Genomic DNA, 53,541 nt, shown 5'->3' with positions numbered 1-53,541 from the left:
GGCGGCGGCCAGAGGCGTCACGTCGAACCGGGAGAAGACCAGCTCCGGCGGCCCGCCCAGGGCGGCCTCAACGTCCGTGCGCAGGACGTCGAAATCCAGCGTCACGCCGTTGCTCTGCAACTGCTCGAACTCTTCGATCCAGTCCGGCGGCAAGAGGTCGGACCGCGTCGACAGGATCTGACCCAGTTTGATGAAGGTCGGCCCCAGCGCCTCCAGCGCCTGACGCGTGCGGCGCGACAGCGGCTCGCCCCCCTCGTCGTCCGCGCCGCCCCCACCCAGACCCAGCCGCGCCAGGACGGCGCCCAGCCCGAAACGGGCCGCGATGCCCGATATCTCCGTCAGACGTTTTCGGTCGCGCGCGGCAACAGCCAAGGTTGTGAACATGGCCAGACAAACGCCAGGGACGGGGCGACGTTCCACATCGGCTGCGAACCCGCCGTCAGGGATTGGTTCAGGCGCCGAAACCGCGATATGCACGCGCCATGATCCGTCTGCATGTTCAGGGCGACCTTGCGCCCGCCGCCCCCGTCGCGCCCACGCTGGACCAGTCCCGCTATCTGACCCAGGTGATGCGGCTGAAGGTCGGCGACGACCTGTTGGTGTTCAACGGCCGTCACGGCGAATGGCGCGCATCGGTCGCCGAGGTGCTGAAGAAGGGCGTCATCCTTCGCGCCGAGGAACAGATGCGGCCCCAGACCTATGGTCCCGATCTGGAGCTGATCGTCGCGGTGGTGAAGAAGGCCCGCGTCGAGACCATCGTGGAAAAGGCCGCCGAACTGGGCGCGCGCCGCGTGCGGCTGGTCCTGACCAAACGCACCAATGCCGACCGCATCCGCCTGGACCGGCTGGACGCCATCGCCGAGGAGGCCGCCGAACAGACCGGGCGTCTGGATGTCCCCGTCGTCGATGATCCGGTCAAGCTGGATGCGGTTCTGGACGGCTGGGAGGACGGGCGGCGCCTGATGTTCTGCGACGAAACCGGCGGCGCGCCAGCGATGACCGCGCTGCGTGAGGCAGGCGAAGGCCCCTGGTCCATCCTGATCGGCCCCGAGGGCGGTTTCTCGCCGGAAGAAGGCGAGCGGCTGCGGTCCCTGCCCTTCACCACCGCCGTTTCACTGGGCCCGCGCATCCTGCGCGCCGACACCGCCGCCATCGCCGCCATGACGCTTTGGCAGGCGGCTGTTGGCGATTGGGAACGATAAGTTCGCCCTCAAGCAGCGAGCCGCCGCGCGGCGAGCGTTAGGGGAAAAGACCCCCTCAAGCAGCGAGCCGCCGCGCGGCGAGCGTTAGGGAAAGAAAGCCCGCCCTCTTGAGCATGGCGACAACCTCGCCCATCTAGCGCGACACGCCGTCGCGATGGTTGCGCCGGAGAGGGGCTATACTGCATGTCCGAAAACGCGCCGCTGACCCGGGACGCCCTGATCGAGGCCATGTCCAAGGGCGCCAAGCCCAAGGATCAATGGCGCATCGGCGCCGAGCACGAGAAGTTCGGCTTCGACAAGACCACCCTGGCGCGTCCCGCCTATGAAGGCGCGAACGGCATCAAGGCCATGCTGGAGGGCCTGCAGCGCTTCGGCTGGGCGCCGGTCGAGGAAAACGGCGTCCTGATCGGTCTGGAACGCAAGAACAACGAAGGCTTCACCGCCTCGGTCAGCCTGGAGCCGGGCGGCCAGCTGGAGCTGTCGGGCGCGCCGCTTCTGACCATCCACGACATCTGCAACGAGACCGGCCAGCATCTGATGGAGGTCAAACAGGTCGCCGATCAGATCGGCGTGGGCTTCCTGGGCGCCGGGTTCGACCCGCTGTGGACCCGCGAGCAGGTGCCGGTGATGCCCAAGGGCCGTTACGACATCATGCGCGCCTATATGCCCAAGGTCGGGTCGCTGGGCCTGGACATGATGCTGCGCACCTGCACCATCCAGGCGAACCTGGATTTCGATTCAGAAGCCGACATGGTGCTGAAGTTCCGCACCTCGCTGGCGCTTCAGCCCATCGCCACGGCCCTGTTCGCCTGTTCGCCCTTCACCGAGGGACGGCCCAACGGCTTCCTGTCGGCCCGCGCCAACGTCTGGACCGACACCGACGCCGACCGCACGGGCATGCTGGGCTTCGTGTACGACGACGGTTTCGGGTTTGAGCGCTACGCCGACTACGCTCTGGACACGCCGATGTATTTCGCCAAGCGGGGCGGCCATTACGTTGACGCCTCTGGCCAGTCGTTCCGTGATTTCCAGGCGGGCAAACTGCCTGCCCTGCCCGGCGAATATCCGACCATCAAGGACTGGAACGACCATCTGACCACCCTCTTCCCCGAGGTGCGGCTGAAGGCCTATCTGGAGATGCGCGGCGCCGACGGCGGTCCCTGGAGCCGCATCTGCGCCCTGCCCGCCCTGTGGGCCGGGGTCCTGTACGACGCCCCGTCGCTGGCCGCGGCCTGGGATCTGGTCAAGGACTGGGACATCGCCGACCACGAACGCCTGCGCCGCGACGTGACCCGTCTGGGCCTGAAGGCGGAAGTCGCGGGCCGCAGCGTGCGCGACATCGCCGTCGACCTGGTCAACATCGCCAAACAGGGTCTGAAGAACCGCGCCAAATTCTCGGGCGGCATGGTGGACGAGCGCGGCTATCTGTCCGAACTGGAAGACATCGCCGACAGCGGGATCACCCCGGCCGAACGCCTGCTGGACCTGTACCACGGCGCCTGGCAGGGCGATGTGAAGCGGATCTACGCCGATTTCGCCTACTGAACCTCACGGGACCGTATAGTCGGAACAGTCCGGCAGGGGGCGGTCGGGTTGATAGACGCCGGTCGCGGCGTCGAAGGTGAAGCGCCGTTCGAAACTGCAGGTCGGATCGCGCGTGGCGACCAGATCGGCAGGCTTCAACGGCGGATTCTCCAGCGAGTCCTTGGACCGCGACACGCCGCGCGGAAAGGCGGTCGCGGCGGTCGCATAGATCAGGGTCGGCATGACGCCGGACCCGGCGTTCGGCGCCGCCGTCAGCTTGCCTTCGAAACTGTATTCGTCGTGACAGGCCCCGGCGCGCTGCTTCATGTCCTTTTCGCCAAAACAGGCGCGGATCAGCACCGAGGACATGAGCGGAACGGTCAGGACCGGGCCGCCCATCGCATCGCCCGCCGCATCCAGACGATACAGCGCCACCGTCGACGCCTGACCCCCGCCGCCGGAATACATGGCGCTGGAGCCCACATCGACACCGGCCAGAAACCCGCCGTCGGCCAGCGACATCAGGCTGGTCCAGGGTTGATAGGTTTCCTGCCCATAGCTCACGTCGCCCGTCGCGCCCGGCAGGGCGGACAAGTCGGCGCGCACCACAGGCCGCACGGCCGTATCGTCGCCCGCCGCCCCTTCCAGCAAGCCCACACACCAGCGGCTATCGGCCGTGCAGGCGAAGTCGTCGACAAGCTTCAGGGGCTGCAACTGCACCTCGGCGGAAGGCGCGGCGGCGGCTTGCAACAGGGCGGACAAGAGGACGGGCAGAATCATCGCATCAGCCTAACGGGTTTTGAGTGACGAAACGCCGTTTCTGCGCCTAAGGCTGCGGCTCGTCATGGGGGATGAGCGAAGTGACCGCGTTCGAGTTCTTTTTCAGTTTCTACGGCCTGATCCTGGGCCTGTCGGTCGCCGTCATGGCCACGGGCGCGGCCCGCGCCTTCAAGCATCGCAAATCCATCCCGATCGGCTGGAAGACGCCGCTGCTGGCGGTGTTCGCAGCGCTGGACATCGTGACCTTCTGGGACTCGGCCTGGGTCAGTTTCAATAACGCCCCCTACAGCTATGGCCTGCTGGTGGCGGGTCTGGTGGTGGCCCTGATCTATTTCATCGCCGCCAGCCTGATCTTCCCCGACGCCGAGGACCGCGTCGCCAGCATGGACCAGCATTTCTGGGCCAACAAGCGGGCCGTGCTGCTGTTGCTGGTTCTGACCAATCTGCTGATGACCGGCGCGACTGTGTGGATGAAATGGGGGCAGGCGGACGCCACGCATCTGCTGCTCATCTATGGCCAGAACCAGTTGCTGTATCTGGCGCTGATCGTGCCAGCGGCCCTGACTCGCCGCGCCTGGCTGTTCGCCACGACGGTCGGGCTGCACGTCGCCATATATATCGCCCTGGCGGCCCTCAGCATTGCTCTGCCGCAGAGGATGGCGGCCAACAGCCTGAACGAAGCCTCATCGCCCGTAACAGCATCGACGACGCCGTCGCAGCCCGCCGCCCCGTGATCCCGCTATCGATCAGGCCCTAAAACCGCGAACCGTTTCCTCGCCTCGCCGGTTGCAGTATCGACAGAGGATCATTTCAGCGGCGATCAAAGAGGCGCGGCCATGTCAGGTTCCATCTATGCAGGCATCGGCGGCTGGACCTTCGAACCGTGGCGCGGGGTCTTCTATCCCGACGGCCTGGTCCAGAAACGCGAGCTGGAATACGCCGCGTCCAAGCTGACCTCGATCGAGATCAACGGCACCTATTACTCGACCTTCAAGCCCGACAGCTGGCGCAAATGGCGCGACGAGACCCCCGCCGGCTTCGTGTTCTCGGTCAAGGCCAGCCGCTACTGCACCAATCGCAAGGTGCTGGCCGAAGGCGGCGAAAGCTTTGACAAGTTCCTGTCGCAGGGGCTGACGGAGCTGGGCGACAAGCTGGGGCCGATCAACTGGCAGTTCATGGGGACGAAAAAGTTCGACCCCGTGGATTTCGAAGGCTTCCTGAAGCTGTTGCCCAAGGAGAAGGACGGGGTGCGGCTGCGTCATGCGCTGGAGGTTCGCAATCCCAGCTTCGCCACCGAGCAGTTCTATGATCTGGCCCGCCAGTACGGCGCGGCCATCGTCTATGCCGTCGACGACGAGGAGCCGACCTGGCCCCAGATCGACGAGGCGACCGCCGACTTCACCTACGCCCGCCTGATGTCCAGCCGCGAGGACGAACCCATCGGCATGACCGGCGAAGAACTGGACGCCGTGGCGAAACAGGCGAAAGCCTGGGCCAAGCGCGGCGACGTCTTCGCCTACTTCATCTCCGGCGCTAAGGTCCGGAACCCGGCGGCGGCCCAGGCGCTGATCGCCAAGCTGAAATAGACCGGGCGTCGTCTTGCGGTCGGTCGGGGCGGGCCACATCTGAGGCTCGCTTCCCGCCAAGCCTGAAGGACTTCCCCATGCCGATCGCCACGCGCGCCTTCGCCGCGACCGCTTCCGACCAGCCGCTGTCGCCCTACAGCTTCGAGCGGCGCGATCCGGGGCCGGACGATGTGGCCATCGCCATCAAATATTCGGGCGTCTGCCACTCGGACCTGCATATCGCCAAGAATGATCTGGGCGGGACCCGCTATCCCATCGTGCCGGGTCACGAGATCGCGGGCGTGGTCACGGCGGTCGGCGCCAATGTCACCCGTTTCAAGGAAGGCGACCGCGTCGGCGTGGGCTGCATGGTCGACAGCTGCCGCACCTGCCCCGCCTGTGTCGAGGGTGAGGAGCAGTATTGCGTGCCGGGCATGACCCAGACCTATGGCTCGCCCGACCCCAAGGGCGCCGCCGTCAGCCAGACCATCACCCAGGGCGGATATTCCAACGCCATCGTGGTCGATCAGAACTATGTGCTGCGCATTCCCGACAGCCTGCCGCTGGACGCCGCAGCCCCCCTGCTGTGCGCGGGCATCACCACCTGGTCGCCGCTGAGGGAGTGGAAGGTCGGGCCAGGATCCAAGGTCGCGGTGATCGGCCTGGGCGGGCTGGGCCACATGGCGGTCAAGCTGGCCGCCGCCCTGGGCGCCGAGGTCACGGTTCTGTCGACCTCGGACCGCAAGAAGGCCGACGCCGAGCGGATGGGCGCCAAACATTTCCTGATCAACTCCGACAAGGATGCGATGAAGGCGGCGGCCGAGAAGTTCGATCTGATCATCAACACCGTCTCGGCCACGCATGAGATCGCCAACCATGTTCAACTGCTGGCGCGCGACGGCACCATGGTCATGCTGGGTCTGACGACCGAGGGCCTGCCGGTCTTCGCCCTGCCGCTGCTTCGCCGCCGCCGCCGCATCGCCGGGTCGCTGATCGGGGGCATCCGCGAAACGCAGGAGATGCTGGACTTCTGCGCCGAGCACGGCATCGCCTGCGACATCGAACTGATCGCGCCCGACCGGATCAACGAGGCCTATGAGCGGATGGAGAAGTCCGACGTCCGCTACCGCTTCGTGCTGGACATGGAGAAACTGGCCGCCTGAGCCTGCGGCCAAACGTCCGTCTGAGCCAAGATGCTGAAGGAGCCGGTTTCCGTAACGGAAATCGGTTCTTGCGTGCAACCTGTGCGTCGTTACACCTTTAAACCTGTGATCCCGCACAGACGGGCAACAAGGGACAAGGAACAATCATGGCGCGCGTAGCTTTCGTGACCGGCGGCACCAGGGGCATCGGCAAGGCCATTGTTCAGAGACTGAGCGAGGACGGCATCAGCGTCGCCGCCGGCTATTCCGGCAATGACGAGGCCGCGCAGGCGACGGCCAAGGCGCTGGGCGTCACCGTCGTAAAGGGCAATGTCGGCAGTTTCGAAGACTGCGCCCGCGCGGTGAAGGAGGTCGAGGACCAGCTGGGTCCCATCGATATCCTGGTCAATAATGCGGGCATCACCCGCGACGGCTTCTTCCACAAGATGAGCCACGACCAATGGTCCGACGTGATCCGCGTCAATATGGACAGCGTCTTCAACATGACGCGCCAGGTCATCAACGGCATGCGCGACCGGGGCCACGGCCGCATCGTCAACATCTCCTCGATCAACGGCCAGAAGGGCCAGATCGGCCAGACCAACTATTCCGCGGCCAAGGCCGGGATGATCGGCTTCACCAAGGCGCTGGCGCTGGAGAACGCGCGCAAGGGCGTCACCGTCAACTGCATCGCGCCCGGCTATATCGACACCGAAATGGTCGGCGCCATGGACGCCAAGGTGCTGGACGCCATCATCAGCCAGATTCCCGTCGGGCGACTGGGCAAGGGCGAGGAGATCGCCGACATGGTGTCCTGGCTGGTCGGAGAGCGTGCCGGATATGTCACAGGCTGCACACTCTCGTTGAACGGCGGTCAATACCTGGTCGGCTGAATCGCACCTTCGCCTAAAATCCGCCTCGTGCGGGTTTCATCCAAAGTCTCATGAAGTTGACGGCGACTGTCACGGCGAAAAAATCGCCAGGCCTGACGGCGATGGGGCTCACCGCCATCGTCGCCTTGCTGACACTCGCCCTCACAATCTATGCGTGCGACGCGGCGGCGCAGACACGTCGCAGCACGCCGGAGAGCGGACGCTATGTCTCCGGCGCCGGGCAGGCGTTCGTGCTGGACAGCTCGGGCCCCCGACCGCTGCTGCGGTTCGAGCGGTCCGCAGAGGTCTGGGTGCTGCGGCCGACCGCCGCCCCGCGCGGCGACATCATCTACCGCAACGACAACGGCGACCAAATTCTGCGCGTCACCTCCGACGGCGGCATCACCCTGTATTCGACACGCACGCCCCAGGGGTCGCCCGTCTCGCTGGCGGGCGAGGCCACGCGTCTGGAGACGCCGGACCTGGGTCCGATCCAGCTGTTCAACCTGATGGCCCGTCGCAGCGGCCTGGTCAGCGAGGCGCTGGGCCGTCTGATCCAGATCGACCTGGCGGGCAGCCAGTCCGAGGCCCTGTGCGTCGAGGCCCTGATCGTCACCACCGACGCCGTGATCCGCGTGGCCCGCAGCCCCTCGACCCGCGAACAGGTCAGCCGCCTGCGCAAGATCACCATCGCCGAGGGCGACCGCGCCTCGGTCACCTATATGCGCGGCGAACTGCGGGTCATCGTCGATCCGGCGCGCGGCGTCAGCGGACGTCCGTCATCAGCCTTGGTGATCCGCGCCCTGATGCCGAGCTGATCAGGATCAGAAACTGTCCTTGGCCGCCCGACGCGCGGCGAAGTCGGCGGCGTCCCTGGCCCGCAGGAACGGATTGAACTTCAGCTCCGTCGCGATGGTGGTCGGCACAGTGGCCTCGCCCCGTTCACGCGCCGCAAAGATCGCGTCGGCATAGGCCTGCATCTCGGGCAGGTCATCCAGCGTCAGGGTGAAACGGGCGTTGGCCGCCGTATATTCGTGGGCGCACCAGATCACCGTCTCGGGCGGCCAGGCGGCCAGGGTCTGGAGACTGGACCACATCTGCTCGGGCGAACCTTCGAAGATCCGCCCGCAGCCCAGGGCGAACAGGGTGTCGCCGACGAAGGCCGCGCCCTCCTCGACCGAACGGAAGACGACGTGGCCCTGGGTATGGCCGGGCGTGTCCGTCACCTCGAACCGCGTCTGGCCCAGTTCGACCACATCCCCGCCTGCGACCGCGCGGTCCAGCGGGGCGACGCGGCGCACCTCTTCCGGCCCCACGATCTCGCAGCCGGTCTCCGCCTTCAGCCGCTCGTTGCCCTCGGTGTGGTCCGGGTGCCAGTGGGTGTTCAGGATCAGGTCCAGCCGCCCCCAGCCCAGTTTCTCCAACTCCTCCAGAATCCGCGCCGCGTCCGGCGTATCGACCGTGGCGACCTGGCCGGTGGCCGTGTCGCGGATCAGAAAGCCGTAGTTGTCGCTGCGGCAGGCAAACAGGTGAACATCCAGGGTCATGCGCGCATTCTAGCAGTCCCGCCCATCTGCGGCCTATAGTGATCCCATGCGGCGCAGCATCGACGAGCTTCGAACCTTCTACGGCGAGCCGACCGGCGCGCTGGTGCGTCGGCTGCTGGCGCGACGCCTGAACGACGCCTGGGGCGAGGCGACCAACAGCGATGTTCTGGGCATCGGATACGCCACGCCCTGGCTGGACGCTTTTGTCGGCGCCCGCCGCGTGGTCGCGGCCATGCCGGGCGGTCAGGGCGTCGAACAATGGCCCACGGTCGGGCGCAACCGCACCCTGCTGGTCGATGACCGCCGCCTGCCCTTCGCCGCCGGATCGTTCGACCGCATCCTGCTGATCCATGCGCTGGAAGAGGCGGATGACCCCGCCGCCCTGCTGACCGAGGCCGTGCGGGCGCTGGCGCCGACGGGGCGGATCATCCTGGTCGCGGCGGCGCGCGGCGGCCTGTGGGCCAGAGCCGAGAACACCCCCTTCGGCCACGGGCGTCCCTTCACCCGCCGTCAGCTGGAGCGGCTGGTGCGCGAGGCGGGGCTGGAGCCCGCAGCCTGGTCCCAGACCCTGTATGTGCCGCCGTGGACCCCGCTGCTGTCGCTGGCGGACGGGTTCGAACAGGTGGGACGTCGTGTCGCGCCGGGCGCGGCGGGCCTGATCCTGCTAGAGGCGTCGCGTCAGACCTATGCCCGACTGCGGCCCAGCGGCCATGCCCAGCGCGTCCGCAATCCGAACCTGACGCCCCAGCCCATCGCCCGCACCCCCGCCCCTGACGCTTGAAATGGCGATGGCTGACGCGGAGTTGACCACCGTGGCGACTGGCGAGCGGAGGCGAACGGCCTTATGGCGAGGCTCATGCATCGTTTGATCCTCATGCGGCACGCTCAGGCGCAGCCCTCCGCCCCTGCCGGCGGCGATGAAGCCCGCCCTCTGGCCCCCAACGGCCGCAGCGAAGCCGCCCTGATGGGCCGCGCCCTGGCGGAACGGGGGCTGAAGCCGGACCTGGCCCTGATCTCCTCCGCCGTCCGCACGCGCGAGACCTGGGAGCAGATGCACGACAGCTTCGGCGACGTCGAAATCCGCTACGAGCCCGCCCTCTACAACGCCCCGTCCGACGTGATCCGCCGCCTTGTCGAGAACAGCGAGGAAGAGGCGGGCTGCCTGCTGGTGCTGGCGCACAATCCGGGCGTCCATGTGCTGGCCGTCGAATACCTGACCGAGAGCGCGGCCTCTCCCGCCGTGTTGGACCGGATGGCGGGCGGTTTCCCGCCGGGCGCCGCCGCCCTGTTCACCGTCGATGTGGCCGGACGCTGCACCTATGAGGGCTTCCTGACGCCGCGTTCGCTGGGCGCCCAATGACCGACATCGCCTACAAGGTGGTCGCCGCCGACGAATGGCGCGCGGCGGTGGCCGAGGGCCGCTACGAAGGCTCCGCCGTCGATCTGGCCGACGGCTATATCCACATGTCCACCGAGGACCAGCTGGCCGAGACCCTGCACAAACACTATGCGGGGCAGGCGGACCTGCTGATGCTGAGCGTGGACCTGACCCGGTTCAGCGATGATCTGGTGTGGGAGCCGTCGCGCGGCGGCGCCCTGTTCCCGCATCTGTATGCGCCCCTGCCCGTCACGGCGGTCACGGCCTCGCGCAGGCTCTCGGTGACGACGGACGGCGAAATCATCTTTGAGGACGCGGCATGAGCGTGATCGACCTGGGCGGCGCCATTCTGCGCAACCTCGACCCCGAGACGGCGCACCAGCTGGCGATCAAGGGGCTGGGGTTCGCCCCCCTGCCCGCGCCCGCCGCCGACGATCCGATCCTGCACACGACCCTCGCGGGTCTGATCCTGCCCAATCCGGTGGGCCTGGCTGCGGGTCTGGACAAGAACGGCGAGGCCCTGCGCGGCCTGTCGCGTCTGGGCTTCGGTTTTGTCGAATGCGGCTCAGTCACCCCGCGCGCCCAGCCGGGCAATCCCAAGCCGCGCCTATTCCGCCTGACGCAAGATCGGGCGATCATCAACCGGATGGGCTTCAACAACGCGGGCCTCGACGCCTTCGCCGCCCGTCTGGACAACCGGCCGAAAGACGTGGTCGTCGGCGCCAATCTGGGCGCCAACAAGGACACTGAGGACAAGGCCGCCGACTATGTCGCCGGTCTGCAGCGGCTGGCCGGACGCGCGTCGTATTTCACCGTCAACATCTCCTCGCCCAACACGCCGGGCCTGCGCGCCCTTCAGGGTCGTGAGCAGCTGGACGACCTGCTGGGCCGGATCGACGCCGCGCGCCCGGTCGACGGCGCGGCGCGCGTCCCCGTCTTCCTGAAGATCGCGCCCGACCTGATCTCTGACGAGGTCGCCATGATCGTGGAGGCCTCGCTGGCGCACCGCATCGACGGCCTGATCGTGTCCAACACGACGCTGGAGCGGCCCAAGACCCTGCGCTCGGCCCAGGCGCACGAGACCGGCGGCCTGTCCGGCGCGCCCGTGCGGCCGTTTGCGGAAAAGGCCCTGCGCGCCGCAGCCGAGGCCGCACAAGGCCGCCTGCCCCTGATCGCCGTCGGCGGAATCGACAGCGGCGCCGAGGCCTACGCCCGCATCCGGCTGGGCGCCTCTGCGGTCCAGATCTACTCCGCCATGATCTATGAGGGGCCGGGACTGGTCGGCCGCATCAAGCGTGATCTGGCCGCCCGCCTGCGCGCAGACGGGTTTTCCACAGTCTCTGAGGCTGTCAACGCCTCGCGTTGACGGTGCGTTAGTGTCGTTATGAGACCTTAAGGACAAGCGGCCGAAAACACGCCGCACCTTGGGGGCTAGAATGCCTAAGCTGATCACCGACGAGACGGTGGCCGGCGGTTGGACGACCGCTGTCCGTCATCGCCGCAGCACCCTGGTTCAGCGCCTGACGCTGGGCTGCGGTGTGGCGCTTGTTGTCGCACCCATGATGGGCTGGCCGATCAGCGTCGGCTGGGCTGTGCTTTATGCGCTGGCGCAGGGCGTGGAGCTGGCGGTCTTCGCCCCGGTCAACCGTCCTGAGCCCCAGGAGATCGGCCTGGCCCGCAAGATTCTGGGCTGTCTGTGCCTGTTCATGAACGCCGCCCTGTTCGGGTCTCTGGCGGTGCCGATGTGGCTGATTGGCGGACCCTTGGGCGGCGTCTGCGCCTCGGTCATGCTGCCGGCGGTGATGCTGTTCACCATGATGAACTCGCCGCGCTCTCTTGCCGTGCTGGTCTCGACCATCACGCCGCAGCTGCTCTATCTGGCCGCCACGCCCTTCTTCGCCGCCGCCTATGGCGCCACCCCGGCCCTGATCACCACCGTCACCGCCTCCATCGTCCTCTACACCCTCTACATCCTGATCAGCTGGCAGCGGATGAGCGAGGTCACAGAGGCCCAGATTCGCATCCACGCCGAGGCGGACCGCCTGCGCCTCAAGGCCGAGGCGGACCTGGCGGACCACACCGCCTTCCTGGCCGCCATCGGCCATGATCTGCGCACCCCCATCGGCGCCATCCTGACCGGCGCGTCGGAGCTGAAGGCCAGCGACCCGCAGTCGCGCGCCAACGCCAGCCTGATCTCGGACGCCGGCCTGATGATGAAGGCCCTGCTGGACGACCTGCTGGACCATTCCAAGATCGGCGCGGGCCGGATGACGGTCGAGACGGTCGATTTCAACCTGCGCATCATGCTGGCCCAGACGCTGCGTCTGTGGCGGGGCGCGGCGGACGCCAAGGGGCTGCGGCTGCGCCTGGAGGGCGCCAACCACATGCCCGCCTCGGTGCGCGGCGACCCGATGCGGCTGCGTCAGGTGCTGAACAACCTGCTGTCCAATGCGATGAAGTTCACCGAGGCCGGGGCCATCACCCTGCGTCTGGACGCCTGGGCCGAGGAGCCGACCGGCTATTCCATCCTGATCGAGGTGGCCGACACCGGCCCTGGCATGACCACTGAACAACTGGAACGCCTGTTCACCCCCTTCGACCAGACCGCAGACGGCGTCAGCGCCCGCCACGGCGGCAGCGGCCTTGGCCTGGCCATCAGCCGCGATCTGGTCGAGCTGATGGGCGGTCGCCTGACGGCCCGCAGCGCGCCGGGCGAAGGGGCCAGGTTCACCATCTCCCTGTTCCTGCCCAAGGGCGAATGCGCCGCCGCGCCGACGACGGCGCCCATCGACGACGGACGCCTGGCCATCGCCCGCGCCCTGTCGTCCGCCAAGTTCGAAGTCACGGCCCAGCCCACCGGCCACACCCCCGCTCCAGCCCCCGCGCCCGCCTCGCCTGCGCTCGCCCAGGACACGCTCGCGCCGCCGACGGACGACGCCGCGGCTGATGCGCCGGACACTGTCGAGGATGACGAAGAGCGCCCGCTGCGCCTGTTGGTCGTGGACGACCACGACATCAACCGCCGCGCCGTGCAGTTGATCCTTCAGCCGCTGGGGTGCGAGATCACCACCGCCGCCGACGGTCTGATCGCGCTGGACCGATGCGCGGAGACCGCCTTCGACGTGATCTTCATGGATGTGCGGATGCCGGAGCTGGATGGGCGCGAGACCACGCGCCGCCTGCGCGCCGGGACCGGCCCCAACGCCCGCACCCCGATCATCGCCGTTACCGCCGACACCGCCCCTGAGGACATCGCCGCCTGCCAGGCCGCGGGCATGGCCTATTTCGTGCCCAAGCCCCTGACGCCGCCCGCCCTGATCGGCGCCTTGCAGCATGTGCTCAATGATGTGGCGAACAGTCAGTCGGACGCCGCCGAAGCCGCCTGATCCCGAACGGCGCCGACCAGCGCCTGGTTGAAGCCCGGCGTCTTCATCCGGCACTCCCAAGCGGTCAGGACGCGCCAGCCGTCCGCCTCCAGCGCCGTCTGCGCCGCCGCATCACGGGCGCGGTTGCGGTTGATCTTGGCGATCCAGTAGTCGGCGTTGGACTTGGGCTGGCGGGCGCCGCGCGCGCAGTCGTGTCCGTGCCAGAAACAACCGTGAACGAAGATCACGGTGCGCCGCCCCTTCATCACCACGTCCGGCCTGCCCGGCAGACCGCAGCCGCCCAGCCGATAGCCGACGCCCGCCGCCCTCAGAACACGGCGCACGGCCAGTTCCGGCGCGGTGTCACGCCCCTTGATCCGCCGCATCACGGCGCTGCGCTTTTCGGCTGAGAAGACGTCGGTCATCACGGCTCAACGCAAAAGGCCGCCGCTCCAGGGGAAGAGCGACGGCCAAGTTGGGGGATCAGGTCAATAAAACACAATCCAAGCGAGTTATAAACACCCGCATAAATACTTACAGCTGAGCGATCAGGTGCTCGGCCGACGACACCTTGAACTCGCCGCCCTGTTCGATGTTCAGCTGCGAAACCGTGCCGTCCTTGACCAGCATGGAATAGCGCTGCGAACGGTCACCCAGGCCGAAGCCCGAGCCGTCCAGCACCAGACCCAGGGCGCGGGTCAGTTCGCCGTTGCCGTCGGCCAGCATGACGATGGAGCCGTCCTCGATGCCCTGGCTTTCGGCCCAGGCCTTCATGACGAAGGCGTCGTTGACCGAGATGCAGGCGACGGTGTCGACGCCCTTGGCCTGGATGTCGGCCAGATGATCCTTGAAGCCCGGCAGGTGGCGCGCCGAACAGGTCGGGGTGAAGGCGCCCGGAACGGCGAACAGGGCGACGGTCTTGCCGTTGAAGATCTCGGCGGTCGAGACGGGCTTGGGGCCTTCAGCCGTCGCCTGGGCCAGGGTCGCGGCGGGGATGCGGTCGCCGATCTGAATGGTCATGAACTCTCTCCGGGGAGGTCTGGGTGGAAATGAAACCGTGCGAGCGACACATAGACCCATGCCGCGCGTCCGCAAGCGTCAAGGCGCTTGCACGCACCCGTTAACCACCCGATGATGCACCATCATGACCGACGCCTCCTCCCTGACAGGCCGTCTGCTTGTCGCCATGCCCGGCATCAGCGATCCGCGTTTCGAACACGCCGTCATACTGATCTGCGCCCACGGGTCGGATCATGCGATGGGGCTTCGCATCGACCGGCCGGTGGACGGCGTCGACCTGAAGACCGTGCTGGACAAGCTGGACGCTCCCGCCCCGGCCCAGGCCGTGGGCCGCGCCGTACTGGTCGGCGGCCCGGTCGAACGCGAGCGCGGCTTCGTGCTGCACACCGACGACTGGATGATCGGCGACGACAGCCTGCCGTTCGGCGAGGGGCTGGCGATGACCGGCACGCGCGAGGCCCTGGCCGCCATGACCGACGATGTGTCCGGCCCGCGCCGCTCGACCCTGTTGCTGGGTTACGCCGGCTGGGGCGAGGGTCAGTTGGAGGACGAACTGGCTGAAAACGTCTGGCTGACCGCCGAGGCGGACCTGGACATCATCTTCGACACCAACCACGAGACCAAATGGACGCGCGCCCTGGCCCAGATGGGCGTCCAGGCCTCGCAACTGTCCAGCCAGGGCGGCAGGGCCTGAGGCGCGCTAACGCGTCGCCAGCGATATCGCCAAAAGCACGACCAGCAGCAGGCTGACCCCCTGCCAGAACCTGACCGGATCACGTTCGATCAGCGACAGGGTTCGCGGCGGCGGGGCGGCGGCGGCGCTGCCGGTCTCCAGCACCCGGATCAGCTCCTCGACATCGTCGAACCGGTCGTCGCGATTGGGTGCGATCGCTCTCAGGATGGCGGCGTCCAGCCAGGCGGGCATGTCCGGGCGATGGCGGCTGGGCGGGGTCGGCGCCTTGTCGAAACGTGGCGCGTCGTTCGGATCAACCTCGCCCCACGGATAGGTCTTGGTGAACAGCCGATACAGGGTCACGCCCAGGGCGAACTGGTCGGTGGCGGCGTCGCCGACCTCGCCGTCATACATTTCAGGCGCCTTGAAGCCGGGCGTGCCGGGGGCCTCGGCCTCGGCGAATTCTTCGGCCCGGCGCAGGCGCGCGACCCCCAGATCGACCAGCTTCAGCCCGCCGTCCGCCTCCAGGATCACATTGTCCGGCTTGATGTCGCGGTGGGTCACGCCCGCCCGGTGGAGCGCCGCCACCCCGCGCGCCAGCTTCAGGGCGATATCGATGCCCGGCGCGATTTCGGGCGGCCCATCCTCAGCCAGGCGCCGATGCAGGGTGGTTCCGGCATAAAAGGGCTGGACGATGTAGAGCCGCCCCTGCCGCCCCGTCTCCAGCGTCAGCACCCGACCGACATGGGGGCTGTCGATGCGGCGGCCGATGAAGGCCTCGCGCAGGAAGGCGATCCGCGCGCCCCGTTCGGACACCACGGCGGTCTTGGGAAATTTCAGCACCACGGCCCCGGCGTCGCCCAACCCGTCCTTGGCAAGCGTGTCGCGCGCCAGAAACAGCCGCGTATAGCGCCCGTCCGCCACCAACCGCGTCAGATGGAAACCATCGACATTGTCACCGGCCTCGGGCGGGGGCTGGATGACCAGCCCCTCGGCCTCGGCCGTGATCGCCTCCCAGTCGGGCGCGCCGGTCTGAACCACGTCGATGACGATGGCGGTGGCGTTGTCGCGGGTTCCGGCCTCTGTCGCCGCCGCCACGATCGCCTTGGCGTCCGCGTCGGGCGATCCGCGCCGCCCCAGCAGGCGCACGATGGCTTCATCCGACAGGAGCCCGTGCGCCCCGTCCGTCGTCAGCAGCAGCCGGTCGTGCGGCTGCAGGCCGACATGGCGCACGTCCAGCTTCACATCCGCCTCGATCCCCACGGCGCGGTACAGCACATGGCCCATCCCCGCCTGGGCGCGGGTGTGATCCTCGGTCAGTCGGGTCAGGACGCCGTCGCGGAAATGCCAGGCGCGGCTGTCGCCGACGTGCAGGGCCGTCGCCTCGCGCCCGCGCAGGATCAGGGCGGTGAAGGTGGTCGCCGCCGCCTCCATCGCCGGATCGATCCGCCCGCGGGAATGGAGCCAGCGGTTGAAACCGCGCAGGGCCTTGATGCCGTTGGCCGCAATGCCGTTCAGCGGGTTCTGGTCCAGATAGCCGTCGATGAAGCTGCGGGTCGTCAGCTCCGCCGCCGCCCGCCCCGCCTTTGATCCCGACACCCCGTCGGCGATCACAGCGACCACGCCATGCTCGCGCTGCTCCGTCGCCGTGCCCAGATGCACCCCGCCAAAGTCCTGATTGTCGGGCTTGGGGCCCTGGGCGGTGGCGAAGCCTGCGGCGATTTCCAGTCTGGCATCGGTCATGACGGACACTGTGTGCGATACACGCGGGTCTGGCTAGATGGTGGACAAGCTTGGCCGTGGCGGGCACATGTCTCGACGACGGCCTTCGCCGCCGCCAATATGATCGCTGTTTACCAACGGGGTGCGTTTCATGCGTCGAATTCTGCTTCTGGCCGGTCTGGGACTGCTGGCGGGCTGCGCGACCGGGCCTGTGCACGACACCCCGTTCGTCTTCCCCGAAGGCCTGCGGATCATGGAAAAGGGCTATCCCTATCCGGACGGCCCCTGCCGCCTGCTGGGCGAGACCTTCGCCACCTCCGAACTGCTGGACGACAGCGCTGATCTGCTGGGCTGCCCGTCCGACGCCATGAACGACCCGCGCGTCATCAGCCTGGGCCGCGTCGTCGGCCAGTTCGAGGGCGTGACCCTGGTGTCCGTGCCCAAGTCCAAAACCCGCTGATCCCGGCCCGCGCTGCCCGCTCCATTTGGCGGGTTCGCGTAATCATCTGACGCATTCGCCGAAGCTGCCCACGGCGGTCCGCCCTAGGTTCTGCTGGTCGTTTTCCAGTACGCCGAGGACCGCCGATGCCGCACAGTCTAGAGGAGACGCTGACCCGCGCAGGCGCGCGCGTCACGCCCCAGCGGCGCTCGATCATCGCCCTGCTGGCGGCCTCGTCCGACCACCCCACCGCCGAAATCCTGCACCTGCGCCTGCGTGAACGCGGCGTGCCGGTGTCGCTGGCCACCGTCTATCGGACCCTGCGGGTGCTGTGTCAGGCCGGACTGGTTCAGGAGCATGACTTCGGCGACGGCGCACTGCGGTTCGAAGCGGACCGAGGGGACCAGCACGGCCATCTGGTCGATCTGTCTCAAGGCGGAGTGTTCGATTTCGTCGACGACCGCCTGACGCGCCTGCTGGGTGATATCGCCGACCATCACGGCTATGGGGTGGTGGCGTCGCGCGTCAGCATACTGGCCCGGCCGCTGGGCAGCACCACCCTGACGCCCCTCGCCCCTCGCCTTGCCCTGTTGAGCGGGGCCAACGCATGAACGCCCCCCTTCCGGCGCCCGCGCGGGAAAACCGGCCCGAAGGCCGTCGCCCGGGCCTGATCGAGCGCGGCCTGATCCGCAAGATGATGCAGCCGGCCCATGTCACGCGCGTCGAACGCCTGCCTGGCCCCTTCGTCATCGTCGATCTGGCCGGTCCCGCCGTGGAGGGCGCCCATTGGGGTCCGGGCCAGCGCGCCAGCCTGATCTTCGACCAGAGCCTGGCCGGGCGCACCTACACCCCCTTCGGCTGGAGCCGTCGCGCCGACGGCGTGCGCTTCCTGTTCCACATTCACGGCAAGGGTCTGGCCAGCGAATGGGCGTGGGAGGTCGGCAAGGGCGCGACCTGCGGCCTGGTCGGTCCCGCCGCCTCGATTGATCCGCCTGCCGCAGGGACCGCACGTCTGCTGTTCGGCGACGAAACCTCGATCGCCACCGCCCTGTCAGCCGGGCTGGATGAGACGCGCGGCCGCCAATGCGTGTTTGAGGCCGATGACGCATCCGGCCTGCGACAGACCCTGGCCGCCGTCGGCCTGCAGGACGCCCATGTCATTGCGCGCCGTGCGGACATGGCCCATCTGGCGGAGGTGCAGCCGTTGCTGGCGCGGGCGGGCGCCGAGGACGGGCTGGCCCTGACCGGCAACGCCCGATCCATCCAGCGCCTGCACCGGATGCGCGGGCCTTCGTTCGCCGTCAGAACCAAGGCCTATTGGTCCCAGGGCAAGAGCGGCCTGACCTGAGGAGACGCAATGCAGGATGATCGCCCATTCCGGCACGACGGCGATCCTGACCGGATCGACGGCGCCGTGATCGGCCGCGTGGGGGTGCTGAACTCCATGCAGGAGGCCTATCCCCACGCCCACCGCAAGGCGCAGCTGCTGCACGTCATCAGCGGCGCCATCACGGTCGAGGTGGAGTCCGGCGTCTGGACCGTGCCGCCGGGCTGCGCCATCTGGATACCGGGCGGCGCCACCCACAGCGCCCGTTTCGTCGGCCAGATATCCATGGCCATCCTGCATCTCTCGCCTGAGGTTGAGGCGGCGCTGAAGATCGAATGCAGCATCATCTTCGTGCCGCCCCTGCTGCGTGAACTGATCCTGCGGTTCGCGCGCGGCGGCGGCTTCGACCAGACGGGGAGACGCGAGGAACGCCTGATCGGCGTCTTGATTGATGAGCTGGCCGCCGCCCCGGAAGAGCCGCTTCACCTTCCGCTGCCGACGGACCGACGCCTGCGCCGCATCGCCCTGGCCATGCTGGACGACCCTGCTCAGCGCCTGACCATCGACGAATGGGGCGCCCGCGTCGGGGCCAGCAACCGCACCCTGAGCCGCCTGTTCCGCGATGAGACGGGCATGCCGTTCAGCACATGGCGCCAGCAGTTGCATGTCGGCATCGCCTTGCAGAAGCTGGCGACCGGGGCCAGCGTCACCAATGTCGCACTGGACCTGGGCTACCAGAATGTCGGCGCCTTCATCTCTATGTTCAAACGAATGATGGGCGTGAGCCCCGCCCGCTATTTCGGCCAGCAGCAGGACGCCGGTCCCGACGGCGGGTCGATGCCCAGGTCCGGGTCGTCTGCGGAGGTGGTGGCCATCGACCGGGCGCGCGCAGGGCGCCGCCGCTAGGCGTCAGGCCGAGCGCTGTTTGATCGGCGCTGATCCGTCGGCCAGGCTTTCGGCCAGATAGACCTCGGCCTCCTGGGCCGGAAGCGCGGGGGCGTAGCCGAAGCCCTGGCCGTAGTGGCACTGGGCGTCCAGCAGGAGGCCGGCCAGTTCGGCGTTCTCGACGCCTTCGGCGACCACTTCCAAAGACAGGTCGCGGCCCAGATTGACCACGGACTTGACGATCTTGGCAGAGCCCTCGTCCTTCTTCATCGTCAGGACGAAATAGCGGTCGATCTTCAGCGTATCGAAGGGCAAGCGCGCCAGATAGGACAGCGACGAGAAGCCGGTGCCGAAATCATCCAGCGCCAGCGACGCCCCGACGTCCTTTAGCGACTGCAGCACCTCGGCCGCGCGCGCGGTGTCGCGCATGATGTCGCCCTCGGTCACCTCCAACTTCAGCGCGCCGCGCGGCAGGCCGGTCTCCTTGATGATCCGCTCCACATCCTCGCACAGATGCGCGCGTTCGATCTCGCCCACCGACAGGTTGACGCTGCAGAACAGCTTGCCCGATGTCGGGTGCCGCGCGATCCAGTCCGCCAGCTGGCGCGCCGACTGGGTCATCATCAGCAGGCCCAGTTCGTTCATCATGCCCAGCTCGTCGGTCAGGGTCAGGAACTCATCAGGCGGCACCAGCCCGCGCCGGGGGTGACGCCAGCGGGCCAGGGCCTCGAACCCCGCCACAGCGCCGCTGTTCAGGTTCACGATGGGCTGGAAGAAGGGCACGATCTCGCCGCGCACGAAGGCGTTGCGCAGATCCGCCTCCAGCGCCAGACGGCTCAGGCTGTCGCTCTCCAGCGCGCGGCCATAGGCGGCCGATCCGCCGCGCCCCGCGCCCTTGGCCGATTCCACCGCCAGTTCGACCCGGCGCAGCAGCTCGGCGGCGTCCGGGGCGTCCGGCCCGCCCTCGACGACCACGGCGCCGATGGAGACGGTGGGATAGATGTCAAAACCCGCGACCCGCAGCGGCTGCTCCAGCGCCTCGCGCATCCGATAGCTGGTGTGGGAGGCGGTCTTGGGCACGATGATGGCGAACTCGTCCTCGCCGATCCGGGCCGCCGAGGCGTCCTGGGAAAAGGCCGCCGCCAGACGCGAGCCCAGGGCTGACAGAACCAGGTCCGTCCGCTCATGACCCAGCGCCTCGTTCAGGCGCCGCAGTCGGTCGACGTCGCCGACCACCATCTCATATTCGCCGGGCGCGACCAGCACCTCGGTCACCCGGGCCAGAAAGGCGCGGCGATCCAACAGGCCCGTCAGCGTATCCAGGTCGGAGCCCGCGAACTTGTTCTCCAGCGCCACCACGCCCGCCGCCCGCAGCCCGTCCTCCAGCCAGACCCCGCGCCACAGGCAGGTCTCCGCGCCGCGCATCCGCAGGCGGACCGAAATCTCGGTCCCCTCTTCCGAGGGTTTCAGCATCTTCTCGGCCAGCGACCGATCCTGCGGCAGGGCCGAGGCGACAAAGCCCGCCGCCGAACATTCCGGCGCCAACGGCCCCAGGCCCAGCGACCGCGTCGCGCCCGTGAACCGGATCTGGTCTTCAGCCGGGGTCCAGACCCACAGAGCCGTATCGGCCGCCGCCAACGCCTCGATGGCGGTGGTGGCGTCCCAGGCCAGCGATCTGGATCGGGGGTTCAAGCGTAGGGACCCTTTGTCAGGACGAGGGACGACCGTCGCGATCGTATTCGTCCTCGATCAGGCCGAACAGAAGATGATCTGCCCACTCGCCGTTAATTTTCAAATAAGCCCGCGCCAGGCCCTCGTTGCGAAAGCCGGATTTCTCCAGCACGCGGCGCGAGCCGGCGTTGGTCGGCAGGCAGGCGGCCTCCAGCCGATGCAGCTTCAGCTTGTCGAAGGCGTAGCCGACGATCGCCCGAACGCCTGCGGTGCCGAACCCCTGTCCAGCGTAGGGCTGGCCGATCCAGTAGCCCAGGGTGCCCATCTCGGCGACGCCGCGGCGCACGTTCGACAGGGTCACCGCCCCGTACAGGGTCTTGCCGTCCGGGCTCAGCACGAAGAAGGGCCAGGCGTTGCCCAGCTCCATCTCGCGCCCATAGACCGACAGCCGCCGCCGAAAGGCCGGCTTGGTCAGGTCGTCTTCGGCCCAGGCGGGCTCCCACGGCTGCAGATAGTCGCGCGACGCCTCGCGCAGCGCCGACCACGCCGGATAATCGGACACGCGCGGCGGCCGCAGCAGCACGCCGTCCCCCCGGACAACAGGCCCGGACACATCGCTCATCCAGTCCAGAAGCGCCATTGCGCCAGATTAACGCGACGGAACACGCTTGGCGACGCCCCCACGCGATCTTGATTTTTGTTACAGTAACGGTCTTCAGGCGGCGTCAGAGGCCGGACTTTCCTTCGGCAGCTTGGAAATTCGGTTCAGGTCGGCCCGGATCGAGCTGCCCTGAAAATGAGAGATTTCCGCGCCGGAGTAGCCTTCGGCCGACAGGGCCTTCACAACATCTCCGGTATTCAAGCATTCGGCAGTGCGTGCCAGCTGATACGCGCGTTCGACCACATGGGTACGGTTCATATTTTGAGCCTTTCCTAGAAATACTTAACGCGTCAGAAGCTGTACTGTTCCCTAAACTTCACAATATGAGTCATTTCGGTCCCGCTTGCATTTCTCGCAAAGACCTGTGCAAATGTCCTTCGTCGATCTCTCTGCGTAACGCCCACTCTCTCTGCGAACGCACGAGTCCAGGCCGCTCCATTCAGACCCGACAGGCCGCAGGGACGTTCCCTCGGTCAACTTCTAACGGAGGTCTACAAATGGCTACCGGCACTGTTAAGTGGTTCAACCCGACCAAGGGCTACGGCTTCATCCAACCCGACGACGGCGGCAAGGACGTCTTCGTCCACATCTCGGCTGTTGAAGCTGCTGGCCTGCGCGGCCTGGACGAAAACCAGAAGGTTTCCTACGAGCTGGAGCGCGACAAGCGTTCGGGCAAGGAATCGGCTGGCCAGCTCCAGACCGTCGGCTGATCTCAGCACACGTCTAAAGGAAACGGCGGCTCCTCACGGGGCCGCCGTTTTCAATTCTGCGCCTGGTCATCCGCGTCCAGCAGCGCCTGCGCCAGCAGATCAGGATGGCTGATCATCGCGTCATGCGGCGCATCGATCTCGACATAGGACCAGGCGGGGTCCGAGCGCACCCGCCGAACCGACGCCGCCAGCAGATCGCCCGGCGCCTGCCCGCAGCGGATATAGGTCTGGCGCTGCCCCGTCGGCGCATCGGCCAGCACAACGGGTTCGAAATAGGTTTCGACCGGCTGGGGCGTCAGCTTCGCATCGACCCAGGCCTGATCCTCAATCCCCACGCCGAACGCCGCCGAAGGAATGGGCGGGATGTTCCAGGCCTCATCGGCATCCGCCGCCTGCCGATAAGGCGCGATCAGCGCGGGCGCGTGGTCCAGCAGAATCTCCCCCGCCGCCGGCAGGAAGGCGTCCAGCAGCACCAGGTGCGGCGCCTGCCCGCCCAGCCTGCGCGCCGCCGCCGTCGCGGGAAATCCGCCGTAACTGTGCCCGACCAGGATCACCGGCTGATCGCCCAGCCCGCGAACATGGTCGACGATGTCATCGACATGGGTGGTCAGGTTGATGCGGCGCGACACCTGACCGGCCCGCTCGGCCAGCCCGCTCAAGGTCGGCGCGGTGACCCTATGGCCAGCGGCTTCAAGCAGGCCCGCCGTCCGCGCCCAGCACCAGCCGCCATGCCATGCGCCGTGGATCAAAACAAAATGGGTCACAGAGCCGCCCTCAAAACAATCGCCGCCACGTCTGGCGGCGCGCCTTGGACATTCAGGCCCATTGGCATTTTCGCCCTGATACCGCATTCAGTGGTCCGAGATGAAATCCGTCCGCCGACACATGATCGCCCTGGCTGGCGCCGCGCTTGCGGTGTTCGCCATGTTCATGGTCTCGACGGTCAGTTTCGCCGCCCCCGCCTTCGCTTCTACGCCCGTCGCGTCCGCCGATTGCGCCGACATGGACATGGGCGGCCCCAGCGATCAGGCGCCGAACAAGGGCGTGCTGTTGTGCGCCAAGGATTGCGCGGTCATCTGCCACGCCCTGCTGACCCCGCCCATTACGACCAGCAAAGTCATGAGCTTCGCGCCGGTCGCCTATCTTACCCGCCACCCAAGACTGACGTCTGTCGTCGTCGACAGGGACGATCCGCCGCCGCGTTGAGCGGCGCACGCCCAAATCGACACAGACACTCAATCAATCTTGGAATTCTGAAAATGAAAAACGCATTCGCCATCGCAGGCCTGATCCTGCTCGCCTCCGGCACGGCCGCCTTCGCCGCCTCGCCAGAGGCGGTGCTGCACGCGGTCGCCTCCTGCTGCGACGCCCTGGCCGCCTGCTGCCAGGGCGGCACGGCGCCCTGCTGCCCCTAGAGCCTGATCGGTTGAGATGGAATCGCTTCGCGATTTCATCGATGCCGTGAATCAGGCTCCAGATTAAAGCGAGAGCCCTGTCGGCTTAAGCCAGGGGAACGCCCGGTCGAAAGGCCGGGCGTTTTCTTTTGTCGATCAGGCCTTGGTCTTTTCGATCCAGGCCGCAAACGCATCGGCGAAGGCCTTCAGGAAGTCGCGCGTGCCGGGGTTGGTCAGCTTGCCACGCTCGTCCAGCAGGGCGGCGACATTGCCGATATAGGCCTCGGGCTGCTGCAGGGTCGGCATGTTCAGGAAGACCAGAGGCTGGCGCAGGTGGTGGTTGGCGCCGAAGCCGCTGACGGCGCCGGGCGAGACGCTGACGATGGCGGCGGGCTTGGCCTGCCAGACGCTGTGGCCATAGGGACGCGAGCCGACATCCAGCGCATTCTTCAGCCCGCCGGGGATGGAGCGGTTATATTCCGGCGTCACGAACAGCACGGCCTCGGTCGTCGCGACCTCTTCGCGGAACCGCGTCCAGGCCGCGGGCGGCGCATCCGTGTCCAGATCAGGATTGTAGAGCGGCAGGTCGCCGAACTCGACCGGAACCAGATCCAGCGCGGGCTGGGCCAGCTCCTTGATCGCCTGTGCGATATGACGCGAGTACGAGCCTTCGCGCAGGCTGCCGACGATCAGGGCGACGCGGACGGACATGGGGTTCTCCAGGACTGAGCGCCCCGGCCGCTTGCCGAAGCGTCAGCTTAACCGCCGCCACCCGCCTGAAGTTCCGCTACAGGCTGAACAGGGCCGTGGCGAAGGCTTCGCCCGCCGCTGACGCCGACTTCGGCCCCAGCACGGCGCTGGCCGCCTTGCCGCTGGACACCAGTCGGGCGCCGACGGCGCGCACGTCCGCGATGCTCTGGGCCTCCAGCTTTTCGGTCATCGCCAGACTGGACACCGGGGCGCCGAAGATCAGGGTCTGGGCGGCGTTGCGTCCGGCGCGGCTCATCGGGTTTTCATCCGACATCCACAGCCCGGCCTTCATCACCGCCTTGGCGCGCGACAGCTCCCTGTCGGTGGGGCCATTCTCGGCCAGAGCCCGCACCTCGGCCGCCGACACCTCGGCAAGCTCCCTGGCCCGGTCCGCCGCGGCGCCCGCATAGATGCCCAGCACGCCCGTATCCTCATACGGCTCCTGATAGGCGTCGATGGCGTAGGCCAGGCCCCGTTCTTCGCGCGCGCTCTGGAACAGGCGCGACGCCATGCCCCCGCCCAGGATCTCGCTGAACAGCCGCATGGACGACAGGGCCGGATCGGTGGCCGACAGGCCCGGAAGCTGGAAGACCAGATTGGCCTGTTCGATCTTGCGCGCCAGTTTCGCATGGCCGCCGACAAACAGGGCGGGCGCGGGCGCATCGACCGGGGTGGCCACGGCGTCGCCGAACCAGCGCTCGGCCAGGGCCAGAAGCTCGGTCTCGTCCACGGCGCCCGACACCGCCACCACCATCCGGTCGGGCGAATACAGCCGTGCGCGCCATGCCTCGACCGTCGCCTTGTCGGCCGGTTTCAGGCTGGCGATGGAGCCCAGGATCGGGCGGCCCATCGGCTGGCCCGTGAAGGCGCGGGTCTGGACCATTTCGAACACATGGTCGTCGGGCGTGTCGAAGGCCTCGGCGATCTCCTGGGCGACCACGTCCTTTTCCCGCTCGATCTCGGTGGGATCCAGCGTCGGGCGGAACACCAGGTCCGACAGCACCTGCATGGCCAACGGCAGGGAGCCGTCCAGTCCGCGCACCTCGAAACTGGTCCGCTCATAGCCTGTCGCCGCGTTGATCGTGCCGCCCTCGGCCTCGATCCGCTCGACGATCTCGCGCGCCGCCATGTCGCCCGCGCCCTTGAAGACCAGATGCTCCAACAGGTGCGACCAGCCGGAGCGGTCCTCAGCCTCCCACCGCGCACCGCCCTTGACGGTGACGACGACGGCCAGGGTCTTCAGGCCGGGCATGGGATCACAGACGACGCGGACGCCGTTGGACAGGGTGTGAAGCGAAGCAGTCAGGGGGTGTCTTTCTTCAGACGACGGCGAAGCAGGGCCACATAGAAGCCCGCCAGCACAATCGCCAGCCCGAACCACGTCAGAGCATACCCGAAATGGTTGTTGGTGAAGGCGGCGGGCGGCGCGGACGGCTTCAAGGCCTCGATCTCGGGATTGGTCTGAGTCAGGGCATAGACCGCCTCGGGCCGAACGGGGCCGGTCACCTTCAGCGCCTTGGCCATGGCCTCGGTGTCGCGCCCGTAGAAGCGACCGTTACTGGGCGCGGGGGTCATGCCGTTGGGGCGGGAGAAGGTGCGGAACTCGCCGACCAGCACCAGCGGCAGGGTGCTGTCGATCACGCGCGGGCGGGCCGAGACGGCCTCAGGAATGAAACCACGGTCGATCAGCAGGCTGAAATCCTGACCTTCAGGGCGGCAGGCCGAGATCAGGCGCACGCCCGGCGCGCCGTCATGAATGGTCTGAAGCTCGACATAGGGGGCGGTCGCCAGACCCCGGCACACCATCAGCGCCTTGCGGAACTCCAGGTCGCCCTGCCCCTGAATCCCGGCCAGAACCTCAGCCAGAGGCGCGGGCGGTTTCGCCGCCGCCGCGTCGGCCGCATCCATCAGCCCGACCTTCCATTGCAGGCGCTCGACCTGCCACACACCCAGGCCGATCAGCAGGCACAGGGCCAGCGCCGTCAGCACGGTCAGGATCCAGGGAAAACGCCTCATCTTTGGTTCCGATATTGCAGGCCGATCATCAGGCCTCGCCCTGGCCGCATCAAGGCCAGGGACAGCGCGACCACAAGGGGCAGCCACACGATCAGATGCACCCACATGGGCGGATGGAACCTGATCTCGACGAACAGGGCCGAGAAGCCGACGATGAATCCCGCGATCTGCATGATGAAGGTGGCGGGACCATCACCGGTCTGGATTCGGGTGAAATCCAGCCCGCAGGCCTCGCAGGCGGGCCGCACCTTCAGAAATCCCTGAAACAGCCGCCCCTGGCCGCAGCGCGGGCATCGTCCGCGAATCGCCGCCTTGAGGGGGGTCGTAATCGGCGCGGCGGAAACGCCGACGGCGCGGGACGATCCCTCGTCCCGCGCCGCCTTCAGGTCTTCAGTCTTGTCTTGGATCAACCGAAGACGACGTAAACGAACGCGAACAGGAACAGCCAGACCACGTCCACGAAGTGCCAGTACCAGGCGGCGGCTTCGAAACCGAAATGCTTCTGCGGGGTGAAGTCGCCCTGCAGCAGACGGATCAGGCAGACCGCCAGGAAGATGGTGCCGATCAGGACGTGGAAGCCGTGGAAGCCCGTGGCCATGAAGAAGATCGAACCATACAGGCCCGAGTTCACGGCTTCTTCGTTGAAGAACAGCTTCTCGTGCAGGATGTGGTGATATTCGTAGGCCTGAACACAGGTGAACAGAACGCCCAGGGCGACCGTGATGGCCAGGGCGATCTTGGCGCCCTTGCGGTCGCCGGTCTGGATCGCATGGTGCGCCCAGGTGACGGTGCAGCCCGACAGCAGCAGGGTCACGGTGTTCAGCAGCGGCAGCTGCCACGGCGACAGGACCTCAACCCCCTTCGGCGGCCAGGTCGACCAGGCCTTGGCGGTGTCCGCCCAGGCGCCCATGTCGGGGGTCAGGGCCCGCGATTCGTGGAACAGGGCCATGTCGAAGAACATCCAGAAGAAGGCGACGAAGAACATCACCTCCGACGCGATGAACAGGATCATGCCGTAGCGCAGACCGATGGAGACGACCGGCGTGTGGTCGCCCGCCTTGGATTCCTTGATGACGTCCGACCACCAGCCGAAGGCCGACACCAGCACCCCCGCCAGACCGGCGAAGAAGATGGCGGGCTTGCCCTTGGCCAGGAAGTTGGCGGCGATGGGGCCGGCGTCGGCAGGGGCCAGGCCCTTCATCCAGATGACGGCGCCGATGAACATGATCGTAGCGGCGGCGGAAGAGAGCAGCGGCCAGGGGCTGGGTGGCACCAGGTGATAATCGTGCTGCGGAAGAGCGTGGGCGTCGGCCATGAATCGCGTCTCTTTGGTCGGCGAAAATTCGGTTATGCCAAGGCTATAGCCTCCCCTTTTCCACGACGCCAGAGCCGCGCCGCCTTTCCGCCTTTTTCGAGAAAGACAGGATGCCGCCCAATTAGGGCAGAGGCCGCCATTGCGCGCGCTCTTCCAGAGTCAACTTGGCGTCAAGCTTCTGATAGGCGGCTTGCGAGGCCTTTCCGGCATCTCTGGCCCAGTCGTAAAGTCTGTCGCATTCTGAGCTTTGAGGACGGCCTCGTTCACGCACATCCTGCCGCCCCTCCTTATACCCGGCGACGAATATTTGATCGTAGGCGCGATAGCCGTCGATGCTGTCATCCATCTCCTGCTGTAATGCATCCCATCTGGCGGCGAGTTGGGCGTCAAGAAGATGTCGACATGCACCTGATGCATAGCCCTCGGCCCGTATCGCCTCGATAACTTGTTGTGCCTCCGGGGGAGCTTTAACTGTCGGGAGAAATGTGAAAGGCACATTAAACTGTACCGATCGCTCTACCGGCGCTCCATCGATCATGGCAGGCCTCCAGCGGGCCGCGGCCATGGCCGCCAACACAGCCTCGCCAAATCCCATACCTGCCGGTGTTTCGGACACAATCTGACAGGCGCCCGCCAAACCGTTTTTATTAACAATACATTGAACTCTGGCTTCTCCCTCTGTCGAAGCACGGTAAGCTTCGCGGGGATAGTCGGGATTGGGCATCTGAAGCCAGGCTGGTGCTGTGAAACCAGCCACTCCCGACTCAGCATCGCGTTCCGCCGCCACGTTTGCATCTTGGGCAAGAACAGTGCCCGGCACGACGCTCAAGATCAGAGCGATTGTGGTTAGTCCGATGGCGAGCATAGCCTTACCTAAAACGATCTATTTCTCACAGGTTGTGAGACTTGGATGAGGGAATTTCAACGCGGTTCTGTGTGAATGCTGGTCTTCGGATCCTCAGGCACGGTGACGTGTCGATTCGGCGTCGTCCAAACTACCGCCCATGCCCATGCCGCCGCCGCCCATTCCGCCCCCCATTCCTCCTCCTCCGCCGCCGCCTGAACCGCCCCCGCCGGACGCGCCGCCCTTGCCGCCCGCTGAGCCAGGGCGTGTCGGGCCTTGGGTGGGAATGATGATGTCCTTGGGAATGGGGTCCAGCTGCAGGGCCTCGCGGATGAAGTCGCGCAGGGACACCACCAGATCGTGGGTCTGAACCGGATGGCCCGCCACCAGCTCCGTCGCCGCCCGCTGGGCCAGCCTGACCTGTTGTTCGGTGCCCAGCAGGATGATGTCCGACAATGCCGCCTCCACCGCATCACGAATGCGCCGCGCCCGGTCAGAGGATTCCACTGTGGCGGCGCTCAGGTCGATGGTCGGCTGGGCCGGATCGGGCTGACGCAGGGCGCGCCGATGTGTGGGGTCCACCGTCAGGTCGCCGGTGAACGAGCCGCCCAGCACCTTATAGGCCGCGATCAGGGTCTTCAGCCGTTCATTGATCTGGCGGTTCATGCGCTCGCGGCGCTGCTGAATGGTGAACATCATCACCAGCCGGATGCCCATGCCGATCAGGGTCACCAGCGCCAGTCCCAGTATGGTGATCAGCAGATTCCGCCAGGAGCTGAAGTCCAGACCACGCATAAGCCGCCTCCCCTATCGCCTGTCGATGCGACAGGCTGGGCCGGAACGCGCGAGGACGCAAACGGCGCCGGTCAGTCTCGGACGGATTGCGCCTTCAGGGCCGCGAACGCCTTGACCGAAAAGGCCGACAACGGCTGCGGCAGGTCGTCCAGGTCGAACCAGCCGATGTCCGACAGCTTGTCCGGCTCGGTCAGGGACGGCTCGCCGGTGAAGTCGCGCGTCAGATACATCAGCGACACCCAGTGCTGGCCGTCGGCGGGGATGATCTCTTCGGACAGACACAGGAAATCGACAGCGCCGATCTTCAGGCCCGATTCCTCCTCGGCCTCGCGCCGGGCGGCGTCTGCCGAGTGCTCCATCATATCGACCTTGCCGCCGACGATGTTCCAGAAACCCGCCTCGGGCGCCTTCAGACGTTTGCACAGCAGCACGCGCCCGTCGGCGCGCTGAATCACCAGCCCGCAGCCGACGCCGGGGAAATCAACACCGGGCCTGGCCACCTAGGCGGTCGGGGCGTCGACGGACGGATAGAAGGTGTAGCTGAGCGTGATGTCGCGCGCGCCCTTGGCCTCGCGGTCCGTCGCCAGTTCGGGGGCGATGAAATACTGCATCGGGAATTTGCGCGTTTCGCCGGCGGCCAAGGTCTGGTCGGTGAAGCAGAAGCACTGCAGCTTCTGGAAATAGGGGCCGGTGTATTCCGGCGACACATTGTAGCTGGCGCGGACCATGATCGGCTTGTCCGAGGTGTTGGTCACGTCGAAATAGGCCAGCCCCGTCTCGCCGATCCGCACCCGCTGGGTCGACTGCTCGGCCTTGAAGGTCATGGGCAGGCCGCGGACATTGGTGTCGAAACGCACCAGAACCGTCTGGTCCAGCACCGTATCGGGCGCCACATCGGCCTTCATCGTCGTGCCGCCGAACCCGGTCACCTGACAGAACATCCTGTAAAGAGGCACCGCCGCGAACGCCGCGCCGGTCATCCCCATCACGGTGAAGACGCAGATGATGGCGATCAGGTTCTTGCGTCCGGGGTTCATTTCACGACCCTCGCCGCTCCGTTCGCCTGGCTTTCCAGCAGGGCGCGTTCATCGGCCTGGTTCTGCTGCAGGCGCAGGACCGTGGTGGTGAAGACCAGGACGATGAAGGCCACCAGACCCAGCGCGATCCACAGGTTGCGGCGTTTGCGCGCGCGCACTTCTTCGGGGGACAGAATGATCATTTACACTCCCAGGCCCGACAGGGCCTCGACCAGCAGCGCCGAGAACAGCGCCATCAGATAGAGGATGGAAAAGGCGAACAGGTCGCGCGCCGGTTTGGCCTGGGCGCGCACGTCATACAATGCGGCTTCACGTCCCACGGCCTCGGCCTTGTCCGGCTCGTCGCCTGCGCGCGAACGGAACAGGCGCAGCGCCAGCCCCAGGAAGGCCAGACCGCCGACGACCGACACCACGCCGTAGATCAGGCCCGCCATGCCGGTGAAGGCCGGTGCGATCGCCACCGGCACGAAGATCAGGGTGTAGATCAGGATCTGCAGACGGGTGGACCGGGCGCCCTTGGCCACCGGCATCATCGGGATGCCCGCCTTGGCGTAGTCGCCTGCCGAATAGAGCGCCAGCGCCCAGCTGTGCGGCGGGGTCCACAGGAAGATGATCAGGAACAGAAGCCAGGCCTGCCACGGCGCCTGGCCCGTCGCCGCCGCCCAGCCGATCACGGGCGGAAAGGCGCCCGCCGCCCCGCCGATGACGATGTTCTGGGGTGTCCGGCGCTTCAGCAGCAGTGTGTAGAAACCGGCGTAATAGACGATGGTCAGGGCCAGAAGACCCGCCGCCAGCCAGTTGGTGTTCATGCCCAGCAGCATGACCGAGAACAGGCTCAGCACCACGCCGAAGGCCATGGCGTCATTCTTGCGCACTCGGCCTGCGGCGACGGGGCGTCCGCGCGTGCGGCGCATGAGGGCGTCGGTTTCGCCCTCCAGCGCCATGTTCAGGGCGCCCGCCGCCCCTGCGCCCACGGCGATGCAGAGGATGGCGATGGCGGCGACGAAGGGGTTCATCGACCCCGGCGCCACGACCAGACCCGTCGCGGCGGTGAAGACCACCAGCGACATGACGCGCGGCTTCAACAGCTGGAAGAAATCCTCCGGCTGGGAGGTCGAGAGAACGGGTGTTGTCTGAGCTTCTGTCATCTGTGCGGGCCGCATAGCACACCCAAAAGCAGAAGGCCGCCCCTTCCGTTGGAAAGAGCGGCCCGCTGTTTCAGCTTTTGCCTGGGATCAGTGTTCGTCGTCGGCCTTGACCACGGGCAGTTCGTTGAACTGGTGGGTTGGAGGCGGCGAGGACAGGGTCCACTCCAGGGTTGTGGCGCCTTCGCCCCACGGATTGGCCTCTGCCGGACGGCGGCGAATGGCCGCTTCCAGCAACATGATCAGGAAGACGCCGACGCCGACGATGGTGATCACATAGCCGATCGACGAGACGTGGTTCCACAGGGTGAAGGCGTCCGGATAGTCGATGTAGCGACGCGGCATGCCCTGCAGGCCCAGGAAGTGCTGCGGGAAGAAGATCAGGTTCACGCCGACGAACATGATCCAGAAGTGCAGCGCGCCCAGGAACTCGTTGTACTTCACGCCGAACATCTTCTCGAACCAGTAATAGAAGCCCGCGAAGATGGCGAAGACGGCGCCCAGAGACAGCACGTAGTGGAAGTGCGCCACGACGTAATAGGTGTCGTGCAGGCTGTAGTCGATGCCGGCGTTCGACAGGACCACGCCGGTCACGCCGCCGACGGTGAACAGGAAGATGAAGCCGATGGCCCACAGCATGGGCGTCTTGAAGGTGATCGAACCGCCCCACATGGTGGCGATCCAGCTGAAGATCTTAACGCCCGTCGGCACCGCGATGATCATGGTCGCAGCGATGAAATAGGCGCGCAGGTTCACGCTCATGCCGACCGTGTACATGTGGTGCGCCCACACGACGAAGCCGACGAAGCCGATGGCGACCATCGCATAGGCCATCGCCAGGTAACCGAAGATCGGCTTCTTGGAGAAGGTCGAGACGATGTGGCTGATGATGCCGAAGCCCGGCAGGATCAGAATGTACACTTCCGGGTGACCGAAGAACCAGAACAGGTGCTGGTACATGATCGGATCGCCGCCGCCGGCGGGATCGAAGAAGTGGGTGCCGAAGTTGCGGTCCGTCAGCAGCATGGTGATGGCGCCGGCCAGAACGGGCAGCGACAGCAGCAGCAGGAAGGCGGTGATCAGAACCGACCAGGCGAACAGCGGCATGCGGTGCAGGGTCATGCCCGGCGCACGCATGTTCAGGATGGTGGTGATGAAGTTGATGGCGCCCAGGATCGAGCTGGCGCCCGCGACGTGCAGGGCGAAGATGGCCAGGTCGAACGACGGGCCGACGTGGCCCACGGTCGACAGGGGCGGATAGGCCGTCCAGCCGCCGCCGAAGCCCTTGCCCGGTCCGCCGTCGACGAACATCGACAGGATCAACAGCACGAAGGCGAAGAACAGCAGCCAGAACGAGATGTTGTTCATGCGCGGGAAGGCCATGTCCGGCGCGCCGATCATGATCGGAACGAACCAGTTGCCGAAGCCGCCGATCATGGCGGGCATGACCATGAAGAAAATCATGATCAGGGCGTGGGCCGTGACCGTGGCGTTATAGCCGTGCTTGGAGGCCTCGACGAGGCCCAGGTACTGGACGATCGTGCCTTCCTTGAACACCTGGATGCCCGGCTCGGCCAGCTCCCAGCGGATCAGGCCCGACAGGGCGCCGCCGACGATGCCCGCCATGATGGCGAACAGCAGGTACAGGGTGCCGATGTCCTTGTGGTTGGTGGACAGGAACCAGCGGGTGAAGAAGCCCACCTTGGGGTGGTCGTGATGGTCGTGGTGCGCGGTCCCGGTCTGGGTCGCGTCACGGGTAGCGATAGCGTCAGCCATAATCTGTTCGCCTCTTAGTGGGCGGCCGCTGCGGCGGGAGCCGCGGCGGGAACGGGTTGGTCGGTCGGCGCGGCGGCGGCCGCTTCCGGGGTCGAAGCTTCTGCAGCCGGAGCAGCCTCCACTGCCGGAGCAGCAGCAGGCGCCTCAGCGACCTTCGGCGTCATGGAGCCGCCCTTGGAGGCGATCCATTGTTCGAACTCGGCCTGGGTCACGACGTGGATTTCGATGGGCATGAAGGCGTGGTCGACGCCGCATAGCTCCGAGCACTGGCCATAGAAGACGCCGGTGCGCTCAGCCTTGAACCAGGTGGTGTTGATGCGGCCGGGGACGGCGTCGATCTTCAGACCAAAGGCCGGAAGGGCGAAGGCGTGGATCACGTCCGAAGCGGTGATGACCAGTTGAACAGTCTTGCCGACCGGCACGACCATCGGTTCGGTCGCAGCCAGACGATAGACGGAGTGCGGCAGGCCGCGCTCAGCCAGCTGGTCTTCCGGCAGCATGTTGGAGATGTATTCCGACACGTTCTGGTCCGGGTATTCGTAACCCCAGTTCCACTGGTTGGCCGTGACCTTCACCGTCAGGTCCGGCGTCGGCATGTCGTGATAGGCGAACAGCAGGCGGAACGAGAACAGCGAGATGAAGACCAGGATCACGACGGGCAGAACCGTCCAGATCACCTCGATCAGGGTGTTGTGGCTCCAGCGGGCCGCCGTCGGGTTGGACCGGCGGTTGTAGCGGAAGACGATCCAGGCCAGCAGACCCAGCACCAGCAAGGTGATGGCCGTGATGACCGGCATCAGAATGATGTCGTGGAACCAGATGGCGTCATGCTTCAGCGGCGCGGCCGCTGGTTGAAGACCGATGCCGCCCGGCGTCGGTTGACCCATCAGATCCTGCGCCCAGGTCGGCGCAGCGGCGAAGATCGCCAGGCCGGCGCCCAGGACCGTCGAGGCGACGGCGCCCTTGAGCGTTCCTCGGGCTCGTGTGCCCATCCCCATACGAGATTTCCCCATAAAACCGTTCTGCAGCAGACACTTGCGAATAGTTCGCAAGTAATCACACTGGCGCAATTTCCACGCCTGTCGATCACGGTCACCTATCGGATCGGTTTCAGCTTGCCAAGCGATCAACGCACCTGCGCCGAGAAGTCGCCACTCATTCGCCCAGATTAAATCGGTGTCATGTTTGGACAGCTACCTTGCACGGCAAGATACCTTGCCGTATTCAATCTCCATCAGAGGAGACGCCGAGGTGCCTGAAACCATCGAGATACAGCTGAAGAAGGGGGCGCTGGGACTGTGCGTCCTGGCCCTTCTGAACCAGGCGGACAGCTACGCCTACGAGATCGCCAGCCGACTGTCGGACGCGATCGGCATGGGGGAAGGAACCATCTACCCCCTGATGCGCCGGATGCAGTCTGACGGACTGGTGGAGACCTATCTGGTCGAATCATCGGCCGGACCGTCGCGCAAATACTATCGTCTGACCGATGCGGGCCGGGGGGCCCTGGCCGCCCAATCCGCCGAATGGACCACATTCACCCAGGCCGTCGACGCCATTCTGGCCAATGACGCCGCCGCCAAGGAGGGAGCCGCTCAATGACGCGCGCAGAATTCATCGCCCGTCTGAAAGACGGCCTGGTCGGCCTGCCGACCGCCACCGCCACCGACATCATCGCCGACTATGAGACCCATTTCGACGACGGTCTGGCCGCCGGCCGCACCGAAGCTGAAGTCGCCGCCGCCCTGGGCGATCCGGTCCGCCTGGCCCGCGAACTGAAGGCCGAGGCCGGGATCCTGCGCTGGCATCAGGAGAAGAACCCCTCCGCCGCCGCAGGCGCCGTCTTTGCGGTGCTGGGCCTGGGGGCCATCGACATCCTGATCCTGCTGCCCATCGCCATGGGCGTGGTCGGGACCATCTTCGGCTTCTTCATCGCCGCCATCGCCCTGTTCATCGGGGGCGGCGTGGTGATGGTGGCGGGGCCGTTCGCCGGTTTCCCCGGTGGTCCGTTCGCCGCCATCCTGATGGGCCTGGGCATGATGGCCGGGTCCGTCTTCATCGGCGCCCTTCTGACCATCGTCACCATCTGGCTGGTCAACGCCACCGTCTGGTACGCCCGCCTGCACTACCGCCTGTTGAAGCCCGCGCTTGAGCCCCAGGCCCAGGCCGCCGTCCAATCCGCAACCCCCGCGCCAGGAGCCTCGGCATGATCCGCACCCTGTTCATCATCGCCGGCGCCGCCCTGGTGCTGTGCCTGGTCACCCTTGGCGGCGCCGCCGCCATCGGCGGCCATGACCTCCAGCGCCACGGCTGGTCCTGGACCCTGAAAGACGACAATGGCGAAAGCGTCCGCTTCGAACGGGTCAAGGGCGGCGGGACCGAGGACCTGGGCCCCATCACCACCCGCTCCCTGCCCTGGACCGGCGGCGAGGCCCTGAAGATCGAATCGGCGATCAACGTCGAATATGTCCAAGGCCCCGAAAACACCGTCGTCATCACCGGGCCCAAGGGTCTGGCTGACCGGGTCCGCCTTGAAGACGGGCGTCTGTATCTGGCCGATGGGGACGAGCGTGTCGTGTTCGGCTGGAACAATGGGAACCTTTCCGCTCGCTCGGAACGTGACGAACTGAAGGTCGTGGTCACCACCCCCAATGTGCGCCGCTTCGAGGTGTCGGGATCGTCCGACCTGTCGGTGACCAGCTTCGACCAGCCGTCGCTGGCGGTGGCGATCTCTGGTTCGGCCGACGTCACCGTCACAGGCCGCACCGATGCGCTGGACCTCAGCATCTCTGGCTCGGGCGATGCCTATCTGGACGACCTGAAGACGACCGACGCCACGGTCAACGTCGCGGGATCCGGCACGGCCCAGATCGCCCCGACGGGCAAGGCCAGCATCACCATCTCGGGTTCCGGCGATGTCGACCTGTCGACCCGCCCGGCCCAGCTGGTCACCAATGTGTCGGGCTCAGGCTCGATCTCGCAGGGCTGATCCCAGCCGCACGAGGACTTAAGGCGGGACCGCAAGGCTCCCGCCTTTTTCTTCGCCCTTCACCCCCCGCCCCATTCCCGTTAAGTCACGGGCATGACTTCCGCACCCCTTCCCGATGCAGGCTCCAACTGGGTGGACCGCCACGCGCCGGAAGGGCTGAAGCCCTGGCTGAAGCTGGGGCGGCTGGATCGGCCCATTGGCACATGGCTGCTGCTGCTGCCCGGCTGGCAGGGGATCGCCCTGGCCCTGGCCCAGTATCGTCACGGACCGAGCCTGTATGATCTGTGGCTGTTCGTCGGCTTCGGCATCGGCGCCGTGCTGATGCGTTCGGCGGGCTGCGCCTTCAACGACATCGTCGACCGCAAGATCGACGCCCAGGTCGCCCGCACGGCCTTGCGTCCCATTCCCGCCGGTCTGATCAGCGTCAGACAGGCCCTGGCCTTCGTCATCGGCTGCAGCCTGATCAGCCTTCTGATCCTGCTGACCCTGCCGGTCGCGGCCATTGCGATGGGCGTCGGTTCGCTGGCGCTGGTCGCGGCCTATCCCTTCATGAAGCGGATCACCTGGTGGCCGCAGGCCTGGCTGGGCCTGACCTTCAACTGGGGCGCCCTGATGGGGTTCGCCGCCGCCCTGCCCCTGGCCGCCGCCTCGATCCTGCCCGCCGACATGGCGTCAGAGCTGCGCCCCTTCCTGTGGCAGGTGTTCGATCAGGGTGCGGGCGACGGATACGCGCTTCGCCTGCATGGCGCGGCCTATCTGCCCGCCCTGCTGCTCTATGCGGGCGGCATCTTCTGGACCCTGGGCTACGACACCATCTACGCCCTGCAGGATATCGAGGATGACGCCATGGTCGGGGTCAAGTCATCCGCCCGCCGCCTGGCCTCGGCGGTTCAGCCCGGCGTGGCGGTCTTCTATGGTCTGGCGGTCGCCCTTGCGGGCGCGGCGGGTCTGGCCGCCAACCTTGGCCCGTTGTTCTTCCTGGGCCTGATCCTCTACGCCGCGCACCTGATCCGACAAATAGTTCGCATCGACCGCAACGATCCCGCCCGCGCGCTCGTTCTGTTCCGGTCCAACCGCGAAGCTGGGTTCATCCTGCTCGCCGCCATCATTCTCGGTTCCATCGGCCTGTCGTCATGAAGGAGCGCCGCATGTCTCTCTCCACCCGCACCCTGTTGATCGCCGTCGCCGTCACCGCCACCCTCGCCGCCTGCCAGCGTCGCGATGAGAAGCCCGCTGCACCGCCTGCGGCCCCGGACAAGGCGCCCGCAGCCGCCGCCGCCAGCACGACGCCGACCGCCTATGACAGCAAGAACCAGTATGCGACGGTCAAGCTGGCCCTGCCCGCAGGCGTGACCGACAAGCCCGAACTTCAAGGTCCGCTGTACGCCGACGCGGTGCGCGAACTGAACCAGTTCTCAGAAGGCGCTCAGGCCGATCTGAGCGAGGCGGGCGCAGGCCCCAATCCTTATGAGAAGTCGATCACCTATTCGCAGGGCGGCGAAAGCGGCAAGCTCTTCAGCCTGGCGCGCACCAATTTCGAATACACCGGCGGCGCCCACCCCAATCAGACCTATGCCGCGGTCATCTGGGACAAGGGCCTGAAGAAGCGGATCGGCTTCAATGACCTGTTCCGTCCGGGCGCCGACCTGTCGGTGTTGGACAAGGCCCTGTGCGATGCGGCCAACGCCGCCAAACAGGCCCGTTCGCCGGGTTCCGAGCGCGTCAGCGTCGGGGGCAAGGGCATGTGGTCCTGCCCCAAGGCCAGCGCGACGCCCTTCGTCCTGACCCCTGGCTCGACGCCGGGCAAGGTGGGCGGGATCACTTTCCTGTTCGATTCCTACCAGATCGGCCCCCACTCTGACGGCGACTACTGGCTGGCCGTGCCGCAGGCCGCCTTCCGCAGCCTTCTGGCCCCCGCATACGCCGAGGAGTTCGCAGGCGCCCCGGTCAAGGCCGGGGACGTGACGCCCAAGAACTGATCATTCGCTCAGGAAGGCGTCGACCAGTTCAGCGAACCTCTGCGGCTGGTCGGCCATGATGAAGTGACGGCTGGCGTCGACGCGCGTCAGCCGCACGCCGGGCAGGGTCGCGTATTCCCGCCCCCACACAGCCTCGGCCATCGCAGGCGGCGGGCCGCCGTCCGCATCGGCGGCGTACAGCGCGGTGACCGGCGTGGACATGGCCGACAGGCCGGGCCGTGCGTCGGTCGTCATCACATCCTTCATGGCCGAGGCCAGGGCGCGACGGTCGCTGGCCATCGACCAGTCGACGATCCGGGCCTGTTCGCTGGATGTCTTCGACAGAGCCTGCGCCGTCGTCGCCTGCATGGTGCGGAAACCCTCCTGATCCGCGCCGATGATCATGGCCGCCGCCTGATCGGCGAAGGGCCGCGCGCTGTCCGCCGTCGTGTTCGGTCCGAACATGGCGCTGTAGAAGGGAAGACTGTCCACCGTCATCAACCGCCCGACCAGATCAGGATGCTGCTGCGCCAGCAGCAGGCCGCTCAGCCCGCCCAGCGAATGACCGATCACCGCCGGCCGGTCCAACCCCTGCGCGCGGATGTAGCGGACCAATTCATCGACCTCGGGCTGGACAAAGGCGCCGTCGCCATGCGTCCACGGTTCGCCCGCGAACCCGGCCAACTGCACCAGATGCACCCGATGCCTGGCCTTCAGCCGATCCGCCGTCGCCCGCCAGACCTCGCACGATGATCCCAGACCGGGGATCAGGATCACGTCAGGCCCCGCCCCGACCACCTCGACCGACAGCCGGTCTGATGCGAAGGGCGCGGCCTTCCTGGCTTCACCGCCCGCAGGCGCGGCGGAAACCGGCGCAACCGCAGCGCAGGCCAGAAACAGGGCGCACAACACCGGGCGCGCGCCCGAACGGACGAACTTCATGGCAGTCTCCTGATGTAAGGTTATTCTGACTTTTCAGGCTGGATCGACATCCAGTCCAGAACCGTCATTTCGCGTGCGGGTTCTCGAAGATGTCCTCGACCGGGCGCTGGAACGTCGCGGCGATGCGGTAGGCCAGGTCCAGCGACGGATCGTGCCGTTCGGTCTCCAGGGCGATGATCGCCTGACGTGAGACGCCCAGCGCCTGTCCCAACTGTTCCTGGGTCCAGCCGCGTTCGACCCGCAGCAGCTTCAGCCGGTTCTTCATTTGCTGGACTTGATGAACAGGGCGCTGGCGCCGAAGAAGAACCACATCACCGCATAGGCCAGCCAGCCCGGCAGGTGCTGGGCGCCGGCGAAGGTTTCAAGAAACCCCCAGACCGACCACAGGGCGAAGGTCAGACAGGCCGCCACGATGAAGCGTTTGGCCATCAACGCCCGCAGAAACTCGTCGGTTCTGCGGAAGAAATCGAGTGTGAAGACCAGCTGCGCCGTGATCGCCAGCCCCGGCAGGATCGAGGCTGCATACAGCGGCCAGCCGTGCAGCCAGCCCTGATTGACGCCCACGCTGACCCCCGCGACGGACAGACCGTAAAAGCCCATCGAAAGCCCCGTTCCCCAGCCATAGCGCGTGTCCCGCGGTCCACATTCCAGGTTCACCATCAGCCTGTCCCTTCCCATTATTTTGTAAGGACAACCTGACACCGCCAAAATGTAATGTCAACCTGACTTAATGTCAGGCCAGCCCAACATTGCGCGGCCCGCTTCCCCCGGCGCCTGCACCGGTCTATGCAGCCCCATGATCGTCGCCGACCCCGCCGCCTTCATCCGCGAGAACACCCGGCTGCAGCCCGTGCCGCACGCGCCGGAGATCAGCCTGTGGCTGGCGGACGAGATCACCCCGATCTGGCGTCTGACGGAGGAGGAGCTGGGCGAGATGGGCGTGCCGCCGCCCTTCTGGGCCTTCGCCTGGGCGGGCGGTCAGGCGCTGAGCCGCTATGTTCTGGACCATCCGCACGAGGTTGCAGGCAAGCGGGTGCTGGATTTCGCGGCGGGATCGGGCCTGGTCGGGGTGGCGGCGATGAAGGCGGGGGCGGCGTCGGTCCTGTGCGCCGACATCGACCCCTTCTGCCAGGCGGCGGTTGCGGCCAATGCCGCCGCCAACGCGGTGACCCTGGCCTTCACCGGCCAGAACCTCCTGGACGCCCCGCCGCCCGATGTCGATGTCATCTGCGCAGGCGACATCTGTTACGAAAAACCGATGACCCAGGCGGTGCTGGCCTGGCTGGCGCAGGCCCGTGCCAGGGGCGCGCGCGTCCTGATCGGCGATCCAGGCCGCACCTATTTCCCGCGCACCGGCCTGGATTTCCTGGCCGAATACCGCGTGCCGACGACGCGGGAGCTGGAGGATCAGGAGATCAAGCGCGCGTCCGTCTGGTCGATGCCGTAAGCCTCAGTCGCCCTGATGGCGGCCCTCGGCGAATTCCTCGATCATCCTGGCGTTGAAGGCGGGGATGTCGTCGGGATTGCGGCTGGTCACCAGGCCATTGTCCACCACCGCCGCCTCATCGACCACATTGGCTCCGGCGTTCTTCAGGTCCGTGCGCAGGCTGGGATAGCTGGTCAGGGTGCGCCCCTTCACCACCCCGGCCTCGATCAGCAGCCAGGGCGCATGACAGATGGCGGCGACCGGCTTTCCCGCATCGAAGAAGGCGCGGACGAACTTCACCGCATCGGCGTCAGCGCGCAGCTGATCGGGATTGGCCACCCCGCCCGGCAGCAGCAGCGCGGCGTAATCTGAGGCCTGCACGTCCGCCACCGCCTTGTCCGCCGTCACCTTGTCGCCCGGCGTCAGGTGGTTGAAGCCCTGAAACGGCCCGGCCTTCAGCGACACGATCTCGACGGCGGCGCCCGCCGCCTTCAGCGCCTTCACCGGTTCGGTCAGTTCGATCAGCTCCACGCCGTCGGTCGCCAGGACAGCGACGGTCTTTCCCGACAGGGATTGGGTCATGACAGTGCTCCATTTCATCTGAATGTGGTCCTGCAATGAACCCGCGCCGCTCCAGACGGTTGCTGCGGCGCTTGGCGGCAGGCCGGCCGCCCCCATATGAGCGGCCATGAAAGGCCCGCCATTTCTGATCGCATCCGGCCTGATCGCCGCCGCCCTCGCCAGCCCGGCCGGCGCCCAGACCTATCCGCCGCCGTATCCGGCCTATCAGCCGCCCTATGCCGCCTATCCGGGCGGCGCCCCTGCGGCCATCGCCGACCAGCACCGCTATGAGAACGACCGGCTGCGCAATCAGGCCGAGGCCAACGCCGCCTTCGCCCGTCAGCTTCAGACCGAAACCCAGTTGCGCCGTCTGGAGATCGAGGTGGCCCGCCAGCCCACGCTGACGCCCGCCCCCCAGGCGCGGCCGCTGTATTCGCCGGAGCAGGAACGCAGCCTGCGTGAAGGGGCGGCGGCTCGTCTGGAACAGACCCAATCCGGCATGAAACAGATCGACGACTGGCTGGATCGCCCCCGCTGACGCATCCCTTCCCTTCCACCCGCGTTCGGGCCTAGCTTAGGTCATCAGACGAGGGGAAACGCAGATGCGTTGGCAAGGCGGACGGACGGGCGGCGGCGGCGTCGAGGATCGGCGCGGGCTGGGCGGCGGGGCGATTGCGGGCGGCGGCATCGGCGTCGGCGTGCTGGCCCTGATCGGCTATTTCTTCTTCGGCATTGATCCCTCGACCACCACGCAGCTGGCCAGCCAGCTGGGCGGCGTCGGCGCCTCGGAACAGCAGGGCCAGGTCGGCACGCCCGAGGATCAGGCCGGACGGTTCGTCGATGTGATCGGCGGCAACATCAACGACGTCTGGGCGCAGAAGCTGAACGGCTATACGCCGCCCAAGGTGGTCATCTACACCCAGGGCACCCCGACCGGCTGCGGCATGGGCCAATCGGCGATGGGGCCCTTCTATTGCCCGACTGACAGGACCGTCTATCTGGACCTCGGCTTCTGGCAGGAGATGGAGACCAAGCTGGGTGCGTCCGGCGCCGACTTCGCCCGCGCCTATGTCATCGCCCACGAGTTCGGCCACCACGTCCAGACCCTGACCGGCACGTCGGATCAGGTCCGCCGCGCCCAGCAGCGGGCGCGCGGCCAGGGCGAGGCCAATCAGTATTCCGTCGCGCTGGAGCTGCAGGCCGACTGCTACGCGGGCGTGTGGGCCAAAAACGCCGCCGCCGTCTCCAACGGCCAGGTCGCGCTTGAACCCGGCGACATCGAAGAGGGGATGAAGACCGCCCAGGCCATCGGCGACGACACCCTGCAACGCCGCGCGGGCGGCCGTGTCTCGCCCGAAAGCTTCACCCACGGCTCCTCGGCCCAGCGGGTTGAATGGCTGCAGCGCGGCTATCAGTCGGGCGATCCGGCGGCCTGCGACACATTCAGCGGCGCCTGACCGAGCGTAGCCCCACGGTTGCAAAGCTTGGTCATAAGGCGGATGTCAGCCCGACGTCCGCCTTCGCTCATGCGTTGAACCCGACGCCCAGACCTATAGATTGATCCCATGCATGACCGCGCTGGCCAACTGGCCCGACCTGAAGACCTGATCGACCTGGACGCCCTGCTTGGCGCCTATCAGACGATCCAACCCGACATGAGCGACCCGGCCCAGCGCGTCGTCTTCGGCACCTCGGGCCATCGCGGGTCCAGCCTGGACGGCGCCTTCAACGAGACGCACATTCTGGCCATCGCCCAGTCGATCACCGAATATCGCGCGGCCCAAGGGATCACCGGCCCGCTGTTCGTCGGGCGCGATCCGCACAGCCTGTCCGAACCCGCCTGGCGCACCACGCTGGAGGTGCTGATCGCCAACGGGGTCGAGGTGCTGATCGACGCCCGCGACGGCTTCACCCCCACGCCTGCGGTGTCCCACGCCATCCTGACGCACAACCGCATCAATACGCGGCAGGCGGACGGCATCCTGATCACCCCGTCGCACAATCCGCCCCGCGACGGCGGCATCAAATACAATCCCCCCTCCGGCGGCCCGGCGGGCGGAGACGCCACCAGCGCCATCGCCGCGCGCGCCAATCAGTTGATCGAGAACGGCAACAACGACGTGCGCCGTGTCCCCTTCGCCAAGGCCTATGCCGAGGCGGGCCGGTTCGATTTTCTGGCGGCCTATATCGACGACCTGCCCAGCGTTCTGGATATGGACGTCATCCGCGACGCGGGGGTCCGCATCGGCGCCGACCCGCTGGGCGGCGCGGCGGTCGACTATTGGGGTCAGATCGCGGATCGCCACCGCCTGAACCTGACCGTGGTCAATGAGGCCGTCGATCCGCGCTGGGCCTTCATGCCGCTGGATGCGGACGGCAAGATCCGCATGGACTGCTCGTCCCCCTCGGCCATGGCCAATCTGATCAGGGTCATGCAGGGCGGCGCGGCCTATGACGTCGCCACGGGCAATGACGCAGACGCCGACCGGCACGGCATCGTCACGCCCGACGACGGGCTGATGAACCCCAATCATTTCCTGGCCGCCGCCATCGCCTATCTGTTCGCCAACCGTCCCGGCTGGGGCGCGGATGTGGCGGTGGGCAAGACGCTGGTGTCATCATCGATGATCGACCGGGTCGTCGCCGGGCTGGGCCGTCGCCTGCTGGAGGTGCCGGTCGGCTTCAAATATTTCGTGCCGGGCCTTCTGGACGGCAGCGTCGGTTTCGGCGGCGAGGAATCGGCGGGTGCCTCCTTCCTGCGTCGCGACGGCACGGTGTGGTCCACAGACAAGGACGGCATTCTTCTGTGCCTGCTGGCCGCCGAGATCCAGGGCCGCACGGGCCAGAGCGCCAGCCAGCTTTATACGGGCCTGACCGACCAGTACGGCGCGCCCGCCTACGCCCGCGTCGATGCGCCGGCGACCCGCGAGCAGAAGGCCCGCCTGGGCGCCCTCAGCCCGGCGGATGTGACCGCAAAAACTCTGGGCGGCGAGCCGATCACCGCCATCCTGACCAAGGCCCCCGGCAATGACGAACCCATCGGCGGCCTGAAGGTCACCACCGCCAACGCCTGGTTCGCCGCCCGCCCGTCAGGCACCGAGGATGTCTACAAGATCTACGCCGAATCCTTCCACGGCCCCGACCATCTGGCCCAGGTGCAGGCGGAAGCGCGCGACGTGGTGGCGACGGCGCTGAAGGGCTGATCGCCCTCCCTTTTCGTCATTCCGGGGCTGAGCGACGCGAAGAACCCGGAACCCAGGAGGCGCGCATCCGGCGTCGAATGCATCCAGCGGTGCGATTGTGGCCCTGGGTTCCGGGTTCGTCCTTCGGACGCCCCGGAATGACGATTCTAGCGCGAATGTCGATTGAACCTAACGCCCCACCGTGATCTCCAGCGGGCGCGTCATGAACAGCCTCGACCCACCCAGATCCAGCACGACATGGCGGTCCTCAAACGCCGCCATGCCGATCAAGGCCTTAGGGAATCCCGGCACAGCGACATTGTCATAGATGGCCACCGACGCCTGACGATGCAGCTCATTGCCAATCGTCAGCGTGCGGACGGTGACCGTCTCGGCGCCGACGACGCCGCCCAGAACGATGCTCTGACCCGGCGTGCGTTCACGGCCGTCGATCAGGCCGACCATCTCTGCGGTCTCTCGCGTCACGGCCAGCAGGGCCGACGCCCCGGTGTCCACCACCGCCTCGACCTCGGCGCCCTCGACGGTGATCGCGGCCTGCAGCGCCTTGCCCGCGCGGGTCACCTCGACGGCGGCCAGGTCGCGTGACGGGATCCACCCCTCGCGTTTCAGGAACCGCACCCGTTTCTGCGTGGTGTCCAGTTCCAGCACCAGGTTGCGCAGCACGTCCTGGCCCAGGATCAGGGGCGCCGCCAAACCGTCGTCGCTGGCCAGCGGCCCCAGCCCCAGAATGGCGGCGCGCAGGCCCTCCAGCCGCATCCCCCCGACCGCGACATCCAGCGTCGTGCCGCGCCCCACCTGCGCCTCGCCGCCGACGCCGTAGGCCACCATCGGAATATTGAACCTGTGGGTCAGGCCCAGGGTCGCGACCAGCGAACGGTCGATCACCGAATACTGCGCCCCCGAATCGATCAGCGCCCGCACCCGCTGACCGCTGATCGCCACCTCCACGGTCGGGGTCGCGGCGCGTGGCTCGGCATAGGTCATCCAGCCCGACGATCCATCCCCTGGAAAGACGATGGCGGGTTCACGCCACAGCACATGGTCGCGCAGCCACCAGGCCCCGCCCACGCCCCCGGCGACCAGCCCCAGGCGGATCAGAAGATCGCGTCGTCTCATGACCAATCCATGGACTGTCACGGCGTGCGACGCCAGCAGGGGAATGGTCGCGCGCATCGGACCGAGGCGCCTGCACCGCCGTTTTCAGGCAGGAATTTGCACCTCCGGCCCGCAACGCCCTCAAATGTGCGGAACGAAAAACGCAAACCCGCAAAAACCCGACAAAATCGCCCAAAAACCGGATGACGCCGCCGCCCCGTCTGGCTACGACCTCAGACATCATGAGCACCTCCAGCGCCCGTTACATCTCGACCCGCGGCAAATCGCCCGAAACCGACTTCGCCGACGCCCTGCTGCGCGGCATCGCCCCCGACGGCGGCCTCTATATGCCGACCGCCTGGCCGACCCTGTCGTCCGATGCCTGGACCCAGGGCGCCGACTACAAGACCATCGCGCTGGAAGCGATTTCCCCCTTCATCGGCGACGCCCTGCCAGCGGGCGCGCTGGAGCGGGCGCTGGAGCGCCTGACGGCCGGGTTCGACCATCCGCTGGTGACGCCTCTGGTCGAGCTGGAGCCCGGCCTGTTCGTGCTGGAGCTGTTCCACGGCCCGACCGCCGCCTTCAAGGATCTGGCGATGCAGCTGGTCGCCGCCCTTACTGACGAGGCGCTGACGGCATCCGGCGAACGCCTGACCATCCTGACCGCCACCTCCGGCGACACCGGCGCCGCCGCCGTGCGCGCCTTCGCCGGGGCCAAGTCGGTCAATCTGGTCGTGCTGCACCCCTTGGACCGCGTCTCGCCGGTTCAGCGCAAACAGATGACGACGGTCGAGGCCGACAATGTGCTGAACCTGGCCGTGCGCGGCGATTTCGACGACTGCCAGCGTCTGGTGAAGGGTTTGCTGGCCGAGGAATCCCTGCGCCAGGCGGGGCGTCTGTCCTCGGTCAATTCGATTAACTGGGCGCGTCTTGCGGGTCAGATCCCCTATTACGTCTCGGCCACCGCGCAGCTGGGCGAGGCCGCGACCTTCGTGGTGCCGACCGGCAATTTCGGCGACGCCTTTGCTGGCATCGCGGCGACCAAGATGGGCCTGCCCGCCAGGGGGTTCGTCGCCGCCGTCAACCAGAACGACGCCCTGGCCCGCGCCATCAACAACGGCGTCTATGCCCGCAAGGCGGCGGTCGAAAGCGGCAGCGTGTCGATGGATGTTCAGGCGCCGTCCAACTTCGAACGCCTGGTGTTCGAGGCGACCGGCCGTGACGCCGACGCCACGCGCGCACTGTTCGAAACCTTTGCACGCGAGGGGACGGTGACCTTCGACCCCGACCTGCTGTCGGCCCTGCGGTCCGAGGTTTCCGCCGTCTCCATCGACGAAGACGAAACCCGCGCCGAGATCGCCTACGCCCACAAGACCTGGGGCCGGGTCATCTGCCCGCACACAGCAGTCGCCATCGCGGCGGCGCGCCGTCAGGACCGATCGAACGGCCCCGTCGTCGCGCTTTCGACCGCCCATCCGTCCAAGTTCGGCGCCTTCGTCTCGGACGTGCTGGGCTTCGAGCCTGAACCCGCAAACGTCATCACCGCTCTGGGCGACAAGCCCGAGCGGTTGACGATCATCGACGGAACGATGGAGGCGGCGCTGGACGCCGTGGCGGCCTTCTCAGGCCGCCACTAACGCGGATCAGCGACGGCGCAGGCCGCGCGACACGATGCCCGCCAGAAGCAGGCCGACGCCGGCGACCGACAGGGTCGTCAGCAGCGGCTTTTCACGGGCGGCGGCGGCGACTTCGCGGGCCTTGGGTCGATAGTTTTCCGGCGCCTTCTCGACCAGACGGTCCACGGCGTCCATCGCCTTGCCGAACTGCTCCAGCGACTTGCCCTTGGCGTCGTTATAGGCGCCCTCGACTTCCAGCTTCTGATCACCGACCAGTTTGCCAAAAGCCTTCTGCGCCTTGCCCTGCACCTGCGAGGCGGCGCCGTTGATCTGTTCGTCCGTCATATGTGAAACCCTGTTTCCGGCAAAACGGCAAGGAAGGCAGTCGTCCACACCGCATATGGGATTAAAACCCCAGCCTAGGATTCAGTTCCGAGAGCGACCCGCAAGCCACGACAAAAGAGCAACCCGTAAATTGCTTGGCTTGAGGGAGGGCATGTCACATTTGATCTCAAATCGTTAAATGAAATCAAAGCGAATGGCGGGCCGCGACCGATAGTGATGAGCACTACGTTTACGCCATAGCCCTACGATAGAACTTCATCTTGCCGGATTAGGCTATGCGAGGGAGCAAGGCAGCTTCGGAGCCATCTTCGATTGTTTCGGTGTCCTCACCTTCCTCGGGGATATTGCCGCTATAGGCGGCCTTGCCCATCGCCTGTTCGATCAGACCAAGCAGGCGCTTTTGCCGATCCTCCATGAACTCCTCGAACTTGTCGGCACGGAGAAGGACAGGGGCGATGAGGTGGGATTGCAGATAGCTGTCCAGCTTTCCAGCGGCGATTGGCGGCGTCGAACTGTTTCCGCTTTCCAGCTTCGCCAAATACTCGCTTGGCGCGACACCACCAATGATCCTGTTCGTCCGATATGACAGGGGCGTCTTGTTGATGATGGAATCGAACACGGCGGGCTTGATGCCCTGCGTCTTGCACCAGTCCTGCGGGAAGATGTGATGAATATCCACATTTTCCCCGAAGAACACCGTATGATCGAATTTCTGGCCCGACCGGAAATCCTGCGCGCCCTCCTTCATCAGCAAGGCGTTCATGCCCTTGTAAGCCGCTGAAAGCCGCATCCGCATGGTTTTCAGGCGGTCGGAGCGGAAAATGGTTTCGCTGACCGTTGAAGGCTCCGGCCCGCCGCTCAGCCAGCGCGGCACCTCCATGAAATCCTTGGCGATCCGCGTTTCGACGGCGGAACCGTAAAGCTCACCGAACACGCCGTTCCAATACCACTGGACCAGCTTTGTCCGGTTGGCCTCATGCTCCCAAGCATCGCCAATGTCGGCGAGGATCGCCGCCAACGGCACAATCTGCGACTGATAGGGCAGATCGAAAATGCGGTAGATATGAAGCATGTGCAGAAACTTGGCGGCTTGGACGAAGCCGCGTTCCACCTGCGCTTCATATTGTTTGTAGGCTTCCAGCGGCAGATCGAGCAGGGCTTGCCGATTGCCCGACACCGCAGGCAATTCCTTGCCTTCCTTGCCCGCCTGCTCGGCGGCACGCCGCCGGTCGCGGGTGAAAAAGAGGGAGACGGCCTGCAAGAAATCGGTATTGCCGACACCGGCCAGAATACCGGCATCGGAATCCGCAGGACGCAGGGTATCGGCGAGCCGCTGATGGCGACCTTTGACACCCTCGTCGCCATACCAGTCCTTGCGCAGTTCATGACCGGAGGCGGCATACATGGCCGTGACCAACTCGAAGGCGTCGAGCGGCTTGCCACCCGTGTTCACCTTCTCGAACACCACACAGACTGCCTCCTTGGAAGTCGAGCGGTCGAGCGCGATCACCGGCACGCGATACATCTTGAAGTTTTCCAACACCTCTTTCTTGAAGGTGCGGAACTGCTCGCGCACCGCCTTGTGCTCGTCGCCCGACCAGTGATCGTTGAACCCGTCCTGCCATGCGTCCCAATCGAATACCTGGCTGACGGGGAACATCAGTGCGGCGTATTCTCTTTCCGGTGTGGAAAGGTCGAGGGTGACTTCGCGCCCGAAATCCGCGCGCTCCATACGATCTTCCGGTACGCCGATGACGGCTTCCTCGCGGTCCACGGTCTCGTCAATCGCTTTGGCGATGTCGAGATAGAACCAGCGTTTCACGCGCTTCTTCTTCGGGGTGACGGTTTCCACCACCTTGCCGCGCAACGTCACCTGATAGAGCGAGGTCATGCGTTGCTGACCGTCAAGCAGAAGGGATTGCGGCGCTATCTGACGGGCGCCCGCCGGAGCGCCCTCGACAGGGCGGGGCTTGAAATTGACCGGCCCGCCGGTGTCCAGCGACATGAGCGCACCGACCGGGAAGGCCCGCGAAATCGAGGCGATCAGGCTCTTGATGCGGTCTTCGTCCCAAACCCAGCTTCGCTGGAAATCCGGCAACTGGATGATGCCCCGATGGCACTCATCAAGCAGCCGATGAAGGTCGATAGGATTGGTCTGGAAGGACGCCCCAGCCATGCTCTGTATTCCCCCGCGTACTCAATAATTCTACGAATCTATACTGCGTTCGATAGCTGTTTCCAGCATATCAAGAAAGCGAGGCTCGTAGTTCTCTTCCACGTGTCGTTGGTTCCACAGGCCCGAGCGGCGAACCTTGTCCCGACCCGAGCAGAGGCCCAGCCATGACCGTGAAGGCGGATCAATCATTGGCTCGTGCAAGCAGCTTGTGAGCGCAATCGCATTTCGTTCGATATACCCACGCAGGGAGTCAGGCCCCGGCTCATCGTCAACTGGAAGGCACAAAAAGGGCAATCGACCTATATATTCAGATACGGCGGCTTCAATTGGTGCCTCAGCGGCTGCTAACTCGATCCTTTGCGTCATCAGTATCTCCGCGGCCTTCCCAATGTCGCCTTTAACTCCCCAAGAACGGCACTCCGGGCAGTCACCACGTGCGATTAGCGCCTCGCCGACAAGCAATCTAAAGATTGATCCCCGATGATTTCCGCCGAGGCCGGACGACCTCCCGGCATGCTGGCGCAGGCGCTGATGCAGGGTTGAACGCGCACCCGCTCCCAAAGCATGAGTGCCTACGCGGACAAGCCTTTCGCCGTGACCGCTACCCTTGCGAGTTTCCCCCGGCTCAAAGAAGAAATAAACGCCCCTTCGCGGCCAGGTTCTCGATGGCGCAAGCTGAGCAAGAAACCTTTTGCCGCCCGACAGAGCCTCCAGCCTATCCAAGATCCGATACAAACGAATAAGATCATTTGTCCTGCTCATGATCGCGCGGCCAGCCATGCCAATTGTTCTCCAATACGTAGGTTTGCCATTGGCACATCCACTTCGTAGCCACCGCCGTTCAATGCGGGGAGCAGAAATTCGCGATAGCGTTGACCAGCAAATATCACGATCCGTTGCCGTCCGATCAGATATGGGCCTAGCTGTTGGAGAGTAGTTTCCGCCCATGCGCGCCGTTCAATCACGCCAGCGGCATTGAGTGTTTTTTCATAAGGGGCAATTTCGGCATCCGGCACAACAACACCGTGGAGTGCGGACAGTATGAGCCAATCAGCCTTTTGGCTTTCGACCAGCTTCCGCACTTTGAGAAACCATTCGGAACGATAAAGCAGTTGCGCCGGAGCTGGTCGGGAGAGCTTCTGACTCACGCATGAAACGAGAACAAGGGCATTTGTCAGGTCTAGTGATGCCTTCCCTTGACCGTCTGGCGCTGTCAAAGACGGCGCGGGAGACTGCTTCAAGACATTGTAGGCATGCTGATATCGAATCCCCAGTTGTCTTGCTATTTCGGCGACCTTCAACCCTTCGCGCGCCAAGGCGCGGATGTCCTCGGAAACGCTCACGTCAGGCGCTCCAATCTCGCGCGAACCCGTGGAACCGATACAAGCGCATTAGCAAAAGCTTGCGCCCTGGCAGTCAGTTCGGCGTCAGGATCGACAACCGTAAACCAGCGCTGGCGCTGCACATATGATGACGAGCCAGCAGCGCGTGGCACTGAAACATTGGTTCGCAGTGTGACGATATTTTCGGCACCCGTTTCGACAGAAAGCCGTTCATGCAACTGCTGCAAAAGGGCATCGTGTTTCATGTTCCGGCCCGGAAATGTGATGAAGACGATGGCGCGTCCGGGTTTGCGCAACAGCCGGATTTCCGAGAAGGTTGCGTGTTTTTCGGTTTCCCCACCGACGCCGTTATCGGGATCGAGAAACAGAATGTCGGCAGCATCAAGCGCGCTCCGCTTGCGTCTTCCCCACGCGGATCGTTCCACGCGGGGCGGCACCGGCTCGCGATGAAACAGCGCTCCTTCCGGCCAGATCATCGCTTGTTCGAGGGCTTCAACGCTGCGTTCCGGCAAGGTCGCAAGACCTGCGTGCAGTTCTTCATCAAGCGCGCGCCACGCCGTCTCATCTCGCCATTCAAGATGCCGACCGTCTGAGCGCCCATCATGACTCGGGGCATAGTACCACGCGATACCGAGTGTTTTATCCTTGCCTGCAAGGGCGCGCAAAAAAGCAAATTTGATTACGTCGCTTACATCTCCAGCATATTGATCCCGCATCCAGTATTCACCCTTCCCCTGCGAAGCAATGACAAGATCGCACAAACGAACGGAGCAGCACAACGCCTGTCGCTCACCGTTTTTGCGCAGCGCTGCCGCGCGATGGCGGGCAGCGCTGCGATATGTGAGTCTCCGCGCCGCCCGCCATCGGTCACGCCCCACCCTGCCGTGACTGCGGCCTGTGGTGTGCGCCTGCTGAGTGCTCCGCCTCGAACGCGCCATTTCCCTTTTCAGTCCAGAGCGCCAATGCCCTTTTGCGTTCCTCGCTCTTGAGTTTGTCGGCCATCCAGAGGAGTGCGCCGAGGATGGTGGCGCGGTCGTCGCCGGTCAGGTCCACGAGGCCCGCTTTGACGACGAGGCCGCCGAGTTCGATCAGATGTTTCGTGCGCTTTCGGCGCTCGACCTGCCAGCTTCGCATGTCATGTCGCGCCCGTGCCGCCTGATGCCGGTTGCGTGCCGCCCGGTTGCGTCTGAGTGCCGCCATGTTCGCGGTCAGGTGTTGATGCAGATCGCCGTGTCCGTCCCTGAAAGAACGCCGCGCCACGCTTCGCCCATGCCTCCCGCTTTCCGGCATCGGCGGTTTCCGCCAGCACGATCAACGCACCGGCCAGTTCGTCGGCGGTGAGGTTGTCCGCCCCGGTGGCGATCACCAGTTCGCCAAGTTGCTGGACCTTCCGCGTCTTGAGTTCTCTGGCCTTGTCTTCCAGCGCCTTCAGTTCGGCATCGTAGTCTCTCGGTTTGCGCATTGTGCTTTCCTTTCCGGTCGCAAGATGTCGATGCGGAGAGGATAGTTTCGCGAGGCACGGAATGCAGTAATGTCACCGGGACGGTCTGACACGGCGCGAACAGTCCCGAGAAATTCATTTCGAGGGCGCGCTTATACGTCGTTCCGACGTGCGCTCAGAGGTGTAGATGGTTTGATCGCGATGGCGATTTATCATCTTCACGTCAAGGTCATTGGCCGCAAGGCCGGGAGCAGTGCGGTGGCATCCGCCGCCTACCGCTCCGGCTCGCGCCTGCGCGACGAGCGTCTTGACCGCAGCCATGATTTCTCCGCCAAGCGCGGCGTCGTCCATTCGGAAATCATGCTGCCGGAGGGCGCGCCGGAGCATCTTGGCGACCGCGACCGGCTCTGGAACGATGTCGAAGCCTGCGAGGTGCGCAAGGACGCCCAGCTTGCCCGCGAGGTGGAATTTTCTCTGCCGCGCGAACTGACGCAGGTGCAGGGCGTCGAACTCGCCCGCGACTTCGCGCAGTCCGAATTTGTCGATCAGGGCATGATCGCTGATGTGAATGTGCATTGGGACATAGGCGAGGACGGGATGCCGAGGCCCCATGTCCATGTCATGCTCACCATGCGCAGCGTGGACGAGAACGGCTTCGGGCAGAAGGTGCGGGACTGGAACCGCACCGAAATGGTGGAGCGCTGGCGCGAACGCTGGGCCGAGCTTGCCAACGAACGGCTGGCCGAACTCGACATCGACGCCCGCATCGATCATCGCAGCCTTGAAGCGCAGGGCATCCCGCTCGAACCGCAGAGCCAGATCGGCGCACCCGCGCAGCGGATTGAGGGCGAAGGGATCGTAGCCGCAGACCGTGCAGACCTGCACCGCGAG

The 53,541-nt window shown here is 66.1% G+C and carries 65 protein-coding genes (2 of these 65 running past the window's edge); 31 read left to right on the top strand and 34 right to left on the bottom strand.

What is annotated here, in order from left to right:
- A protein-coding gene (locus JKF87_RS01140) for an ABC1 kinase family protein (RefSeq protein WP_201096565.1) crosses the window boundary here: on the bottom strand, window positions 1-384 show its 5' end (the start). Its footprint begins 1,149 nt before the window's first position; 384 of the gene's 1,533 nt are visible here — the first part of the coding sequence; the start codon lies at window positions 382-384; its stop codon lies off the left edge, out of view.
- Window positions 385-482: 98 nt separating this feature from the next.
- Between JKF87_RS01140 and JKF87_RS01135 the strand changes: the two genes are divergently transcribed.
- Together JKF87_RS01135 and JKF87_RS01130 are read left to right on the top strand one after the other, a co-directional pair.
- Window positions 483-1,202, top strand: coding sequence for a 16S rRNA (uracil(1498)-N(3))-methyltransferase (locus JKF87_RS01135; protein ID WP_201096563.1), 720 nt, complete (start codon window positions 483-485; stop codon window positions 1,200-1,202).
- 183 nt (window positions 1,203-1,385) lie between these two features.
- Window positions 1,386-2,747, top strand: coding sequence for a glutamate--cysteine ligase (locus tag JKF87_RS01130; RefSeq protein ID WP_201096561.1), 1,362 nt, complete (start codon window positions 1,386-1,388; stop codon window positions 2,745-2,747).
- 3 nt (window positions 2,748-2,750) lie between these two features.
- Here JKF87_RS01130 and JKF87_RS01125 read toward each other — a convergent pair whose 3' ends face one another.
- Entirely contained in the window at window positions 2,751-3,506 is a 756-nt protein-coding gene (locus JKF87_RS01125) for a hypothetical protein (protein ID WP_201096559.1), read from the bottom strand.
- Window positions 3,507-3,586: 80 nt separating this feature from the next.
- Between JKF87_RS01125 and JKF87_RS01120 the strand changes: the two genes are divergently transcribed.
- The 5 genes from JKF87_RS01120 to JKF87_RS01100 all read left to right on the top strand — a co-directional run bounded on the left by JKF87_RS01120 (window position 3,587) and on the right by JKF87_RS01100 (window position 7,903).
- Window positions 3,587-4,240 (top strand): hypothetical protein, encoded by a 654-nt coding sequence (locus tag JKF87_RS01120; RefSeq protein WP_201096557.1) that lies wholly within the window; start codon window positions 3,587-3,589, stop codon window positions 4,238-4,240.
- A 102-nt stretch (window positions 4,241-4,342) separates the two neighbouring features.
- Window positions 4,343-5,092 (top strand): DUF72 domain-containing protein, encoded by a 750-nt coding sequence (locus tag JKF87_RS01115; RefSeq protein ID WP_201096555.1) that lies wholly within the window; start codon window positions 4,343-4,345, stop codon window positions 5,090-5,092.
- A 77-nt stretch (window positions 5,093-5,169) separates the two neighbouring features.
- Window positions 5,170-6,234, top strand: a complete 1,065-nt coding sequence (locus tag JKF87_RS01110; RefSeq protein WP_236261009.1) for an NAD(P)-dependent alcohol dehydrogenase — start codon at window positions 5,170-5,172, stop codon at window positions 6,232-6,234.
- A gap of 146 nt (window positions 6,235-6,380) precedes the next feature.
- Complete coding sequence (phbB, locus tag JKF87_RS01105; protein WP_201096553.1) at window positions 6,381-7,106, top strand: acetoacetyl-CoA reductase; 726 nt, start codon at window positions 6,381-6,383, stop codon at window positions 7,104-7,106.
- Window positions 7,107-7,207: 101 nt separating this feature from the next.
- A complete protein-coding gene (locus tag JKF87_RS01100; protein WP_236261008.1) occupies window positions 7,208-7,903 on the top strand; it encodes a DUF4908 domain-containing protein in 696 nt (231 codons plus the stop codon).
- Window positions 7,904-7,909: 6 nt separating this feature from the next.
- On the opposite strand, the gene gloB is transcribed toward JKF87_RS01100, so the two are convergent.
- Window positions 7,910-8,632: a hydroxyacylglutathione hydrolase gene (gloB, locus tag JKF87_RS01095; protein ID WP_201096549.1), complete on the bottom strand. Its 723-nt coding sequence runs from the start codon at window positions 8,630-8,632 to the stop codon at window positions 7,910-7,912.
- Window positions 8,633-8,678: 46 nt separating this feature from the next.
- Between gloB and JKF87_RS01090 the strand changes: the two genes are divergently transcribed.
- The 5 genes from JKF87_RS01090 to JKF87_RS01070 all read left to right on the top strand — a co-directional run bounded on the left by JKF87_RS01090 (window position 8,679) and on the right by JKF87_RS01070 (window position 13,396).
- A complete protein-coding gene (locus JKF87_RS01090; RefSeq protein ID WP_201096547.1) occupies window positions 8,679-9,413 on the top strand; it encodes a class I SAM-dependent methyltransferase in 735 nt (244 codons plus the stop codon).
- 75 nt (window positions 9,414-9,488) lie between these two features.
- A complete protein-coding gene (locus JKF87_RS01085) occupies window positions 9,489-9,992 on the top strand; it encodes a SixA phosphatase family protein (protein ID WP_201096546.1) in 504 nt (167 codons plus the stop codon).
- Window positions 9,989-10,333: a DUF952 domain-containing protein gene (locus JKF87_RS01080; protein ID WP_201096544.1), complete on the top strand. Its 345-nt coding sequence runs from the start codon at window positions 9,989-9,991 to the stop codon at window positions 10,331-10,333. The genes JKF87_RS01085 and JKF87_RS01080 overlap by 4 nt, the downstream gene beginning before the upstream one ends.
- Window positions 10,330-11,376 (top strand): quinone-dependent dihydroorotate dehydrogenase, encoded by a 1,047-nt coding sequence (locus tag JKF87_RS01075; RefSeq protein ID WP_201096542.1) that lies wholly within the window; start codon window positions 10,330-10,332, stop codon window positions 11,374-11,376. Before JKF87_RS01080 ends, JKF87_RS01075 begins: the two co-directional genes overlap by 4 nt.
- Window positions 11,377-11,446: 70 nt before the next feature.
- Entirely contained in the window at window positions 11,447-13,396 is a 1,950-nt protein-coding gene (locus tag JKF87_RS01070; protein ID WP_201096540.1) for a hybrid sensor histidine kinase/response regulator, read from the top strand.
- Here the strand turns inward: JKF87_RS01070 and JKF87_RS01065 are convergent.
- Together JKF87_RS01065 and JKF87_RS01060 are read right to left on the bottom strand one after the other, a co-directional pair.
- Window positions 13,369-13,800, bottom strand: coding sequence for a very short patch repair endonuclease (locus JKF87_RS01065; RefSeq protein ID WP_201096538.1), 432 nt, complete (start codon window positions 13,798-13,800; stop codon window positions 13,369-13,371). The genes JKF87_RS01070 and JKF87_RS01065 overlap by 28 nt on opposite strands.
- Window positions 13,801-13,909: 109 nt before the next feature.
- Window positions 13,910-14,395, bottom strand: a complete 486-nt coding sequence (locus JKF87_RS01060; RefSeq protein WP_201096537.1) for a peroxiredoxin — start codon at window positions 14,393-14,395, stop codon at window positions 13,910-13,912.
- Between the two features lie 124 nt (window positions 14,396-14,519).
- On the opposite strand from JKF87_RS01060, the gene JKF87_RS01055 reads away from it, so the two are divergent.
- A complete protein-coding gene (locus JKF87_RS01055) occupies window positions 14,520-15,089 on the top strand; it encodes a YqgE/AlgH family protein (RefSeq protein ID WP_201096536.1) in 570 nt (189 codons plus the stop codon).
- A gap of 6 nt (window positions 15,090-15,095) precedes the next feature.
- Here the strand turns inward: JKF87_RS01055 and JKF87_RS01050 are convergent, their stop codons facing one another.
- The gene (locus JKF87_RS01050) at window positions 15,096-16,811 is read right to left on the bottom strand and encodes a bifunctional protein-serine/threonine kinase/phosphatase (protein WP_201096535.1); all 1,716 of its coding nucleotides are present in this window, start codon (window positions 16,809-16,811) and stop codon (window positions 15,096-15,098) included.
- 130 nt (window positions 16,812-16,941) lie between these two features.
- On the opposite strand from JKF87_RS01050, the gene JKF87_RS01045 reads away from it, so the two are divergent.
- The 4 genes from JKF87_RS01045 (at window position 16,942) to JKF87_RS01030 (ending at window position 19,462) form a co-directional block, all read left to right on the top strand.
- A complete protein-coding gene (locus JKF87_RS01045; protein WP_201096534.1) occupies window positions 16,942-17,250 on the top strand; it encodes a hypothetical protein in 309 nt (102 codons plus the stop codon).
- Window positions 17,251-17,375: 125 nt separating this feature from the next.
- Entirely contained in the window at window positions 17,376-17,840 is a 465-nt protein-coding gene (locus tag JKF87_RS01040) for a Fur family transcriptional regulator (protein WP_201096533.1), read from the top strand.
- Complete coding sequence (locus JKF87_RS01035; protein WP_201096532.1) at window positions 17,837-18,577, top strand: siderophore-interacting protein; 741 nt, start codon at window positions 17,837-17,839, stop codon at window positions 18,575-18,577. Before JKF87_RS01040 ends, JKF87_RS01035 begins: the two co-directional genes overlap by 4 nt.
- A gap of 9 nt (window positions 18,578-18,586) precedes the next feature.
- Complete coding sequence (locus JKF87_RS01030) at window positions 18,587-19,462, top strand: AraC family transcriptional regulator (protein WP_201096531.1); 876 nt, start codon at window positions 18,587-18,589, stop codon at window positions 19,460-19,462.
- Window positions 19,463-19,465: 3 nt separating this feature from the next.
- Here JKF87_RS01030 and JKF87_RS01025 read toward each other — a convergent pair whose 3' ends face one another.
- The 3 genes from JKF87_RS01025 to JKF87_RS01015 form a co-directional block, all read right to left on the bottom strand.
- Window positions 19,466-21,133 (bottom strand): putative bifunctional diguanylate cyclase/phosphodiesterase, encoded by a 1,668-nt coding sequence (locus tag JKF87_RS01025; protein ID WP_201096530.1) that lies wholly within the window; start codon window positions 21,131-21,133, stop codon window positions 19,466-19,468.
- Window positions 21,134-21,149: 16 nt separating this feature from the next.
- A complete protein-coding gene (locus tag JKF87_RS01020) occupies window positions 21,150-21,752 on the bottom strand; it encodes a GNAT family N-acetyltransferase (RefSeq protein WP_201096528.1) in 603 nt (200 codons plus the stop codon).
- Window positions 21,753-21,827: 75 nt separating this feature from the next.
- Window positions 21,828-22,031, bottom strand: a complete 204-nt coding sequence (locus JKF87_RS01015) for a hypothetical protein (protein ID WP_201096526.1) — start codon at window positions 22,029-22,031, stop codon at window positions 21,828-21,830.
- A gap of 239 nt (window positions 22,032-22,270) precedes the next feature.
- On the opposite strand from JKF87_RS01015, the gene JKF87_RS01010 reads away from it, so the two are divergent.
- A complete protein-coding gene (locus JKF87_RS01010; RefSeq protein WP_166622634.1) occupies window positions 22,271-22,483 on the top strand; it encodes a cold-shock protein in 213 nt (70 codons plus the stop codon).
- Window positions 22,484-22,533: 50 nt separating this feature from the next.
- On the opposite strand, the gene JKF87_RS01005 is transcribed toward JKF87_RS01010, so the two are convergent.
- Window positions 22,534-23,247 (bottom strand): alpha/beta fold hydrolase, encoded by a 714-nt coding sequence (locus tag JKF87_RS01005; RefSeq protein WP_201096523.1) that lies wholly within the window; start codon window positions 23,245-23,247, stop codon window positions 22,534-22,536.
- A 100-nt stretch (window positions 23,248-23,347) separates the two neighbouring features.
- Here JKF87_RS01005 and JKF87_RS01000 point away from each other — a divergent pair, with 100 nt between their 5' ends.
- Entirely contained in the window at window positions 23,348-23,689 is a 342-nt protein-coding gene (locus JKF87_RS01000) for a hypothetical protein (RefSeq protein ID WP_201096522.1), read from the top strand.
- Between the two features lie 53 nt (window positions 23,690-23,742).
- On the top strand, window positions 23,743-23,898 hold the full coding sequence (locus JKF87_RS00995) for a hypothetical protein (protein WP_201096519.1): 156 nt from the start codon (window positions 23,743-23,745) through the stop codon (window positions 23,896-23,898).
- Window positions 23,899-24,033: 135 nt separating this feature from the next.
- On the opposite strand, the gene JKF87_RS00990 is transcribed toward JKF87_RS00995, so the two are convergent.
- The 13 genes from JKF87_RS00990 to coxB form a co-directional block, all read right to left on the bottom strand.
- Complete coding sequence (locus JKF87_RS00990; RefSeq protein WP_201096518.1) at window positions 24,034-24,588, bottom strand: NADPH-dependent FMN reductase; 555 nt, start codon at window positions 24,586-24,588, stop codon at window positions 24,034-24,036.
- 76 nt (window positions 24,589-24,664) lie between these two features.
- A complete protein-coding gene (locus tag JKF87_RS00985; protein WP_201096516.1) occupies window positions 24,665-25,879 on the bottom strand; it encodes a M16 family metallopeptidase in 1,215 nt (404 codons plus the stop codon).
- A gap of 50 nt (window positions 25,880-25,929) precedes the next feature.
- On the bottom strand, window positions 25,930-26,643 hold the full coding sequence (locus JKF87_RS00980; RefSeq protein WP_201096514.1) for an SURF1 family protein: 714 nt from the start codon (window positions 26,641-26,643) through the stop codon (window positions 25,930-25,932).
- Complete coding sequence (locus tag JKF87_RS00975; protein WP_201096513.1) at window positions 26,640-27,053, bottom strand: DUF983 domain-containing protein; 414 nt, start codon at window positions 27,051-27,053, stop codon at window positions 26,640-26,642. Before JKF87_RS00975 ends, JKF87_RS00980 begins: the two co-directional genes overlap by 4 nt.
- On the bottom strand, window positions 27,050-27,958 hold the full coding sequence (locus JKF87_RS00970; protein ID WP_201096512.1) for a cytochrome c oxidase subunit 3: 909 nt from the start codon (window positions 27,956-27,958) through the stop codon (window positions 27,050-27,052). Before JKF87_RS00970 ends, JKF87_RS00975 begins: the two co-directional genes overlap by 4 nt.
- Window positions 27,959-28,079: 121 nt before the next feature.
- Window positions 28,080-28,823, bottom strand: coding sequence for a TonB family protein (locus tag JKF87_RS00965; protein ID WP_201096511.1), 744 nt, complete (start codon window positions 28,821-28,823; stop codon window positions 28,080-28,082).
- Between the two features lie 93 nt (window positions 28,824-28,916).
- The gene (locus JKF87_RS00960; protein ID WP_201096510.1) at window positions 28,917-29,597 is read right to left on the bottom strand and encodes a hypothetical protein; all 681 of its coding nucleotides are present in this window, start codon (window positions 29,595-29,597) and stop codon (window positions 28,917-28,919) included.
- Between the two features lie 71 nt (window positions 29,598-29,668).
- Window positions 29,669-30,097: an NUDIX domain-containing protein gene (locus JKF87_RS00955; RefSeq protein WP_201096509.1), complete on the bottom strand. Its 429-nt coding sequence runs from the start codon at window positions 30,095-30,097 to the stop codon at window positions 29,669-29,671.
- Window positions 30,098-30,634, bottom strand: a complete 537-nt coding sequence (locus JKF87_RS00950) for a cytochrome c oxidase assembly protein (RefSeq protein ID WP_201096508.1) — start codon at window positions 30,632-30,634, stop codon at window positions 30,098-30,100.
- Complete coding sequence (locus tag JKF87_RS00945; protein WP_236261006.1) at window positions 30,631-30,816, bottom strand: hypothetical protein; 186 nt, start codon at window positions 30,814-30,816, stop codon at window positions 30,631-30,633. The genes JKF87_RS00950 and JKF87_RS00945 overlap by 4 nt, the downstream gene beginning before the upstream one ends.
- A complete protein-coding gene (gene cyoE, locus JKF87_RS00940; protein WP_236261005.1) occupies window positions 30,817-31,782 on the bottom strand; it encodes a heme o synthase in 966 nt (321 codons plus the stop codon).
- A gap of 87 nt (window positions 31,783-31,869) precedes the next feature.
- Window positions 31,870-33,555, bottom strand: a complete 1,686-nt coding sequence (ctaD, locus tag JKF87_RS00935) for a cytochrome c oxidase subunit I (RefSeq protein WP_236261004.1) — start codon at window positions 33,553-33,555, stop codon at window positions 31,870-31,872.
- A 14-nt stretch (window positions 33,556-33,569) separates the two neighbouring features.
- Window positions 33,570-34,568 carry a cytochrome c oxidase subunit II gene (gene coxB, locus JKF87_RS00930; protein ID WP_236261003.1) on the bottom strand — a complete coding sequence of 333 codons (999 nt, stop codon included), beginning with the start codon at window positions 34,566-34,568 and terminating at the stop codon, window positions 33,570-33,572.
- Window positions 34,569-34,806: 238 nt separating this feature from the next.
- On the opposite strand from coxB, the gene JKF87_RS00925 reads away from it, so the two are divergent.
- The 5 genes from JKF87_RS00925 to JKF87_RS00905 all read left to right on the top strand — a co-directional run bounded on the left by JKF87_RS00925 (window position 34,807) and on the right by JKF87_RS00905 (window position 38,523).
- Window positions 34,807-35,157, top strand: a complete 351-nt coding sequence (locus JKF87_RS00925) for a PadR family transcriptional regulator (RefSeq protein WP_201096505.1) — start codon at window positions 34,807-34,809, stop codon at window positions 35,155-35,157.
- On the top strand, window positions 35,154-35,765 hold the full coding sequence (locus JKF87_RS00920; protein ID WP_201096502.1) for a DUF1700 domain-containing protein: 612 nt from the start codon (window positions 35,154-35,156) through the stop codon (window positions 35,763-35,765). The genes JKF87_RS00925 and JKF87_RS00920 overlap by 4 nt, the downstream gene beginning before the upstream one ends.
- A complete protein-coding gene (locus JKF87_RS00915; RefSeq protein WP_201096500.1) occupies window positions 35,762-36,544 on the top strand; it encodes a GIN domain-containing protein in 783 nt (260 codons plus the stop codon). Before JKF87_RS00920 ends, JKF87_RS00915 begins: the two co-directional genes overlap by 4 nt.
- Window positions 36,545-36,637: 93 nt before the next feature.
- Window positions 36,638-37,681 carry a UbiA family prenyltransferase gene (locus JKF87_RS00910; protein ID WP_201096498.1) on the top strand — a complete coding sequence of 348 codons (1,044 nt, stop codon included), beginning with the start codon at window positions 36,638-36,640 and terminating at the stop codon, window positions 37,679-37,681.
- A gap of 11 nt (window positions 37,682-37,692) precedes the next feature.
- Window positions 37,693-38,523, top strand: coding sequence for a DUF3298 and DUF4163 domain-containing protein (locus tag JKF87_RS00905; protein WP_201096495.1), 831 nt, complete (start codon window positions 37,693-37,695; stop codon window positions 38,521-38,523).
- On the opposite strand, the gene JKF87_RS00900 is transcribed toward JKF87_RS00905, so the two are convergent.
- From JKF87_RS00900 to JKF87_RS00890, 3 genes are all read right to left on the bottom strand, one after another.
- On the bottom strand, window positions 38,524-39,444 hold the full coding sequence (locus tag JKF87_RS00900; RefSeq protein ID WP_201096493.1) for an alpha/beta fold hydrolase: 921 nt from the start codon (window positions 39,442-39,444) through the stop codon (window positions 38,524-38,526). It abuts the gene before it with no gap.
- 64 nt (window positions 39,445-39,508) lie between these two features.
- Window positions 39,509-39,709 carry a helix-turn-helix transcriptional regulator gene (locus JKF87_RS00895; protein WP_201096492.1) on the bottom strand — a complete coding sequence of 67 codons (201 nt, stop codon included), beginning with the start codon at window positions 39,707-39,709 and terminating at the stop codon, window positions 39,509-39,511.
- Window positions 39,706-40,104: a hypothetical protein gene (locus JKF87_RS00890; protein WP_201096490.1), complete on the bottom strand. Its 399-nt coding sequence runs from the start codon at window positions 40,102-40,104 to the stop codon at window positions 39,706-39,708. Before JKF87_RS00890 ends, JKF87_RS00895 begins: the two co-directional genes overlap by 4 nt.
- Window positions 40,105-40,240: 136 nt before the next feature.
- On the opposite strand from JKF87_RS00890, the gene JKF87_RS00885 reads away from it, so the two are divergent.
- The gene (locus tag JKF87_RS00885; protein WP_201096488.1) at window positions 40,241-40,891 is read left to right on the top strand and encodes a class I SAM-dependent methyltransferase; all 651 of its coding nucleotides are present in this window, start codon (window positions 40,241-40,243) and stop codon (window positions 40,889-40,891) included.
- 3 nt (window positions 40,892-40,894) lie between these two features.
- Here the strand turns inward: JKF87_RS00885 and JKF87_RS00880 are convergent, their stop codons facing one another.
- Window positions 40,895-41,452, bottom strand: a complete 558-nt coding sequence (locus tag JKF87_RS00880; protein ID WP_201096485.1) for a type 1 glutamine amidotransferase domain-containing protein — start codon at window positions 41,450-41,452, stop codon at window positions 40,895-40,897.
- A gap of 106 nt (window positions 41,453-41,558) precedes the next feature.
- Here JKF87_RS00880 and JKF87_RS00875 point away from each other — a divergent pair, with 106 nt between their 5' ends.
- The 3 genes from JKF87_RS00875 to pgm all read left to right on the top strand — a co-directional run bounded on the left by JKF87_RS00875 (window position 41,559) and on the right by pgm (window position 44,634).
- Window positions 41,559-41,969: a hypothetical protein gene (locus JKF87_RS00875; protein ID WP_201096484.1), complete on the top strand. Its 411-nt coding sequence runs from the start codon at window positions 41,559-41,561 to the stop codon at window positions 41,967-41,969.
- A gap of 64 nt (window positions 41,970-42,033) precedes the next feature.
- Window positions 42,034-42,888, top strand: coding sequence for a KPN_02809 family neutral zinc metallopeptidase (ypfJ, locus tag JKF87_RS00870; RefSeq protein ID WP_201096482.1), 855 nt, complete (start codon window positions 42,034-42,036; stop codon window positions 42,886-42,888).
- Window positions 42,889-42,996: 108 nt separating this feature from the next.
- Window positions 42,997-44,634, top strand: a complete 1,638-nt coding sequence (pgm, locus tag JKF87_RS00865) for a phosphoglucomutase (alpha-D-glucose-1,6-bisphosphate-dependent) (RefSeq protein WP_201096480.1) — start codon at window positions 42,997-42,999, stop codon at window positions 44,632-44,634.
- A 168-nt stretch (window positions 44,635-44,802) separates the two neighbouring features.
- Here pgm and JKF87_RS00860 read toward each other — a convergent pair whose 3' ends face one another.
- Window positions 44,803-45,750 (bottom strand): retropepsin-like aspartic protease, encoded by a 948-nt coding sequence (locus tag JKF87_RS00860; RefSeq protein ID WP_201096478.1) that lies wholly within the window; start codon window positions 45,748-45,750, stop codon window positions 44,803-44,805.
- Window positions 45,751-45,971: 221 nt separating this feature from the next.
- On the opposite strand from JKF87_RS00860, the gene thrC reads away from it, so the two are divergent.
- Window positions 45,972-47,366: a threonine synthase gene (thrC, locus tag JKF87_RS00855; protein ID WP_201096477.1), complete on the top strand. Its 1,395-nt coding sequence runs from the start codon at window positions 45,972-45,974 to the stop codon at window positions 47,364-47,366.
- A 6-nt stretch (window positions 47,367-47,372) separates the two neighbouring features.
- On the opposite strand, the gene JKF87_RS00850 is transcribed toward thrC, so the two are convergent.
- From JKF87_RS00850 to JKF87_RS00825, 6 genes are all read right to left on the bottom strand, one after another.
- Window positions 47,373-47,690, bottom strand: a complete 318-nt coding sequence (locus JKF87_RS00850; protein ID WP_201096476.1) for a CsbD family protein — start codon at window positions 47,688-47,690, stop codon at window positions 47,373-47,375.
- 268 nt (window positions 47,691-47,958) lie between these two features.
- Window positions 47,959-49,866 (bottom strand): GmrSD restriction endonuclease domain-containing protein, encoded by a 1,908-nt coding sequence (locus JKF87_RS00845; RefSeq protein ID WP_201096474.1) that lies wholly within the window; start codon window positions 49,864-49,866, stop codon window positions 47,959-47,961.
- Between the two features lie 758 nt (window positions 49,867-50,624).
- A complete protein-coding gene (locus tag JKF87_RS00840; protein ID WP_201096473.1) occupies window positions 50,625-51,209 on the bottom strand; it encodes a DUF6884 domain-containing protein in 585 nt (194 codons plus the stop codon).
- Entirely contained in the window at window positions 51,206-51,925 is a 720-nt protein-coding gene (locus JKF87_RS00835; RefSeq protein WP_201096471.1) for a hypothetical protein, read from the bottom strand. The genes JKF87_RS00840 and JKF87_RS00835 overlap by 4 nt, the downstream gene beginning before the upstream one ends.
- 151 nt (window positions 51,926-52,076) lie before the next feature.
- Window positions 52,077-52,343, bottom strand: coding sequence for a conjugal transfer protein TraD (locus tag JKF87_RS00830; protein ID WP_201096469.1), 267 nt, complete (start codon window positions 52,341-52,343; stop codon window positions 52,077-52,079).
- Window position 52,344: 1 nt separating this feature from the next.
- Complete coding sequence (locus JKF87_RS00825) at window positions 52,345-52,671, bottom strand: conjugal transfer protein TraD (RefSeq protein ID WP_201096468.1); 327 nt, start codon at window positions 52,669-52,671, stop codon at window positions 52,345-52,347.
- A gap of 180 nt (window positions 52,672-52,851) precedes the next feature.
- Between JKF87_RS00825 and traA the strand changes: the two genes are divergently transcribed.
- On the top strand, window positions 52,852-53,541 hold the beginning of the coding sequence (gene traA / locus JKF87_RS00820) for a Ti-type conjugative transfer relaxase TraA (protein ID WP_201097172.1). 2,286 nt of this gene lie beyond the right edge of the window; only the first 690 of its 2,976 coding nucleotides appear in the window; it begins with the start codon at window positions 52,852-52,854; its stop codon lies off the right edge, out of view.

The sequence above is a fragment of the Brevundimonas nasdae genome (assembly GCF_016654005.1).
In the GTDB taxonomy this organism is placed as follows: Bacteria; Pseudomonadota; Alphaproteobacteria; order Caulobacterales; family Caulobacteraceae; genus Brevundimonas; species Brevundimonas nasdae.
The sequence above is the reverse complement of the archived record's forward strand: the minus strand, read 5'-3'. Positions and strand labels throughout refer to the sequence as shown.

Bases quoted from the DNA above. Each gene is read 5' to 3' on its own strand.
- JKF87_RS01050 (WP_201096535.1), bottom strand. From the start codon at position 16,811: ATGACCGATGCCAGACTGGAAATCGCCGCAGGCTTCGCCACCGCCCAG.
- JKF87_RS01135 (WP_201096563.1), top strand. From the start codon at position 483: ATGATCCGTCTGCATGTTCAGGGCGACCTTGCGCCCGCCGCCCCCGTC.
- JKF87_RS00885 (WP_201096488.1), top strand. From the start codon at position 40,241: ATGATCGTCGCCGACCCCGCCGCCTTCATCCGCGAGAACACCCGGCTG.
- ypfJ (WP_201096482.1), top strand. From the start codon at position 42,034: ATGCGTTGGCAAGGCGGACGGACGGGCGGCGGCGGCGTCGAGGATCGG.
- JKF87_RS01010 (WP_166622634.1), top strand. From the start codon at position 22,271: ATGGCTACCGGCACTGTTAAGTGGTTCAACCCGACCAAGGGCTACGGC.
- JKF87_RS00945 (WP_236261006.1), bottom strand. From the start codon at position 30,816: ATGATCATTCTGTCCCCCGAAGAAGTGCGCGCGCGCAAACGCCGCAAC.
- JKF87_RS01055 (WP_201096536.1), top strand. From the start codon at position 14,520: ATGACCGACGCCTCCTCCCTGACAGGCCGTCTGCTTGTCGCCATGCCC.
- JKF87_RS01040 (WP_201096533.1), top strand. From the start codon at position 17,376: ATGCCGCACAGTCTAGAGGAGACGCTGACCCGCGCAGGCGCGCGCGTC.
- JKF87_RS00915 (WP_201096500.1), top strand. From the start codon at position 35,762: ATGATCCGCACCCTGTTCATCATCGCCGGCGCCGCCCTGGTGCTGTGC.
- JKF87_RS01065 (WP_201096538.1), bottom strand. From the start codon at position 13,800: ATGACCGACGTCTTCTCAGCCGAAAAGCGCAGCGCCGTGATGCGGCGG.
- JKF87_RS01060 (WP_201096537.1), bottom strand. From the start codon at position 14,395: ATGACCATTCAGATCGGCGACCGCATCCCCGCCGCGACCCTGGCCCAG.
- JKF87_RS01030 (WP_201096531.1), top strand. From the start codon at position 18,587: ATGCAGGATGATCGCCCATTCCGGCACGACGGCGATCCTGACCGGATC.
- JKF87_RS01115 (WP_201096555.1), top strand. From the start codon at position 4,343: ATGTCAGGTTCCATCTATGCAGGCATCGGCGGCTGGACCTTCGAACCG.
- JKF87_RS01035 (WP_201096532.1), top strand. From the start codon at position 17,837: ATGAACGCCCCCCTTCCGGCGCCCGCGCGGGAAAACCGGCCCGAAGGC.
- JKF87_RS00850 (WP_201096476.1), bottom strand. From the start codon at position 47,690: ATGACGGACGAACAGATCAACGGCGCCGCCTCGCAGGTGCAGGGCAAG.
- pgm (WP_201096480.1), top strand. From the start codon at position 42,997: ATGCATGACCGCGCTGGCCAACTGGCCCGACCTGAAGACCTGATCGAC.
- JKF87_RS00950 (WP_201096508.1), bottom strand. From the start codon at position 30,634: ATGAACCCCGGACGCAAGAACCTGATCGCCATCATCTGCGTCTTCACC.
- JKF87_RS01045 (WP_201096534.1), top strand. From the start codon at position 16,942: ATGCGTCGAATTCTGCTTCTGGCCGGTCTGGGACTGCTGGCGGGCTGC.
- phbB (WP_201096553.1), top strand. From the start codon at position 6,381: ATGGCGCGCGTAGCTTTCGTGACCGGCGGCACCAGGGGCATCGGCAAG.
- JKF87_RS00895 (WP_201096492.1), bottom strand. From the start codon at position 39,709: ATGAAGAACCGGCTGAAGCTGCTGCGGGTCGAACGCGGCTGGACCCAG.
- thrC (WP_201096477.1), top strand. From the start codon at position 45,972: ATGAGCACCTCCAGCGCCCGTTACATCTCGACCCGCGGCAAATCGCCC.
- JKF87_RS01110 (WP_236261009.1), top strand. From the start codon at position 5,170: ATGCCGATCGCCACGCGCGCCTTCGCCGCGACCGCTTCCGACCAGCCG.
- JKF87_RS01015 (WP_201096526.1), bottom strand. From the start codon at position 22,031: ATGAACCGTACCCATGTGGTCGAACGCGCGTATCAGCTGGCACGCACT.
- JKF87_RS00995 (WP_201096519.1), top strand. From the start codon at position 23,743: ATGAAAAACGCATTCGCCATCGCAGGCCTGATCCTGCTCGCCTCCGGC.
- JKF87_RS01100 (WP_236261008.1), top strand. From the start codon at position 7,208: ATGGGGCTCACCGCCATCGTCGCCTTGCTGACACTCGCCCTCACAATC.
- JKF87_RS00970 (WP_201096512.1), bottom strand. From the start codon at position 27,958: ATGGCCGACGCCCACGCTCTTCCGCAGCACGATTATCACCTGGTGCCA.
- JKF87_RS00960 (WP_201096510.1), bottom strand. From the start codon at position 29,597: ATGCGTGGTCTGGACTTCAGCTCCTGGCGGAATCTGCTGATCACCATA.
- JKF87_RS01075 (WP_201096542.1), top strand. From the start codon at position 10,330: ATGAGCGTGATCGACCTGGGCGGCGCCATTCTGCGCAACCTCGACCCC.
- JKF87_RS00920 (WP_201096502.1), top strand. From the start codon at position 35,154: ATGACGCGCGCAGAATTCATCGCCCGTCTGAAAGACGGCCTGGTCGGC.
- JKF87_RS00990 (WP_201096518.1), bottom strand. From the start codon at position 24,588: ATGTCCGTCCGCGTCGCCCTGATCGTCGGCAGCCTGCGCGAAGGCTCG.
- JKF87_RS01070 (WP_201096540.1), top strand. From the start codon at position 11,447: ATGCCTAAGCTGATCACCGACGAGACGGTGGCCGGCGGTTGGACGACC.
- ctaD (WP_236261004.1), bottom strand. From the start codon at position 33,555: ATGGCTGACGCTATCGCTACCCGTGACGCGACCCAGACCGGGACCGCG.
- JKF87_RS01020 (WP_201096528.1), bottom strand. From the start codon at position 21,752: ATGGCGCTTCTGGACTGGATGAGCGATGTGTCCGGGCCTGTTGTCCGG.
- JKF87_RS00980 (WP_201096514.1), bottom strand. From the start codon at position 26,643: ATGAGGCGTTTTCCCTGGATCCTGACCGTGCTGACGGCGCTGGCCCTG.
- JKF87_RS01000 (WP_201096522.1), top strand. From the start codon at position 23,348: ATGAAATCCGTCCGCCGACACATGATCGCCCTGGCTGGCGCCGCGCTT.
- JKF87_RS01090 (WP_201096547.1), top strand. From the start codon at position 8,679: ATGCGGCGCAGCATCGACGAGCTTCGAACCTTCTACGGCGAGCCGACC.
- cyoE (WP_236261005.1), bottom strand. From the start codon at position 31,782: ATGACAGAAGCTCAGACAACACCCGTTCTCTCGACCTCCCAGCCGGAG.
- JKF87_RS01125 (WP_201096559.1), bottom strand. From the start codon at position 3,506: ATGATTCTGCCCGTCCTCTTGTCCGCCCTGTTGCAAGCCGCCGCCGCG.
- gloB (WP_201096549.1), bottom strand. From the start codon at position 8,632: ATGACCCTGGATGTTCACCTGTTTGCCTGCCGCAGCGACAACTACGGC.
- JKF87_RS00860 (WP_201096478.1), bottom strand. From the start codon at position 45,750: ATGAGACGACGCGATCTTCTGATCCGCCTGGGGCTGGTCGCCGGGGGC.
- JKF87_RS00900 (WP_201096493.1), bottom strand. From the start codon at position 39,444: ATGAAGTTCGTCCGTTCGGGCGCGCGCCCGGTGTTGTGCGCCCTGTTT.
- JKF87_RS00875 (WP_201096484.1), top strand. From the start codon at position 41,559: ATGAAAGGCCCGCCATTTCTGATCGCATCCGGCCTGATCGCCGCCGCC.
- JKF87_RS00880 (WP_201096485.1), bottom strand. From the start codon at position 41,452: ATGACCCAATCCCTGTCGGGAAAGACCGTCGCTGTCCTGGCGACCGAC.
- JKF87_RS00825 (WP_201096468.1), bottom strand. From the start codon at position 52,671: ATGCGCAAACCGAGAGACTACGATGCCGAACTGAAGGCGCTGGAAGAC.
- JKF87_RS00845 (WP_201096474.1), bottom strand. From the start codon at position 49,866: ATGGCTGGGGCGTCCTTCCAGACCAATCCTATCGACCTTCATCGGCTG.
- JKF87_RS01130 (WP_201096561.1), top strand. From the start codon at position 1,386: ATGTCCGAAAACGCGCCGCTGACCCGGGACGCCCTGATCGAGGCCATG.
- JKF87_RS01085 (WP_201096546.1), top strand. From the start codon at position 9,489: ATGCATCGTTTGATCCTCATGCGGCACGCTCAGGCGCAGCCCTCCGCC.
- JKF87_RS00965 (WP_201096511.1), bottom strand. From the start codon at position 28,823: ATGCTCGCCATCGGACTAACCACAATCGCTCTGATCTTGAGCGTCGTG.
- JKF87_RS00905 (WP_201096495.1), top strand. From the start codon at position 37,693: ATGTCTCTCTCCACCCGCACCCTGTTGATCGCCGTCGCCGTCACCGCC.
- JKF87_RS01080 (WP_201096544.1), top strand. From the start codon at position 9,989: ATGACCGACATCGCCTACAAGGTGGTCGCCGCCGACGAATGGCGCGCG.
- JKF87_RS00830 (WP_201096469.1), bottom strand. From the start codon at position 52,343: ATGCGAAGCTGGCAGGTCGAGCGCCGAAAGCGCACGAAACATCTGATC.
- JKF87_RS00835 (WP_201096471.1), bottom strand. From the start codon at position 51,925: ATGCGGGATCAATATGCTGGAGATGTAAGCGACGTAATCAAATTTGCT.
- JKF87_RS00985 (WP_201096516.1), bottom strand. From the start codon at position 25,879: ATGCCCGGCCTGAAGACCCTGGCCGTCGTCGTCACCGTCAAGGGCGGT.
- JKF87_RS00910 (WP_201096498.1), top strand. From the start codon at position 36,638: ATGACTTCCGCACCCCTTCCCGATGCAGGCTCCAACTGGGTGGACCGC.
- coxB (WP_236261003.1), bottom strand. From the start codon at position 34,568: ATGGGGAAATCTCGTATGGGGATGGGCACACGAGCCCGAGGAACGCTC.
- JKF87_RS00890 (WP_201096490.1), bottom strand. From the start codon at position 40,104: ATGGTGAACCTGGAATGTGGACCGCGGGACACGCGCTATGGCTGGGGA.